The 55788-nt window shown below is 70.6% G+C and carries 53 protein-coding genes and 3 pseudogenes (1 of these 56 running past the window's edge); 23 read left to right on the top strand and 33 right to left on the bottom strand.

The genetic code is table 11. The features are described from left to right. The 3 genes in view from ACFYQ5_RS02345 to ACFYQ5_RS02335 are tightly spaced (each overlapping or abutting the next) and all read right to left on the bottom strand, a layout consistent with a single transcriptional unit that may run on beyond the window. A protein-coding gene (locus tag ACFYQ5_RS02345; RefSeq protein WP_389191834.1) for an L-aspartate oxidase crosses the window boundary here: on the bottom strand, positions 1–903 show its 5' end (the start). 921 nt of this gene lie to the left of the window's left edge; 903 of the gene's 1824 nt are visible here — the first part of the coding sequence; it begins with the start codon at positions 901–903; its stop codon lies off the left edge, out of view. Next, complete coding sequence (gene panC / locus ACFYQ5_RS02340; RefSeq protein ID WP_389191831.1) at positions 900–1913, bottom strand: pantoate--beta-alanine ligase; 1014 nt, start codon at positions 1911–1913, stop codon at positions 900–902. The genes ACFYQ5_RS02345 and panC overlap by 4 nt, the downstream gene beginning before the upstream one ends. Beyond that, positions 1910–2884, bottom strand: a complete 975-nt coding sequence (locus ACFYQ5_RS02335; protein WP_389191828.1) for a Rossmann-like and DUF2520 domain-containing protein — start codon at positions 2882–2884, stop codon at positions 1910–1912. Before ACFYQ5_RS02335 ends, panC begins: the two co-directional genes overlap by 4 nt. A gap of 166 nt (positions 2885–3050) precedes the next feature. Here ACFYQ5_RS02335 and ACFYQ5_RS02330 point away from each other — a divergent pair, with 166 nt between their 5' ends. Continuing rightward, a complete protein-coding gene (locus ACFYQ5_RS02330) occupies positions 3051–4217 on the top strand; it encodes a threonine aldolase family protein (RefSeq protein ID WP_389191826.1) in 1167 nt (388 codons plus the stop codon). Here the strand turns inward: ACFYQ5_RS02330 and ACFYQ5_RS02325 are convergent. Beyond that, positions 4208–4366 (bottom strand): hypothetical protein, encoded by a 159-nt coding sequence (locus ACFYQ5_RS02325; protein ID WP_389191823.1) that lies wholly within the window; start codon positions 4364–4366, stop codon positions 4208–4210. The genes ACFYQ5_RS02330 and ACFYQ5_RS02325 overlap by 10 nt on opposite strands. Positions 4367–4463: 97 nt before the next feature. Here ACFYQ5_RS02325 and ACFYQ5_RS02320 point away from each other — a divergent pair. Continuing rightward, positions 4464–4538, top strand: a pseudogene (locus tag ACFYQ5_RS02320) (DUF5937 family protein); the annotation flags it as partial. A 37-nt stretch (positions 4539–4575) separates the two neighbouring features. Beyond that, positions 4576–4968 (top strand): annotated as a pseudogene (locus tag ACFYQ5_RS02315) (metalloregulator ArsR/SmtB family transcription factor); the annotation flags it as partial. 229 nt (positions 4969–5197) lie between these two features. Here the strand turns inward: ACFYQ5_RS02315 and ACFYQ5_RS02310 are convergent. Both ACFYQ5_RS02310 and ACFYQ5_RS02305 read right to left on the bottom strand, forming a co-directional pair. Further along, positions 5198–5872, bottom strand: coding sequence for a response regulator (locus ACFYQ5_RS02310; RefSeq protein WP_389191820.1), 675 nt, complete (start codon positions 5870–5872; stop codon positions 5198–5200). A 23-nt stretch (positions 5873–5895) separates the two neighbouring features. Further along, positions 5896–7104 carry a sensor histidine kinase gene (locus ACFYQ5_RS02305; RefSeq protein WP_389191817.1) on the bottom strand — a complete coding sequence of 403 codons (1209 nt, stop codon included), beginning with the start codon at positions 7102–7104 and terminating at the stop codon, positions 5896–5898. A gap of 96 nt (positions 7105–7200) precedes the next feature. Between ACFYQ5_RS02305 and ACFYQ5_RS02300 the strand changes: the two genes are divergently transcribed. Further along, the gene (locus ACFYQ5_RS02300; protein WP_389191814.1) at positions 7201–8202 is read left to right on the top strand and encodes an SAM-dependent methyltransferase; all 1002 of its coding nucleotides are present in this window, start codon (positions 7201–7203) and stop codon (positions 8200–8202) included. Next, positions 8199–9341, top strand: coding sequence for an NADH-quinone oxidoreductase subunit D (locus ACFYQ5_RS02295; protein WP_389191811.1), 1143 nt, complete (start codon positions 8199–8201; stop codon positions 9339–9341). Before ACFYQ5_RS02300 ends, ACFYQ5_RS02295 begins: the two co-directional genes overlap by 4 nt. A 32-nt stretch (positions 9342–9373) precedes the next feature. Here the strand turns inward: ACFYQ5_RS02295 and ACFYQ5_RS02290 are convergent, their stop codons facing one another. From ACFYQ5_RS02290 to ACFYQ5_RS02275, 4 genes are all read right to left on the bottom strand, one after another. After that, a complete protein-coding gene (locus tag ACFYQ5_RS02290; protein WP_389191808.1) occupies positions 9374–10402 on the bottom strand; it encodes a hypothetical protein in 1029 nt (342 codons plus the stop codon). A 104-nt stretch (positions 10403–10506) separates the two neighbouring features. Then, positions 10507–11487 (bottom strand): glycine betaine ABC transporter substrate-binding protein, encoded by a 981-nt coding sequence (locus ACFYQ5_RS02285; protein ID WP_389191805.1) that lies wholly within the window; start codon positions 11485–11487, stop codon positions 10507–10509. 52 nt (positions 11488–11539) lie between these two features. Continuing rightward, positions 11540–12214: an ABC transporter permease gene (locus tag ACFYQ5_RS02280; protein ID WP_389191802.1), complete on the bottom strand. Its 675-nt coding sequence runs from the start codon at positions 12212–12214 to the stop codon at positions 11540–11542. Between the two features lie 3 nt (positions 12215–12217). Next, positions 12218–12937 carry an ABC transporter permease gene (locus tag ACFYQ5_RS02275; RefSeq protein ID WP_389191799.1) on the bottom strand — a complete coding sequence of 240 codons (720 nt, stop codon included), beginning with the start codon at positions 12935–12937 and terminating at the stop codon, positions 12218–12220. A gap of 141 nt (positions 12938–13078) precedes the next feature. Between ACFYQ5_RS02275 and ACFYQ5_RS02270 the strand changes: the two genes are divergently transcribed. From ACFYQ5_RS02270 to ACFYQ5_RS02245, 6 genes are all read left to right on the top strand, one after another. Next, entirely contained in the window at positions 13079–14257 is a 1179-nt protein-coding gene (locus ACFYQ5_RS02270; RefSeq protein ID WP_389191796.1) for a betaine/proline/choline family ABC transporter ATP-binding protein, read from the top strand. A gap of 74 nt (positions 14258–14331) precedes the next feature. Then, positions 14332–15192 (top strand): dihydropteroate synthase, encoded by an 861-nt coding sequence (gene folP, locus ACFYQ5_RS02265; RefSeq protein ID WP_389191793.1) that lies wholly within the window; start codon positions 14332–14334, stop codon positions 15190–15192. Beyond that, the gene (locus ACFYQ5_RS02260) at positions 15189–15671 is read left to right on the top strand and encodes a nuclear transport factor 2 family protein (RefSeq protein WP_389191790.1); all 483 of its coding nucleotides are present in this window, start codon (positions 15189–15191) and stop codon (positions 15669–15671) included. The genes folP and ACFYQ5_RS02260 overlap by 4 nt, the downstream gene beginning before the upstream one ends. A 194-nt stretch (positions 15672–15865) precedes the next feature. Continuing rightward, positions 15866–16225 carry a dihydroneopterin aldolase gene (gene folB, locus ACFYQ5_RS02255; RefSeq protein WP_351279807.1) on the top strand — a complete coding sequence of 120 codons (360 nt, stop codon included), beginning with the start codon at positions 15866–15868 and terminating at the stop codon, positions 16223–16225. Beyond that, positions 16222–16833, top strand: coding sequence for a 2-amino-4-hydroxy-6-hydroxymethyldihydropteridine diphosphokinase (gene folK, locus ACFYQ5_RS02250; RefSeq protein WP_389191787.1), 612 nt, complete (start codon positions 16222–16224; stop codon positions 16831–16833). Before folB ends, folK begins: the two co-directional genes overlap by 4 nt. 69 nt (positions 16834–16902) lie before the next feature. Beyond that, positions 16903–17388, top strand: a complete 486-nt coding sequence (locus tag ACFYQ5_RS02245) for a DUF3180 domain-containing protein (protein WP_389191784.1) — start codon at positions 16903–16905, stop codon at positions 17386–17388. Positions 17389–17440: 52 nt separating this feature from the next. Here the strand turns inward: ACFYQ5_RS02245 and ACFYQ5_RS02240 are convergent, their stop codons facing one another. The 7 genes from ACFYQ5_RS02240 to dacB form a co-directional block, all read right to left on the bottom strand. Continuing rightward, a complete protein-coding gene (locus ACFYQ5_RS02240) occupies positions 17441–17704 on the bottom strand; it encodes a VOC family protein (RefSeq protein WP_389191781.1) in 264 nt (87 codons plus the stop codon). 131 nt (positions 17705–17835) lie between these two features. Beyond that, positions 17836–18441 carry a GTP cyclohydrolase I FolE gene (folE, locus tag ACFYQ5_RS02235; protein WP_389191778.1) on the bottom strand — a complete coding sequence of 202 codons (606 nt, stop codon included), beginning with the start codon at positions 18439–18441 and terminating at the stop codon, positions 17836–17838. Between the two features lie 182 nt (positions 18442–18623). Further along, positions 18624–20675, bottom strand: coding sequence for an ATP-dependent zinc metalloprotease FtsH (gene ftsH, locus ACFYQ5_RS02230; RefSeq protein ID WP_389191775.1), 2052 nt, complete (start codon positions 20673–20675; stop codon positions 18624–18626). A gap of 210 nt (positions 20676–20885) precedes the next feature. Beyond that, positions 20886–21425 carry a hypoxanthine phosphoribosyltransferase gene (hpt, locus tag ACFYQ5_RS02225; RefSeq protein ID WP_014155504.1) on the bottom strand — a complete coding sequence of 180 codons (540 nt, stop codon included), beginning with the start codon at positions 21423–21425 and terminating at the stop codon, positions 20886–20888. Positions 21426–21525: 100 nt separating this feature from the next. Next, on the bottom strand, positions 21526–22599 hold the full coding sequence (gene tilS, locus ACFYQ5_RS02220; RefSeq protein ID WP_389191772.1) for a tRNA lysidine(34) synthetase TilS: 1074 nt from the start codon (positions 22597–22599) through the stop codon (positions 21526–21528). Between the two features lie 191 nt (positions 22600–22790). After that, positions 22791–23936, bottom strand: coding sequence for a zinc-dependent metalloprotease (locus tag ACFYQ5_RS02215; protein ID WP_389191769.1), 1146 nt, complete (start codon positions 23934–23936; stop codon positions 22791–22793). Between the two features lie 48 nt (positions 23937–23984). After that, positions 23985–25469 carry a D-alanyl-D-alanine carboxypeptidase/D-alanyl-D-alanine-endopeptidase gene (gene dacB / locus ACFYQ5_RS02210; RefSeq protein WP_389191968.1) on the bottom strand — a complete coding sequence of 495 codons (1485 nt, stop codon included), beginning with the start codon at positions 25467–25469 and terminating at the stop codon, positions 23985–23987. An 86-nt stretch (positions 25470–25555) separates the two neighbouring features. Between dacB and ACFYQ5_RS02205 the strand changes: the two genes are divergently transcribed. Together ACFYQ5_RS02205 and ACFYQ5_RS02200 are read left to right on the top strand one after the other, a co-directional pair. Next, positions 25556–26050 (top strand): inorganic diphosphatase, encoded by a 495-nt coding sequence (locus tag ACFYQ5_RS02205; RefSeq protein ID WP_037691000.1) that lies wholly within the window; start codon positions 25556–25558, stop codon positions 26048–26050. Positions 26051–26247: 197 nt separating this feature from the next. After that, positions 26248–27957: a threonine/serine exporter ThrE family protein gene (locus ACFYQ5_RS02200; protein ID WP_389191766.1), complete on the top strand. Its 1710-nt coding sequence runs from the start codon at positions 26248–26250 to the stop codon at positions 27955–27957. A gap of 82 nt (positions 27958–28039) precedes the next feature. On the opposite strand, the gene ACFYQ5_RS02195 is transcribed toward ACFYQ5_RS02200, so the two are convergent. Continuing rightward, the gene (locus tag ACFYQ5_RS02195) at positions 28040–29455 is read right to left on the bottom strand and encodes a VTT domain-containing protein (protein WP_389191763.1); all 1416 of its coding nucleotides are present in this window, start codon (positions 29453–29455) and stop codon (positions 28040–28042) included. A gap of 252 nt (positions 29456–29707) precedes the next feature. Between ACFYQ5_RS02195 and wrbA the strand changes: the two genes are divergently transcribed. Together wrbA and ACFYQ5_RS02185 are read left to right on the top strand one after the other, a co-directional pair. Next, the gene (gene wrbA, locus ACFYQ5_RS02190; RefSeq protein ID WP_389191760.1) at positions 29708–30331 is read left to right on the top strand and encodes an NAD(P)H:quinone oxidoreductase; all 624 of its coding nucleotides are present in this window, start codon (positions 29708–29710) and stop codon (positions 30329–30331) included. A gap of 11 nt (positions 30332–30342) precedes the next feature. Continuing rightward, positions 30343–31767 (top strand): glutamate decarboxylase, encoded by a 1425-nt coding sequence (locus tag ACFYQ5_RS02185; protein ID WP_389191757.1) that lies wholly within the window; start codon positions 30343–30345, stop codon positions 31765–31767. A gap of 18 nt (positions 31768–31785) precedes the next feature. Here the strand turns inward: ACFYQ5_RS02185 and ACFYQ5_RS02180 are convergent, their stop codons facing one another. The 6 genes from ACFYQ5_RS02180 to ACFYQ5_RS02155 form a co-directional block, all read right to left on the bottom strand. After that, positions 31786–32592, bottom strand: coding sequence for an ABC transporter permease (locus ACFYQ5_RS02180; protein ID WP_389191754.1), 807 nt, complete (start codon positions 32590–32592; stop codon positions 31786–31788). Continuing rightward, positions 32589–33551, bottom strand: a complete 963-nt coding sequence (locus tag ACFYQ5_RS02175) for an ATP-binding cassette domain-containing protein (RefSeq protein ID WP_389191750.1) — start codon at positions 33549–33551, stop codon at positions 32589–32591. Before ACFYQ5_RS02175 ends, ACFYQ5_RS02180 begins: the two co-directional genes overlap by 4 nt. Before the next feature lie 85 nt (positions 33552–33636). After that, positions 33637–34278, bottom strand: coding sequence for a PadR family transcriptional regulator (locus ACFYQ5_RS02170; RefSeq protein ID WP_389191747.1), 642 nt, complete (start codon positions 34276–34278; stop codon positions 33637–33639). Between the two features lie 18 nt (positions 34279–34296). Continuing rightward, positions 34297–34851, bottom strand: a complete 555-nt coding sequence (locus ACFYQ5_RS02165; protein WP_389191744.1) for a DinB family protein — start codon at positions 34849–34851, stop codon at positions 34297–34299. A gap of 131 nt (positions 34852–34982) precedes the next feature. Then, the gene (locus ACFYQ5_RS02160) at positions 34983–36440 is read right to left on the bottom strand and encodes an aldehyde dehydrogenase family protein (RefSeq protein WP_389191741.1); all 1458 of its coding nucleotides are present in this window, start codon (positions 36438–36440) and stop codon (positions 34983–34985) included. Between the two features lie 54 nt (positions 36441–36494). Then, positions 36495–37379 (bottom strand): helix-turn-helix domain-containing protein, encoded by an 885-nt coding sequence (locus ACFYQ5_RS02155; protein WP_389191738.1) that lies wholly within the window; start codon positions 37377–37379, stop codon positions 36495–36497. Positions 37380–37718: 339 nt separating this feature from the next. On the opposite strand from ACFYQ5_RS02155, the gene ACFYQ5_RS02150 reads away from it, so the two are divergent. Next, positions 37719–38261, top strand: a complete 543-nt coding sequence (locus tag ACFYQ5_RS02150) for an ATP-binding protein (protein ID WP_389191735.1) — start codon at positions 37719–37721, stop codon at positions 38259–38261. A gap of 68 nt (positions 38262–38329) precedes the next feature. Here the strand turns inward: ACFYQ5_RS02150 and ACFYQ5_RS02145 are convergent, their stop codons facing one another. From ACFYQ5_RS02145 to ACFYQ5_RS02130, 4 genes are all read right to left on the bottom strand, one after another. Beyond that, positions 38330–38572, bottom strand: coding sequence for a DUF397 domain-containing protein (locus ACFYQ5_RS02145; protein WP_033296523.1), 243 nt, complete (start codon positions 38570–38572; stop codon positions 38330–38332). 280 nt (positions 38573–38852) lie between these two features. Then, positions 38853–40934, bottom strand: coding sequence for an FUSC family protein (locus ACFYQ5_RS02140; RefSeq protein WP_389191732.1), 2082 nt, complete (start codon positions 40932–40934; stop codon positions 38853–38855). A 53-nt stretch (positions 40935–40987) separates the two neighbouring features. After that, the gene (locus ACFYQ5_RS02135; protein WP_389191730.1) at positions 40988–42169 is read right to left on the bottom strand and encodes a DUF2786 domain-containing protein; all 1182 of its coding nucleotides are present in this window, start codon (positions 42167–42169) and stop codon (positions 40988–40990) included. Between the two features lie 28 nt (positions 42170–42197). Further along, positions 42198–43127, bottom strand: coding sequence for an NADP-dependent oxidoreductase (locus tag ACFYQ5_RS02130; protein WP_389191727.1), 930 nt, complete (start codon positions 43125–43127; stop codon positions 42198–42200). Positions 43128–43258: 131 nt separating this feature from the next. Between ACFYQ5_RS02130 and ACFYQ5_RS02125 the strand changes: the two genes are divergently transcribed. The 6 genes from ACFYQ5_RS02125 (at position 43259) to ACFYQ5_RS02100 (ending at position 50405) form a co-directional block, all read left to right on the top strand. Next, positions 43259–44965 carry a bifunctional 3'-5' exonuclease/DNA polymerase gene (locus tag ACFYQ5_RS02125; protein WP_389191724.1) on the top strand — a complete coding sequence of 569 codons (1707 nt, stop codon included), beginning with the start codon at positions 43259–43261 and terminating at the stop codon, positions 44963–44965. Between the two features lie 28 nt (positions 44966–44993). Beyond that, positions 44994–46052 (top strand): DUF2804 domain-containing protein, encoded by a 1059-nt coding sequence (locus ACFYQ5_RS02120; protein WP_389191722.1) that lies wholly within the window; start codon positions 44994–44996, stop codon positions 46050–46052. A gap of 36 nt (positions 46053–46088) precedes the next feature. Next, the gene (locus tag ACFYQ5_RS02115; protein WP_389191719.1) at positions 46089–46769 is read left to right on the top strand and encodes a phosphotransferase; all 681 of its coding nucleotides are present in this window, start codon (positions 46089–46091) and stop codon (positions 46767–46769) included. A gap of 376 nt (positions 46770–47145) precedes the next feature. Beyond that, entirely contained in the window at positions 47146–48420 is a 1275-nt protein-coding gene (locus ACFYQ5_RS02110; RefSeq protein ID WP_389191716.1) for a family 16 glycosylhydrolase, read from the top strand. Positions 48421–48496: 76 nt separating this feature from the next. Continuing rightward, the gene (locus ACFYQ5_RS02105) at positions 48497–49708 is read left to right on the top strand and encodes a beta-1,3-glucanase family protein (RefSeq protein WP_389191713.1); all 1212 of its coding nucleotides are present in this window, start codon (positions 48497–48499) and stop codon (positions 49706–49708) included. Positions 49709–50045: 337 nt separating this feature from the next. Further along, on the top strand, positions 50046–50405 hold the full coding sequence (locus ACFYQ5_RS02100) for a hypothetical protein (RefSeq protein WP_389191711.1): 360 nt from the start codon (positions 50046–50048) through the stop codon (positions 50403–50405). 104 nt (positions 50406–50509) lie between these two features. Here the strand turns inward: ACFYQ5_RS02100 and ACFYQ5_RS02095 are convergent, their stop codons facing one another. The 5 genes from ACFYQ5_RS02095 to ACFYQ5_RS02075 all read right to left on the bottom strand — a co-directional run bounded on the left by ACFYQ5_RS02095 (position 50510) and on the right by ACFYQ5_RS02075 (position 54418). Beyond that, positions 50510–50821 (bottom strand): SCO5918 family protein, encoded by a 312-nt coding sequence (locus tag ACFYQ5_RS02095; protein ID WP_389191708.1) that lies wholly within the window; start codon positions 50819–50821, stop codon positions 50510–50512. 56 nt (positions 50822–50877) lie between these two features. Next, positions 50878–51282, bottom strand: coding sequence for a CBS domain-containing protein (locus tag ACFYQ5_RS02090; RefSeq protein ID WP_389191705.1), 405 nt, complete (start codon positions 51280–51282; stop codon positions 50878–50880). Between the two features lie 45 nt (positions 51283–51327). After that, positions 51328–52833, bottom strand: a complete 1506-nt coding sequence (locus tag ACFYQ5_RS02085; protein WP_389191702.1) for a DEAD/DEAH box helicase — start codon at positions 52831–52833, stop codon at positions 51328–51330. Between the two features lie 325 nt (positions 52834–53158). After that, a complete protein-coding gene (locus ACFYQ5_RS02080) occupies positions 53159–53362 on the bottom strand; it encodes a cold-shock protein (RefSeq protein WP_389191699.1) in 204 nt (67 codons plus the stop codon). 717 nt (positions 53363–54079) lie between these two features. Further along, entirely contained in the window at positions 54080–54418 is a 339-nt protein-coding gene (locus ACFYQ5_RS02075; protein WP_389191696.1) for a MerR family transcriptional regulator, read from the bottom strand. Between the two features lie 989 nt (positions 54419–55407). Here ACFYQ5_RS02075 and ACFYQ5_RS02070 point away from each other — a divergent pair. Then, positions 55408–55788, top strand: a pseudogene (locus ACFYQ5_RS02070) (hypothetical protein); the annotation flags it as partial.

Raw genomic sequence — 55788 nt, 5'->3', positions numbered from 1 at the left:
GGCCTTGGCGACGATGTCGCGGGGGGCCAACTCGGCCAGCTCGTGCTGCCCGAGCATGAAGCGGGTGCCTGAGCCGTCGACGAGGTGGGCGCCCTCGCCCCGTACCGCCTCGGACACCAGCGGCTGCTGGCCCTCGGATCCGGCGCCGAGAAACAGGACGGTCGGGTGGAACTGGACGAATTCGAGGTCGGAGACCTCGGCGCCCGCCCGCAGCGCGAGCGCCACCCCGTCGCCCGTCGAGACCGGCGGGTTGGTGGTGGCGGAGAAGACCTGGCCCATGCCGCCGGTGGCGAGCACCACGGCCGGGGCGTGGACGGCGCCGACGCCGTCGTGCTGGCCCTCGCCCATGACGTGCAGGGTGACGCCCTCCGTACGGCCTTCGGCGTCCGTGAGCAGGTCCAGGACCAGCGCGTTCTCGATGGTGCGCAGGGCGGCCGAGCGGACCGCCTCGACCAGGGCGCGGGAGATCTCGGCGCCCGTCGCGTCGCCCCCCGCGTGCGCGATACGGCGGCGGTGGTGGCCGCCCTCACGGGTCAGGGCGATCGCCCCGGTGTCGGTGGTGTCGAAGTGCGCGCCGGTGTCGATCAGCCGGCGTACGGCGTCGGGGCCCTCCGTGACCAGGGCGCGCACCGCCGTCTCGTCGCACAGTCCGGCCCCGGCGACCAGGGTGTCGTCGAGGTGCTGCTCGGGGGTGTCGCCCTCACCGAGCGCGGCGGCTATGCCGCCCTGCGCCCAGCGGGTGGAGCCGTCGTCGAGACGCGCCTTGGTGACGACGACGGTCGCGAGGCCCGCCGCGGCGCAGCGCAGTGCGGTGGTGAGACCGGCCACGCCGGAGCCGACCACGACGACGTCCGCGTCGATGGCCCAGCCGGGGGCGGGGGCGGCCAGCCGTATTCCGGTCACGTGAGGGCTCCGAGGGTCAGCGGGATGTTGTCGATCAGGCGGGTCGCTCCCACCCGCGCGGCGACGGTGAGGACCGCCTCGCCACTGACACGGTCGTCGGGGACCTCGGTGAAGTCCGCCGGGTCCACGAGCGCCACGTAGTCCAGGGTGAGGGGCACCGCTTCCTCCGCCGCCTCGTCCAGGACGGCCCGTGCGGCGGCCAGCACCGCGGCGGCCGTCACGGTCGGCCGGGCCAGCGCCACGGCCTGGGTGTCGGCGGCCGCGCGGGCCTCACCCAGACGGTTGAGGGCGGCGGCCCGGCCCCCGTGCTCCGGGACCGTCCGGGCACGGGCGTGCAGCGTCTGCTGGGCTACCAGCCGGTCGCGGGCGGCGAACAGGGCCCTGGGCAGGGCCAGCGCGGTCCGGCGCTCCTCGGCGGAGAGGAAGCGGTTCCGGCTGGAGAGCGCGAGGCCGTCCGGGTCGCGGACGGTCGGCACCGCGACGATGTCGATGCCGAAGTCGAGGTCACGCACCATGCGGCGGACCAGCGCCAGCTGCTGGGCGTCCTTCTGCCCGAAGAACGCCGCGTCCGGCCGGGTGAGGTGGAGGAGCTTGGCGACGACGGTGAGCATGCCGTCGAAGTGCCCGGGGCGGGAGGCGCCTTCCAGCCGTTCGCCCATGGGGCCGGCGGTGATCCTGACCTCCGGCTCACCGCCGGGGTAGACGTCGTCGGCGGAGGGGGCGAAGACCGCGTCGGCACCGGCCTCCGAGGCGACGGCGAGGTCGGCCTCCAGGGTGCGGGGGTAGCGGTCGAGGTCGGTGGCCTCGCCGAACTGGAGCGGGTTGACGAAGACGGTGACCACGACCTGGCCGTCGGGTCCCGCGGCGGCCCGTGCCGCACGGATCAGGGTGGCGTGACCGTCGTGGAGCGCGCCCATCGTCATGGCGACGGCGCGGCGCGTTCCGGGGGCCCGGCCGAAGGCGTCCAGCTCAGCGGCGGAGCGCAGCAGGGTGGCGGGTGCGGTGTTCATCGCTTCTCCCCCGGCCCGGACGCTTCCGGGCCGTGTGTTCCGTTCGTTCCGTTCGCGGCACCGCTGTCCGACAGGACGCCGAGGAGGTCCTCCGCGAATTCCGGCTTCAGCAGACCGTGGTCCAGCGCCCGGTCGGCCGTGGCACGCGCCATGGCGAGATATCCGGCCACCGTCTGCGGGGCGTGCGCACGCAGCTCGCGGATGTGCGCGGCCACCGTCCCCGCGTCGCCCCGGGCGACGGGGCCGGTCAGCGCCGCGTCACCGGAGCGCAGGGCGTTGTCGAGCGCGGCTCCGAGCAGCGGGCCGAGCATCCGGTCGGGCGCGCCGACACCCGCTTCGCGGAGCAGCTCCAGGGACTGGGCGACCAGGGTGACCAGGTGGTTCGCGCCGAGGGCGAGCGCCGCGTGGTAGAGCGGCCGGGACTCCTCGGCGATCCACTCGGGCTCGCCGCCCATCTCGATGACGAGCGCCTCGGCCGCGAGTCTGAGCTCCTCGGGGGCGGTGACTCCGAAGGAGCAGCCGGCCAGCCGCTGGACGTCGACGGCGCTGCCGGTGAAGGTCATCGCCGGATGCAGGGCGAGCGGGAGCGCTCCGGCCCGCAGGGCGGGATCGAGCACCTTCGTCCCGTACCGCCCGGAGGTGTGGACGAGCAACTGGCCCGGTCGCACGGCGCCGGTCTCGGCGAGGCCTTCGACCAGGCCGGGCAGCGCGTCGTCGGGGACCGTCAGCAGCACGAGCTCAGCGCGTGCGAGGACCTCGGCGGGGGTCACCAGGGGGACGTCGGGGAGCAGAGCGGCGGCCCGGCGCACGGATGCGTCGGAGACGCCCGACACAGCGACCGGACGGTGCCCGGCGAGTTGCAGCGAGGCGGCGAGGGCCGGGCCGACCCGGCCGGCGCCGACGACACCGACGGTGAGGCGGGCGGGGCGGTCCCTCGCGTCGAGGGCTTCCTTGGAAACTGATGCGTTCACGCGGGGGTGGCCTTCCGTTCCAGTCCGCGGGGGGTACCGGACGATTCCTCTGCATGCTACGCCAGCATTTCGCCGCACTCCCCGGCCGTCCACACCCTGTGGATAACTTTCGGCGGCGAGGCGACCCGGGGTGGGTGGTGTCAGCGGCCCGGGCGATGATCGTCCCATGGGAGACACCGACGAGCAGAAGCAGCGACGGCGCAGGCTGACCGCATGGCAGCGGTCAGGAAAGGTGCTGGCACGGATGTCGGCGGACCACACGCTGGCCGGGCGGCTGGCCGCGCTGGCCGCCGACGCCGGCACGGTCCACGACCCGGGCGAGTGGACGGACGTGTACGGCGACGGGGTGGTGGCCGAGGTCGAGCGGCGCACGGCGGACCTGCTGGGCATGGAGGCCGCGGCCTTCTTCCCGACCGGGACGATGGCGCAGCAGGTCGCACTGCGGTGCTGGGCGGGGCGTACGGGCGATCCGGTCGTGGCCCTGCATCCGCTCTCCCACCCGGAGGTGCACGAGCGCGGCGCACTCGCCTCGGTGAGCGGGCTGCGCACGGTGCATCCGACGACCGCGCCCCGTCCTGCCACGGCGGACGAGATCCGGGACTTCCCCGAGCCGTTCGGCACGCTGATGCTCGAGCTGCCGCTGCGTGACGCCGGATTCGTCCTGCCCTCCTGGGAGGAGCTGGAGGCCGTCGTGGCCGCCGCGCGGGAGCGGGACGCGGTGGTGCATCTGGACGGGGCGCGTCTCTGGGAGTGCACGTCGCACTTCGGGCGCGGTCTGCCGGAGATCGCGGCGCTCGCCGACAGTGTGTACGTGTCGTTCTACAAGTCCCTGGACGGGCTGTCCGGAGCGGTGCTCGCCGGCCCGGAGTCACTGGTCGAGGAGGCGAGGACCTGGCGCCACCGGTACGGCGGTCAGGTCTTCCAGCAGTACCCGGCGGCCCTCTCCGCCCTGCTGGGCCTGGAACGGGAACTGCCGAGACTGCCGTCGTACGTCGATCACGCGAAGGTGGTCGCCGGGGCTCTGGCGGAGGGCTTCACCGGGTCGGCGGTGCCGTGGTTCCGGGTACACCCCGAGCCGCCGCACACCCACCAGTTCCAGGTCTGGCTGCCCTACGCCGCGGACGTGCTCGACGAGGCGTCGGTGCGGCAGGCCGAGGAGACGGGCGTGGCCCTCTTCCGCCGCTGGTTCGCGGCTCCGACGGGTCCGCCCGGGCTCTCGTTCACCGAGGTCACGGTGGCGTCGCCGGGACTGGAGTGGACGGCCGGCGACGTACGGGAAGCGGTGGCCGGGTTCGTGGCGCGGCTCCAGGAGCAGGCAGCGCCTCAGGGATAGGGCGGGCGGTGGGCGGCGGTCCAGGCGCGGACACACCGGCGGATGGTGCGCAGAACCTCCCAGTCGTGTGAGCCGGGCAGCGGGGGCGGCACCTCACCGCGCTGCGCGGCTCGACAGCTGTCGAGCATGTGCTGCTGAACGATGTCCATGCATCCAGCCTGGCCCCGGCCCGGCAGGTGCGCCCGTGGATTGACGACCGCCGTCAAGTGACACCGGACCTCGCCCCGCCCCCGGCACCATGAAGGGGTGAGCGTGCACATCGACATCGCGGGCCTGCCTCCCGAGCGCGTAGTTTTCGAGACCTCCCCCCTCGCCGAGCTGGGGCTCGCCCTGCACGCGCTCTCCGGGATCGGCTGCCGGCACCGGCCTCACCCTCATCCCGACCGCCTTCGGCTGGCCGCATCTATCGGTGCTGCACGCGCCCGGCTGGCGTCCGGTGATCCACTACCCGGTGCACCGCCCCGAACTGCCCTCGCCCGCCTCCGTCGAGCTGCTCCAGCTCCGGATGGAGGCGCTGGCCCACCCCGTGCGGATGCGGATCTGCCGCAACCTGGCCCGTTCCCCGTACACCACGGGCGAACTCGCCGACTCGCACGGCATCACGCCCCCCGAGGTCTCCCGCCACCTGGCACTGCTCAAGAAGGCCGGTCTGGTCACCACCCGCCGGCGCGGGCGCTACGTCCTGCACTCACTGGACCTGACGGTCGTGGCCCGTTTGGGCAGCGACTTCCTGGAGGGCGTCCTGCGCTAACCGGGCTGTCCGGCAGAGGCTGAGCCCTGCCGACTCCCCGACCGCGCGCCACCTGAGGCACGGTCAGCCGGTCCGTACGGACGTGCTCGGCGAACTCCGGTGACCCGAGACGCTCCAGGCAGCGGTCCAGATCGAGAACCTCCCGTACGCCGTGGCGCCACGCCCAGGTCCTGGAAGTCGCCCCGCAGCCCCGGCTCCTGTGCATCTGAGGCGGCCGGCCGAGGAGCGGTCAGCCCGCCTGGCCGCCGGCCCTGACCAGCCCCGTCTCGTACGCGAGGACGACCACCTGGACGCGGTCGCGCAGGCCCAGTTTGGTGAGGATGCGGCCCACGTGGGTCTTCACGGTCGCTTCGGACAGCACCAGACGGCCCGCGATCTCGCCGTTCGACAGGCCCTGGGCGACCAGCAGCATCACTTCGCGCTCGCGCTCGGTCAGCTTCTCGACACGCTTGTGCTGCGGCTCCTTCTTTCCGCTCGGCAGCATCGGCGAGAACCGGTCGAGCAGCCTGCGGGTCGTGGACGGCGCCACGACGGCATCGCCGCTGTGCACCGAGCGGATGGCGGAGAGCAGCTCGCCCGGCGGCACGTCCTTGAGCATGAACCCGCTCGCGCCGGCCTTCAGACCGGAGAACGCGTACTCGTCCAGGTCGAACGTGGTCAGGATCAGCACCTTGGGCGGATCGGTCTGCGCGCAGATGCGCCGGGTCGCCTCGACACCGTCCAGCCGTGGCATGCGTACGTCCATCAGCACCACGTCGACGGCCGCGGACCTCAGTACCTCGATCGCCTCGGCCCCGTCGCCGGCCTCCGCGACGACCTCCATGTCCGGCTGGGCGGCGAGCACCATCCGGAAGCCGGTGCGCAGCAGCACCTGGTCGTCGACGAGCATTACGCGGATCGCCATGCGGTGGTGTCCTGTTCCTGTCGTCACTGGTTGGCCGGCTTGAGCGGAAGCAGGGCGCTGATCCGGAAGCCGCCGCCCTGGCGGGGGCCCGCGTCCAGCGTGCCGCCGACCATGCCGACCCGCTCGCGCATACCGATCATTCCCTGTCCGGCGCCGTCGGCCCCGCCGTCCGCGTAGAGCTCGTGCGGGGCGCCGCGGCCGTCGTCCTCGACCAGGAGGCCCAGCCCGTCGTCGAAGTAGACCAGCCGCACGCTCGCCCCGGCGTCCGGGCCGCCGTGCTTGCGGGTGTTGGTGAGGGCTTCCTGGACGATGCGGTAGGCGGTCAGCTCGACCCCGCTCGGCAGCGGACGCGGGGTGCCCTCGATCTTGAAGTCCACTGCGAGGCCGGTCTCCCGGACCTTGCCGACGAGCTCCTCGATCTGACCGACGTCGGGCTGGGGGACGTATTCGCCGCTCTCCTGCGCGTCGCCGGTCCTGAGCACTCCGAGCAGCCGCCGCATCTCGGCCAGCGCCTGCCGGCCGGTGCCGGAGATGGTCTCCAGCGCCTGCTTGGCCTGCTCGGGAGACGAGTCCATGACATACGCGGCGCCGTCGGCCTGGACCACCATCACCGAGACGTTGTGCGCGACGACGTCGTGCAGTTCACGGGCGATACGGGCCCGTTCGGCGGCCACGGCGACCTTCGACTGCGCCTCCCGCTCCCTCTCCAGCCGGGCGGCCCGCTCCTCCAGCTGACTGAAGTAGGCCCGCCGGGTGCGTATGGAGTCGCCGAGCACCCAGGCCAGGACGAAGGGCACGGTCATCATGACGACATAACCGGCCGTCTGCCCCCAGCCGCCCGTCGGAAGGTCGTCCGGCCAGCGCAGCCGCGAGACCGCCGCCGCGGCGAGGCTGCACCCGAGGGCGAGCCGGGACGCCCAGCGCTCCCCCACCGTGGCCACGGTGTACGTGATCACCAGCAGCGCGAAGTCCGCCACACCGGGCCGCACCCCGAACACCAGCTGGGCGAGCCCCATCAGGATCGCGAGCAGCAGCATCTTCTCCGGCGCGCGACGGCGCAGCGCGATGACGGCGGACAGTCCGACGGCGATCGGCACGGCGGCCACGCGCTCCCGGCCGCCACCGACCTGTTCGGCCACGATGGACACGCCGGAGAACCCGAGGAGGAGGACAGCCCAGAAGGTGTCGACGCCCGTCGGGTGTCTGCGGATGAAATCGTAGAAGCGCTGCACGTTACCCAGCGTAGGGACAGCTGATCGGTACCCGGGTCAGCCGGAGGGCCGATCCGGGTCCTGGGACCGTACTCCCCAAGGTGGAGACTTGCCTACGTGACGTATGACTGGTGCCGCTGGCGGGAAGCCGCCGAGACCGCTTTGTACGGGGAAGACGGGTTCTACCGGCGCCCGGAGGGCCCCGCCGGCCATTTCCGCACCTCGGTGCACGCCTCCCCGCTGTTCGCCACCGCCGTCGCCCGGCTGCTGGCCGGCACGGCACGGGAGCTGGGTACGGACTCGGTCGCCCTGGTGGATGTGGGAGCGGGCCGCGGCGAGCTGCTGACCGGGGTACTGACGGCACTGCGGGACGGAACGCTGGCCCCCGGCCTCACCGTACGGGCGTACGCCGTGGAGCTCGCCCCGCGCCCGCCCGCCCTGGACCCGGCCGTCGAGTGGTGCGCCGAACCGCCGCGGGGTGTGCGGGGGCTGCTGTTCGCCAACGAGTGGCTGGACAACGTCCCGACGGACATCGCCGAGGCCGACGCGGACGGTGTGCCCCGCTACGTCCTCGTGCGGAAGGCCGACGGCACCGAGCGGCTCGGTGATCCGGTGACCGGGGCGGACGCCCGGTGGCTGAGCCGCTGGTGGCCGCTGTCCCGGCCCGGCGACCGCGCGGAGATCGGCCGGCCCCGCGACGAGGCCTGGGCCAGGGCTGTCGCCTCACTGGCAGGCGGAACCGCGGTGGCGGTGGACTACGCGCATGTACGGGCGTCGAGGCCGCCTTTCGGGACGCTGACCGGATTCCGGGGTGGCCGCGAGGTGCCACCCGTGCCGGACGGGGGCTGCGATCTGACCTCGCACGTGGCCCTGGACGCCTGCGCGGCGGCGGGCGGCGGAGTGGCCGAGCTCCTGGACCAGCGGACGGCGCTGCGTGAACTGGGCGTGAGCGGCGAACGTCCGCCGCTGGCACGGGCGTCGGCCGATCCCGTCGGCTATGTGCGGGCGCTCGCCACGGCGGGAGAGGCGGCTGAGCTGACGGCGCGGGGCGGGCTGGGCGACTTCGGCTGGCTACGGCATCGGGTCCCGGATCGCGAGGAGGGATACTGTCCCGCATGACGGAGACGACGATCGGCATCGGCGGCGCGGCGGAGAGCACCGACATGGTGCTGAACATCGGTCCGCAGCACCCCTCCACCCACGGTGTGCTCCGGCTGCGGCTCGTCCTGGACGGCGAGCGGATCCAGGAGGCCGAACCCGTCATCGGCTACATGCACCGAGGCGCCGAGAAGCTCTTCGAGGCCAGGGACTACCGGCAGATCATCATGCTCGCCAACCGCCACGACTGGCTGTCGGCGTTCTCCAACGAGCTCGGGGTCGTCATGGCCGTCGAGCGGATGCTCGGCATGGAGGTCCCTGAGCGCGCCGTCTGGACGAGGACGCTGCTGGCGGAGCTCAACCGGGTCCTCAACCACCTGATGTTCCTCGGCTCCTACCCCCTCGAACTCGGCGGGATCACCCCCATGTTCCACGCGTTCCGGGAGCGCGAGGAACTCCAGGCCGCGATGGAGGAGGTCTCCGGCGGCCGGATGCACTACATGTTCAACAGGGTCGGCGGCCTCAAGGAGGACCTGCCCGCGGGCTGGCTCGGCCGTGCCAGGGACGCGGTGGCGTCCGTGCGCTCGCGGATGGACGTGTACGACCGGCTGGTGCTCGGCAACGAGATCTTCCGGGGCCGGACCCGCGGGGTGGGCGTGCTGTCCGCCGAGGCCGTGCACGCCTACGGGGTGTCCGGGCCGATCGCCCGGGCCTCCGGGGTCGACTTCGACCTGCGCCGCGACGAGCCGTACCTGGCGTACGGGGAGCTGCAGGACACGCTCAAGGTCGTCACCCGGACCGAGGGCGACTGTCTGGCCCGTTTCGAGTGCCTGCTGGAGCAGACGCACAACGCGCTGGACCTCGCCGACGCGTGCCTGGACCGGATGGCGGACCTGCCCCCCGGGCCGATCAACCAGCGGCTGCCCAAGGTGCTGAAGGCCCCGGAGGGCCACACCTACGCGTGGACCGAGAACCCGCTGGGCATCAACGGCTACTACCTGGTGTCCACCGGCGAGAAGACCCCGTACCGGCTGAAGCTGCGCTCCGCCTCGTTCAACAACATCCAGGCGCTCACCGAGCTGCTGCCGGGGACACTCGTGGCCGACATGGTGGCGATCCTGGGCTCGCTGTTCTTCGTCGTCGGGGACATCGACAAGTAGCCCCCGCGCGGCGGGAACCGGCCCCGTGCGGGCTACGAGGAGATCGCGCTGCGCAGCTCCACGATCTCCAGCTGCTCGGTGTCGTCGTGCGCCGTCAGGTCGATGACCTTGCCGACGGCACGGTTCCCGGCCGCGCTTGTACGGTGCGCCGCGAGTGCCTCCTCGCCCACCACGTCCGCCAGGTCCTCGTTCTGCACGGACTCGATCGCGGCGTTCGCCTTCTGCGTACCGAAGAAGTCGAAGCTTCCCTGCGGGACGAGGTGACGGCGCGCCGCGGCGTACGGGACGACGGCGGAAGCCGCGGGCACGGCACGGGGCGGACGTACAGACGCGGGCGACAACTGCGGCGCGGGGAGCGCTGCCTGAGGACGGCGGTGCTGGAGGTCACCCGCTCCGGCGACCGCCGCGTGCTTCCCCTTGGGGCCGTCGCCCTCCGTGTCCCGTTCCACGGACCGCTCGGCGGTGTCGCGCCGCCGGGCCGACCGGGCCGTGCGGCGCGCCTCCTGGAGTGCGGCGTTGCGGCTCAGGTCCTGCAGGGCCTGGGCGGCGCGCAGATAGGCACCCGGCGTCGGCGTGGACCGCGCGGGCAGCAGCTCACGCGGTGCGGACGCCTCGATGGCGAGCTGCCTGCGGCCCTCCAGGGCGCTGGCCCGCTCCGTCTCGGCGTTGGCGTACCGGCGCAGCAGCGCGGCGTGTTCGCCCCGCAGCCCGGCGAGCTCCACGCGCTTGCGGCGCAGCTTGGTCTCCAGCCGGGTGCGCAGTTCCCGTGATTCCTCGAGGTCCGCCTCGAGTTCGGCTATGCGCTCCTCGGCCTTCCACTCGTCGCTGACCCGGGCGCGGGTCAGCTCCGCGACGCGCAGCCCCGCGGCCCGGTCCCAGCCGCGCATCAGACAGGCACCGGTGACGGCGGCGGCCGCCGTCACCGCCACCAGGGCGCGCAGGGGCAGGGGTTCCGCGAGGAACCAGGCGCCGGCGGCACAGAGGACCGGCACTCCGGCCACCACGACGGGAGGCAGGATTCTGTGGAGGGGCGGCGAATGGCGGTGGCGTCCTCGTGGCATGGCTCGAAATTTACCGTGCGTGCGAGTCACTTGGGAGACCGCCCGGCAATCTGTTCCCCGCCGGTTACCTAGCAGCCTCCCAAGTGGCCTTCCAGTACGCCTGTTTACTTCTTGATCAGCCCCTTCGACCGGAGATAGTCCCCGGCGGCATCGGCGGGCTTGGCGCGCTCGGCGTCGACCTTGCGGTTCAGTTCCGCGAGGTCCTCCGTGGTGAGTACGCCGGTGAGCTCCCCGAGCGCCTCCGCGATCTCCGGCGCGCCCGCATCCTCGGCATTGAGAACCGGAAGGACGTTGTCCGCGTTCTGCAGCTTCTTGTCGTCCTCCAGGAACACCAGTCCGTAGGAGTCGAGCACCGCGTCCGTGGTGGTCGTGAGGACCAGCTGGTCCTTGCCGTCCTTGACGGCCTGCTTGGACTGCGGCGTTCCGACACCCTTGGGATCGATCCCGGTGACATCGATGCCGTACGTCTTCTTCAGTCCGGGCGCGCAGAACGGCCGCACCTCGCACTCGTCGCCCGCCGCGATCTTCACCTTGATCTTGGAACTGCCGAGATCGGAAAGTGTCCTGAGGCTGTTCTTCTCCGCGAATTCCTTCGACACCGCGAAGGCGTTCTGGTCGACGGCCTTGCCTGCCGGGAGGACCTTCAGTCCGAGCGGGGTGGCGAGCTTCTCCAGGGCGGCGACGGTGGCCGTCACGTCACCCGAGGCGACCGGCTTCGACTCCGCCTCCTTCGCTCCGTTGACCTTGGCGTTGAGGAATTCCGCGAGAGTCGCCGCGTATTCCGGGACGACGTCGATCTCGCCCTTCTCCAGCGACGGTTCGTACAGTTCGCGGTTCTTCACCGTGGTGACCGAGGTGTCGTATCCGGCGTCGCCCAGGACCTGGGCGTACAGCTCGGCGAGCACCTTGGACTCGGTGAAGCCGGCGGCACCCACGACGAGCGAGCCCTTCCCGGATCCGGCACCGGTGTCCGTCCCGGAACCGTTCTTCTGCTTCTCCAGGCTGTCGCCGCCGCAGGCGGCGAGCGACCCTGCCAGCGCGACCGCTCCGATGACCGCACCCGCTATGCGCGAGGTCCTGCTCATGTTGTTCTCCGTCCGCGAAAAATGGTGTGCACAGTCCGGGAAGTCCGCGCGTTCACACGGTCCGGCGCCGCCGCAAGGGCGACAGCAGCCGGTCCAGCGCCACGAGAACGCCCTCCACCACCAGGGCCAGGAGGGCGACCAGTACGGCGCCCGCGAAGACCTGCGCGGTGTCGTAGGTGTTGAATCCGGCGGTGATGATCCGGCCCAGGCCCCCGAGGCCGACCATCGCCGCGATCGAGGCGGTGGCGACCACCTGGACGGCGGCGGACCGGAGGCCGCTCATGATCATCGGGTAGGCCAGGGGGAGCTCGACCCGTACGAACAGCTGCGCGCCGGACATTCCCATGCCCCGCGCGGCCTCCAGCACCGACCGGTCCACCTCCGTCATCCCGACGTACGCGTTGGTCAGCAGCGGGGGCACGGCGAACAGCACCAGCGCGATGACCGTCGGCAGATAGCCGGAGTTACGCAGGGGCGTCATCATGAAGAGGGCCAGCACCGCGAACACCGGGACCGCCCGGCCCACGTTGGAGATGTTGACGGCGAGCCCGCCCCCCTTGCCCACGTGCCCGAGGTACAGCGCGACCGGCAGGGCTATGACGCAGGCCGCCGCGAGGGCTATCCCGCTGACGTACAGATGCTCGGCCAGCCGGTGCGCCGCCCCGCCGTCTCCCGACCAGTTGGCGCCGGTGGTGAGCCAGGTCCACGCCTCCCCGATGACTCCCATGGATCAGACCGCCTCCGTCTTCGCGATGCCCGCACCGGCGGAAGACCGGGCGGGCGTCCGTATCCGGGTCCAGGGCGTGAGCAGGCGCTGCACGCCGAGCAGCAGCAGATCCGCGGTTACCGCGAGCAGCACGCAGAGCACGGAGGCGGTGAGCACCTGGGCCTTGAAGAAGCTGGGCAGCGCGTCCTCGATGAGATTGCCGAGGCCGCCCTTGCCGACCAGCGAGCCGACCGTGGTCAGGGCGACCGTCGACACCGTGGCGATCCGCAGACCTGCCATCAGCGCGGGCAGCGCGAGCGGGAGTTCGACCTCCCAGAGGAGCCGGACCGGCCCGTACCCCATGCCCTTCGCGGCGTCCCTGGCATCCTGCGGGACCGCTTCCAGGCCCGCCAGGATGTTGCGTACGAGGATGGTCAGCGAATAGAGCACCAGGCCGGTGACCACGAGTGACGCGGACAGTCCGAAGAGCGGCAGCAGCAGCGAGAACATCGCCAGCGACGGCACGGTGTAGAGCACGGTGGTCAGACCCAGCACCGGACCCGCGAAACGCCGGCCCCGGCGCGCGAGCAACGCGAGCGGAAAGGCCACAGCGAGCCCTATCAGCACGGAAACCGCCGTGATCCAGATGTGCTGGACGGTCGCCTCGGTCAACTCATGGCTGCGGGAGCGCAGATACTCTCCGCAGATCCAGTCGTTCGCCACCAGGCAGTTCTGCTCGGCCATCCGCCCCCACCTCCTGTTTGCCCTCGCGATGCCGCCCCGGGTCCGGTCCTGAGTGACCCTATCCTCGACCACTGACAATCGCCGAGGCTGTCGTATTCCGGCAACATGGCCTTCACAGAACCCGCGTCACAATGGGGAATCATGATCCGTTTCGAGCACGTCACCAAGCGGTACGCGGACGGCACCACCGCCGTCGACGACCTTTCCTTCGAGGTCGCCGAGGGTGAACTGGTCACGCTCGTCGGGCCTTCCGGCTGCGGCAAGACGACCACCATGAAAATGGTGAACCGTCTGACCGAACCGACCGACGGCCGGATATTCCTCGACGGGGACGACATATCCACCATCGACCCGGTCCGGCTCCGCCGCCGTATCGGTTATGTGATCCAGCAGGTGGGTCTCTTCCCGCACAAAACGGTCCTGGAGAACACGGCGACCGTTCCCCACCTCCTCGGCTGGGGACGGGAAAAGGGCAAGAAGCGCGCCGCCGAACTGCTCGATCTCGTCGGACTGGATCCGTCCGTTTACGGCGGCCGCTATCCCGAGCAGCTTTCCGGCGGTCAGCGTCAACGGGTCGGCGTGGCACGGGCCCTGGCCGCAGATCCGCCGGTGCTGCTGATGGACGAACCTTTCGGCGCCGTCGATCCGGTCGTACGGGAAAGACTGCAGAACGAATTCCTGAAACTGCAGGCACAGGTCCGTAAGACCGTGCTCTTCGTCACCCATGACATCGAGGAAGCCGTCCGGCTCGGCGACCGGATCGCCGTGTACGGACAGGGCCGCATCGAGCAGTTCGACACCCCTGCCACAGTCCTCGGGGCCCCGGCGACGCCGTACGTCGCCGACTTCGTCGGAGCGGACCGGGGTCTGAAGCGGCTCTCGGTCACCCCCATCGAGGAGAGCGACCTGGACCAGCCGCCGGTCGTCCACCTCGACGATCCGCTGTCGGCGGCGACCGAGCGGCTGCGGGCCGACGGCGCGCGCTGGGCGGTCGTCCTCGACGGGCAGGACAATCTGCACGGCTGGATCCCGGCGGGCGACGCGGCGACGCCGGCCAAGGGCACGGTCCGTGAGCACGCCCGCCGTATGGAGGCGTGGCTGCCGCTCGGCGCGCCGCTCAAGCAGGCCTTCGCCACGATGCTGCAGCACGACGCGGGCTGGATCGCCGTCATCGACGAGGAGAGCGCCGGCCGCTTCCTGGGCGTCCTCACCCCGGCCCGCCTCCACGAGGCCCTGCGCCGCTCGATCGACGCGGACGCACAGGACCTGCCCCGCGCCGCGGTCGCCGTGGAGACCGTGGCGGGCGCCGGCTCCCCCTGAGCGGGGCCTTCGCCACGCTCGGCGCTGTGTACGGCCCGACCGCCCCCTTCGCCGACACGGCCTAGGCTGGTCGCATGAGTACGTTGCGAGGGCGGGGAACGGTCCGGGGTCTGCCGGAGTGGGACCGCTGCGCGGTCATGGGAGTCGTCAATGTGACGCCCGACTCCTTCTCCGACGGCGGCCACTGGTTCGACACCACTGCGGCGATCAAGCACGGCCTCGAACTTGTGGCCGAAGGTGCGGATCTGATCGATGTGGGGGGTGAGTCGACCCGCCCTGGCGCGAGCAGGGTGGACGAGGCCGAGGAACTGCGCCGGGTGATCCCCGTGGTGCGGGGACTGGCCTCCGAGGGCGTCACCATCTCCGTGGACACCATGCGGGCCAGCGTCGCCGAGCAGTCCGTCGCGGCCGGTGCGGCCCTGGTCAACGACGTGAGCGGTGGCCTCGCGGACCCGGGCATGATCCCGGTCGTCGCAGCCGCCGGGGTTCCGTTCGTCGTCATGCACTGGCGCGGTTTCAGCGAGTCGATGAACAGTCGCGCGGTGTACGGAGACGTCGTCGGCGAGGTCGTCGCGGAGCTGCGCGAGCGTATGGAGGCGGTGATCGAGGGCGGCGTCGCCCCGGAGAAGCTGGTCATCGACCCGGGACTCGGCTTCGCCAAGGACGCGGCCCAGGACCTCGCGCTGATCGCGCACCTCGGCCGGCTCCGGGACCTGGGCAGGCCACTGCTCGTCGCCGCGTCCCGCAAGCGGTTCCTCGGCCGGGTCCTGGCGGGCGAGAACGCCGCCCCGCCGCCCGCCCGCGAGCGGGACGCGGCGACGGCCGCGATCTCCGCCCTCTCGGCTGACGCGGGCGCCTGGGCGGTCCGGGTGCACGCGGTACGGGCCACGGCGGACGCGGTGCGGGTCGCCCGCGCCGTCGAGGGAGCCGCGTGAGCGCCGCGCACGACGAGCACGAGGAGGCCGCTGCCGACATCGCGGCGGTCGAGCAGGCCAACACCGCCTTCTACGAGGCGATGGAACGTGGCGATTTCGACGCTCTCTCCGGTCTGTGGCTGCCCGGGGAGGACCTCACCGTCTCCTGCGTCCACCCGGGCTGGCCGGTGCTCACGGGACGCGGCGAGGTGCTGCGGAGCTACGCGCTGATCATGGCGAACACCGAGTACATCCAGTTCTTCCTGACCGATGTCGGGGTGTCCATGACGGGCGACACCGCTCTGGTGACCTGTACGGAGAACATCCTCAGCGGCGGCCCCGCGGAGGAGGGCGACGCGCTGGGTCCGCTCGTCGGGCAGCTCGTCGTCGCCACGAATGTGTTCCGGCGCACACCGGAGGGCTGGAAGCTCTGGTCCCACCACGGCTCCCCCGTACTGGCCGAAACCGGTGAGGAAGAGGACGAAGAGCCGACCGCCTGAGCGAGCGGAGCGGGTCGGAGGGATTGGGCCCTCTGATCACGGGGTATACGCGGCTATCAACCCCCCTGCCGGGCCGGTCCGCGCCCCTGCGGGCGGTCGCTGTCGGTGCTCACGGGTAGATTCGGAAGATGGCACTCCACCGCCCGCACGCGGCCGGGTGCCTCCAGAGACGACGAACAGCAGGAGTGATTCGCGTGGATCGTGTCGCGCTGCGCGGCCTCAAGGCCCGTGGGCACCACGGTGTCTTCCCCAAGGAACGCGAAGAGGGCCAGACCTTCATCGTGGACCTGGTGCTCGGCCTCGACACCCGCCCCGCCGCAGCCGCCGACGACCTGTCGAAGACCGTTCACTACGGCGTGGTCGCGGAAGAGGTCGTCGATGTCGTCAGGGGTGAGCCGGTCGATCTGATCGAGACCCTCGCGGAACGCATCGCGCAGCAGTGCCTCAAGCACGAAGGGGTCGAGGAGGTCGAGGTCGTCGTCCACAAGCCGGATGCCCCGATCACCGTCCCCTTCGACGACGTGACCATCACCATCATCCGGAGCCGAGCATGACTGCATTTTCCACCGAGGGGCAGAGCGACCCGACCGTACAGCCGGTTCCCGCCGCCGTGGTCGAGCAGGTCGACGCGGCAGACGTCACCCTCTCCAACCCCAAACGGGCCGTGATCTCCCTCGGCTCCAACCTCGGCAACCGGCTGGAGACGCTCCAGGGCGCCATCGACGCCCTGGAGGACACGCCCGGCCTCCGGGTCAAAGCGGTCTCCCCGGTCTACGAGACGGAGCCCTGGGGCATCGATCCCGGCTCCCAGCCGTCGTATTTCAACGCGGTGATCGTCGTGAGGACGACCCTGCCCCCCTCGTCCCTGCTGGAGCGCGGCCAGGCCATCGAGGAGGCCTTCGACCGGGTCCGCGACGAGCGCTGGGGGCCCCGCACCATCGACGTCGACATCGTGTCGTACGCCGACGTGGTCTCCGACGACCCGCTGCTGACCCTTCCGCACCCGCGCGCCCGCGAGCGCGCCTTCGTCCTCGCCCCCTGGCACGACGTGGAACCGGAGGCCCAGCTGCCCGGCGCCGGCCCCGTGGCCGGTCTGCTGGCCGGTGTCGGTCGCGACGGAGTACTCCCCCGGCCCGACCTGGAACTCCGTCTGCCCGAGTAGTCGTTAGGCTCAAGGACGACCGCCTGCGGGCGACGACACGGGCAACGGCGACGAAGGGCGGCACTCTCGGTGAATCAACTACGGCTCGGGCTCCTGGCCGGCCTCTTCGCCGGAGCCGGCGTGCTGTCCTGGGGCGGAGCCCGCCTCTGGGACTCCCTGGGGACACTGCCGAGCGTGCCGCTCGCCGCCCCCGTCGTGCTGGCCGTGATCGCCGTCGTCCTGCTGGCCACCGCCCTGTCGATCCGGGCACGGCTGCGTGCCCAGCGGGAGCGGCGTCCGGGGGCGAAGGGCGTGGAGCCGATGATGGCGGCGCGCGCCGTGGTCTTCGGCCAGGCCAGTGCGCTCGTAGCCGCCCTGGTAGCGGGGATGTACGGCGGCACGGGCGCCTTCCTGCTCGGCTCCCTCGACGTCCCGCCCCGACGGGATCAGGCCATCTACGCCGGCTTCGCCGTCCTGGCCGGCATCGCCGTCGTCGCGGCCGCCGTCTTCCTGGAGCGTGTCTGCAAGCTGCCGGACGACAGGGACGACGAGAGGAACACGGCCCAGGCCGCCTGAGGGCCGTGGGCCGTGGGCCGTGGGCCGTCGCCAAGGGTCTGACCGGCCGGCCCTACCCGGACACCGGGTTCTCGATCAGGGTGACCCGGTTGCCGTCGGGGTCGTGGACGGCGGCGAACCGCACACCACGCGAACCGGGCCGGGTCTCACCCGCCTCGATTCCCCGGTCCGCGTCCGCGAGGTCCGCGAGGTCCGCGAGGTCCGCGAGGTCCGCGAGCGCCTGGTCCAGATCGTCGACCAGAAGCCGCTCGTACCACTCCACCGCCGGAGCGATGGCCGTCACGGGCGCCACGGCGAGCACACGGGTGAACGGCATCGGTACTCCTCTCCCGGTGGATCCAGCCGTACGGCCGCTTCCACCAGGGTGGACTCCCCCGGCCACACGAACTCATCGCCGCCGCGCCGTACCACCCGGACCCAGCCTTCTCGGCCCGTCCCCGTTCCTTCTCAGCGCGCCATGATGAGGCTCATCGCCTCCGCGCGCGTGGCCGGATCGCGCAGCTGCCCGCGGACCGCGGACGTGATCGTCTTGGCCCCGGGCTTACGGATGCCCCGCATCGACATGCACATGTGCTCGCACTCGACGACGACGATGGCCCCACGCGGCTCCAGGATCGCCATCAGGGAGTCGGCGATCTGCGTGGTGAGTCGCTCCTGGACCTGCGGCCTGCGGGCGTAGACGTCGACCAGCCGGGCCAGCTTCGACAGCCCCGTGATCTTGCCGCTCGTCGCCGGGATGTAGCCGACGTGCGCGACACCGTGGAACGGGACCAGGTGGTGCTCGCAGGTGCTGAACACCTCGATGTCCTTGACCAGCACCATCTCGTCGTGGCCGAGGTCGAACGTCGTCGTCAGAACGTCCTCGGGCTCCTGGTGGAGTCCCGCGAATATCTCCTTGTACGAACGAGCCACACGGCCCGGGGTCTCGAGCAGACCTTCACGGTCCGGGTCCTCCCCGACCGCGATGAGGAGCTCCCGTACGGCGGCCTCGGCCCGCTTCTCGTCGAATACGCCGATCGAACCCTGCCCGTCCAGCGTCACCGGGTCGGTCATCTGTGCCTCGTTCCTCTGTGCAGTCACACGCGCAGGCCCGCCCGGACCTCACAAGAAGCGGCAGGCATGGCGCGGGCATACGAAAAAGCCGCGCCCCCACAGGCTAGAACCTGGGGGGCGCGGCATCCATTCCGGGCCTGGTGGAGGCCCCGTGACAGGGGACACACCAGGTCGGGCAGGGGCTAACTCTCGGGGCGGTCCTCCGGGAGGGCCTCCGTGGAGGTGCCGGTGTTCTTCGACGTGATGTCCGTCGGGGCGATCTCCGGGGTGGCCGAACCATTGGCAGTGCCGTTGGTCAGAGCCAGCTCCTTGGGAGAGAGCACGGGCGGACGCGTCGACGGGGTACGCCGGGCGGAACCGGTCCACGCCGGGCGAGCCGGGCGCTTCACGATCGGGGCGAAGATCTCGGCGATCTGCTCCTTGCCGAGCGTCTCCTTCTCGAGGAGCTCCAGGACCAGGGCGTCGAGGATGTCGCGGTTCTCGACGAGGATTTCCCACGCGTCGTTGTGCGCGGTCTCGATGAGCTTCTTGACCTCTTCGTCGACGAGCGCCGCGACCTCTTCCGAGTAGTCGCGCTGGTGGCCCATCTCCCGGCCCACGAACGGCTCGGTGTTGTCTCCACCGAACTTGATCGCACCGAGGCGCTCGGTCATGCCGTACTGCGTGACCATCGCGCGGGCCGTGGCAGTGGCCTTCTCGATGTCGTTCGCGGCACCGGTCGTCGGGTCGTGGAAGACCAGCTCCTCGGCCGCGCGCCCGCCCAGCATGTACGCCAGCTGGTCGAGCATCTCGTTGCGCGTCGTGGAGTACTTGTCCTCTTCCGGGAGCACCATCGTGTAACCGAGGGCACGGCCGCGGGAGAGGATCGTGATCTTGTGGACCGGGTCCGACTGGGGTGAGGCCGCCGCGACCAGGGCGTGTCCGCCCTCGTGGTACGCGGTGATCTTCTTTTCCTTCTCGGACATGATCCGGGTCCGCTTCTGCGGGCCCGCCACGACGCGGTCGATGGCCTCGTCGAGCATGTAGTTGTCGATCAACTTCTTGTTGCTGCGCGCCGTGAGGAGCGCCGCTTCGTTCAGCACGTTCGACAGGTCGGCACCGGTGAAGCCGGGCGTACGACGGGCGACCGCGTTGAGGTCGACGTCCTCCGCGACCGGCTTGCCCTTCTGGTGCACCTTGAGGATCTCGAGACGGCCCTGCATGTCCGGCCGGTCGACCGCGATCTGCCGGTCGAAGCGCCCCGGACGCAGCAGCGCCGGGTCCAGGATGTCCGGCCGGTTCGTGGCGGCGATCAGGATGACGCCGCCCTTCACGTCGAAGCCGTCCATCTCGACGAGCAGCTGGTTGAGCGTCTGCTCGCGCTCGTCGTGACCGCCGCCCATGCCGGCACCACGGTGCCGTCCGACGGCGTCGATCTCGTCGACGAAGACGATCGCCGGAGCGTTCGCCTTGGCCTGCTCGAAGAGGTCACGGACACGGGAGGCACCGACACCGACGAACATCTCGACGAAGTCGGAACCGGAGATCGAGTAGAACGGGACGCCCGCTTCGCCGGCGACGGCGCGAGCGAGCAGCGTCTTACCCGTACCGGGCGGCCCGTACAGCAGGACGCCCTTGGGGATCTTGGCGCCGACGGCCTGGAACTTCGCCGGCTCCTGGAGGAATTCCTTGATCTCGTACAGTTCCTCGACGGCCTCGTCCGACCCCGCCACGTCGGCGAACGTCGTCTTCGGCGTGTCCTTGGTGATCAGCTTGGCCTTGGACTTGCCGAACTGCATGACCTTGGAGCCGCCGCCCTGCATCTGATTCATCAGAAACAGGAACACGACCACGATCAGGACGAAGGGCAGCAGGGAGAGAAGGATCGAGACGAACGGGGACTGCTTCGACGGCGAGACGGTGTAACCCTTCTCGATGTCACCGCTCTCGAACTTCTTCTGCAGCGTGTCGGCAAGCTCGACACCCTGGTTGCCGATGTAGCTCGCCTGGAACTTGCTGCCGGACTCGCCTTCGAGCTTCTGCTTGTCCTTCAGCTCGATCTTCAGGATCTGTTCGTCACCGGTGGTCAGCTTGGCCTGTTCCACCTGGTTCTTGCTGATCGCCTGGATCACCTTGCCGGTGTCCACCGTCTTGTAGCCGCCGGACGAGCCGACGACCTGCATCAACACGACCACGGCGAGGACGGCCAGCACGATCCACATGACCGGCCCACGGAAGTATCGCTTCACGTCCATCCATACGGAGCGAAGTCGCCCCGTCCCTCCTGCCCGTAGGTAAATGCTGCTGTGAGAAAAGACTGTTCTTCGGACGGTACCCCAGCATTGTCACCCGTGACCGCAGGGGAGGCCTGACAAACCCGTCTTCGAAGGCTCCAACGGCCCGAACGCCGCGAGGGTTCCCGGGAGTCCGGCCGGGTTCGGCCGGGTGCCGCCGGGGCGGCCGCCTCAGCCTCCGTAGACGTGGGGGGCGAGGGTACCGACGAAGGGGAGGTTGCGGTACTTCTCCGCGTAGTCCAGTCCGTAGCCGACGACGAACTCGTTGGGGATGTCGAAGCCGACCCACTTCACGTCGATCGCGACCTTCGCGGCGTCCGGCTTGCGGAGCAGCGTGCAGACCTCCAGGCTCGCGGGCTCCCGCGAACCGAGGTTGGTCAGCAGCCAGGACAGCGTGAGACCGGAGTCGATGATGTCCTCGACGATCAGGACGTGCTTGCCCTTGATGTCGGTGTCGAGGTCCTTGAGGATCCGGACGACTCCCGAGGACTGGGTCCCCGCGCCGTACGAGGACACGGCCATCCAGTCCATGGTGACGGGGGTGGACAGCGCACGGGCCAGGTCCGCCATGACCATCACCGCGCCCTTGAGCACGCCGACGATGAGCAGGTCCTTGCCCGCGTACTCCGCGTCGATCTTCGCTGCCAGCTCGACGAGCTTCGCGTCGATCTCTTCCTTGGTGAGGAGCACCGACTGAAGGTCGGTGCCCATGTCCTTCTCGTTCACCCGCGTCTCTTTCTCTGCCCTGCCGGACCCGGAACTGTTCCCCGGGCCGGACCGGCGTTTCGCCTGCACTTCAGCCGCTTGCGCTTCAGCTCTGCCGAATCACCAGTCTGCCACCCTGCCGCCGCACCTCGACGCGGCCGGGCAGGTTGATGGCGCCCTGGCCGTGCCAGCCGGTGATGAGCCGGTCGACTTCCTCGACATGGCGGGCGAAGAGCGAACCCGCGGGGGATCCGGCGTCGATCACGGCCCGGCGCAGCACCCGGCGGCGTACCGCCGGCGGCAGGACGCAGAGCTTGGCGCACTCCAGCCGTCCGGCGTCGTCACGGACCGACCGGGCGGCCTCGGTGGCCCAGGTGTCGAGGGCGTCGGCATCGTCGCGGGAGAGCTGTGCCGTCCGGGCGAGGGCTTCCACCACACCCTTGCCCAGCGCCTTCTCCAGGGCGGGCAGACCCTCGTGGCGCAGCCGGGAGCGGGTGTAGGCCGGGTCGATGTTGTGCGGGTCGTCCCAGACGGGGATCGACTGCACGAGGCAGGCCTTGCGGGCGGTCTGGCGGTCGAGCTGGAGGAACGGGCGGCGGTAGCGGCCGGCCGGGCCGGAGGCCGCGGCCATCCCGGAGAGCGAGCGGATACCCGAACCCCGGGCGAGGCCCAGCAGGACGGTCTCGGCCTGGTCGTCGCGGGTGTGGCCGAGGAGCACGGCGGCGGCGCCGTGGCGCTCCGCCGCGGCGTCCAGGGCGGCGTAGCGGGCGTCACGGGCTGCGGCCTCGGGCCCGCCGTCACGGCCGACCCGCACGGCGACGGCCTCGACCGGGTCGAGCTCCATCCCGGCGAGGCGGGAGACGACCTCGTCGGCGCGGAGCCCGGAGCCGGGCTGAAGATTGTGGTCGACGGTGATGCCGCCCGCGCGGACGGGGAGCTTGCGGGACTCGAAGGCGAGGGCGGAGGCGAGAGCCATCGAGTCGGCGCCCCCGGAGCACGCGACCAGCACCAGCGGGGTTTCGGGCCGTTCGGGAAGCGCGGCGCGCCGCCCACCCGCCCCGGCTTCGGCGAACTCGGCGTGTCCGGCCTGTTCGGTGTGACGGTTGTATTCGGCGACGACGTCGTGGAGTACGCGGCGGACCGCCAGGCGTATCGCCGCGACCGCAGGATGGGGACCCATGTCCGGTGCCCTTCGGGTGGAGTTCTGGGGGGGGGTGCCTCGGAGTGCGCGGGACGGAGACCCGTCACTCAGAGTGCGTTGATGGTGACAGAACCAAGCTGTTCATCGAGCATTGCACGCCTACCCATGCCCCTATGGTCCCTCGGATGGGTGATTGGAGAGGCAATCTCCTGCCGCCGGACCGTCCGAGATCACGAATCTGCCTTACGGTGCACCCGCGCCACCCAGTCCGCCGGTGCGGCGATCTCGGCTTTGGTGGGAAGGGTGTTGGGCGAGGTCCACACCCGGTTGAAGCCGTCCATACCGACCTCGTCCACCACGGCCCGGACGAACTTCTCACCGTCGCGGTACTGCCGCAGCTTCGCGTCGAGGCCCAGGAGCTTGCGCAGCGCGAGGTCCAGCCGGCTCGCGCCGCGGGCCCTGCGCTGCTGGAACTTCTCCCGGATCTCGGCGACGGACGCCACCACGTCGGGGCCCACCCCGTCCATCACGAAGTCCGCGTGCCCTTCGAGCAGGGACATCACGGCGGTGAGGCGGCTCAGGATCTCGCGCTGGGCGGGCGTCTGGACGATCTCGACGAGACTGCGCCCACCGCCGTCACCCTCCTCCCCCTGTTCGCCCTCGGGGCGGCTTCCTCCGGAGAAGGCCTGTGCAGCCTCGCGCAGGCGTTCGAGAACGGTCATCGGGTCGACGTCGGTCTCGTCGAGGAACGACTGGATCTCACCCTGCAGATGGTCGCGGAGCCAGGGCACGCCGGTGAACTGGGTGCGGTGCGTCTCCTCGTGGAGGGCCACCCAGAGCCTGAAGTCGTGCGGGTCGACCTCGAGTTCGCGTTCGACATGGACGATGTTGGGCGCGACCAGGAGGAGCCTGCCACCCCCCTTGGAGGACGCGGGAAGCTCCCGGGTGGCCGGGGCAAAGGTCTCGTACTGCCCGAGGACCCGGGAGGCCAGGAAGGAGAACAGCATGCCCAGTTCGACGCCGGTCACCTTGCCGCCGACCGCGCCGAGCACGGCATTGCCCGGGCCGCCGCCCCGGCGGTCCTGCATCTTCCCGAGCAGCGGACGCAGCAGCTCCCGGAAGCCCGCGACATTGGCCCTGATCCAGCCGGCCCGGTCGACGACCAGGACCGGAGTGTCCTCGGGTTCGTGCCCGTCCGGAATCATCCGGGTGAACGAACGGACGTGCTCCTCCGAGGCCTTGGCATGCCGACGGAGCTCCGCGACGACGGCGCGGGCCTCCTCGCGGCTGATCTCGGGACCCGGCCGCACGAACCGGGTCGCTGTCGCGACCGCGAGATTCCAGTCGACCATCTCGGCACCACCGATGCTCGTCATGCGTCAACCGTACGTGAGGTGGCCGCTCCGTGGTGGGGTGTCAGCCGCTCACCGGGTGCCGTCGACGAGGGTGGTGGCCAGGGTGTCGAGTGAGGCCTCCGCCTCGTCCGGGGATGTGGTGCCCGAGGCCAGGAAGGCGAAGGCGAGCAGCCGGCCCCGTGCGTCGACCGCGGTTCCGGCGAGGCTGTTCACCCCGGTGAGGGTGCCCGTCTTGGCCCTGATCAGGCCGGTCGCCGGAGACGTCGCGGTGTAACGGTCGCCGAGCGTGCCGCTGAATCCGGCGACCGGGAGTCCGGTGAGGACGGGACGGAGCTCGGGGTGGTCCGGTCCGGCGGCGAGCGCGAGCAACTGGGCCAGGAGTCCTGCCGTCACCTTGTCCGCGCGGTCGAGGCCGCTGCCGTCGGCCAGGCGGGCGCCGGCCAGCGGCAGGCCGAGCGCCTTCAGCCTGGCGGTCACGGCCCGGCGGCTCCCGGCGAAGGAGGCGGGCTCCCCCGCCTTCAGCGCGGTCTGCCGGGCCAGGGCCTCCGCGATGTCGTTGTCGCTGTTGGTCAGGGCCCGTTCGACCAGGGCGGAGAGCGGCTTCGACAGGTGTGCCGCCACCGTCCTGGACCCGGCCGGTGCCCGCCCGGACGTGGGAACGGCCCGGGTGGCGACACCCGCGTCGTCGAGGAGGTCCGCGAAGGTACGCGCGGCGTCGCCCGCGGGGTCGCCGGTACGGGGGGCGGGCCCCCGGTCGCTCCCGTCGAGGCGGCCCTCGTCGACCATGAGCGCGCTGACGGGCGCGATGTTCTCGTTGGGGCCGATGGGGTGAAGCGCCGGACCGGAGTAGCGCGAGGTGTCGTACGCCAGCCGCACGGCCCCGGTGCCGCCGTCGCGCAGGGAGCGCGCCGTGTCGGTGGCCAGGGCGCGCAGGGCCGCCTTGTCCAGGGTGGGATCGCCGCCGCCTACGAGGGTGAGCGTCCGGGAGTCCGGGGACAGCGTGACCCTCGTCGCGATGCGGTGGGCGGGGCCCAGCGCGGAGAGCGCGGCGGCGGCCGTGGCGATCTTCACGGTGGACGCGGGGGTCATGGGGGCCGCCGCGCCCCGCGCGTACAACTGCTTGCCGGTGGCCGTGTCGACGACCACGGCGGTGCGTACGGGGCCGAGCGCGGGCGCGTCCAGCAGGGGTTCGAGGGCGGTCTCCAGGCCGCTCGCGCCCGCCGGGGCCGTGCGGCCGGCCGTGGCGCCGAGGGCACTCAGGACGGCGGGCGCGCTGGGGGCGGGCTCCGGACCGTCGGGCGCGGTCCCTTCGTGATGTGCGCCACCTGCGCGCTGCTGGACGGCCACCCGGTCCCGCTCGGCCTTACGCTGACCGGAGTCCCAGGGACCGGCGGCCAGGACGGCACCGGCGGCGACCACCAGGCCGAGCACCGCGGAGCCTGCGACGAGCCGGAGGTCGTCCCGGCCGTTCCCGCGCTTCAGGTACTTCGGGGCTTTCCACCCGCCCCACCTGTTCAACGGTTCGTCCGTCGGTCTCTCCACCGGCTCGGCCACCGTTGACCAGCCCCTTTCGCGAGCACTCATCTGCGTGAGGGACACTTAACCACCAGTCGTATGTGTTGATCATGGAGGAGCCACCCGTGGAGTTCGACGTCACCATCGAGATCCCGAAGGGTTCGCGGAACAAGTACGAGGTGGACCACGAGACCGGTCGGATCCGCCTGGACCGTCGACTCTTCACCTCGACCAGCTACCCGGCCGACTACGGTTTTGTAGAGAACACCCTCGGCGAGGACGGCGACCCGCTGGACGCGCTGGTCATCCTGGACGAGCCGACCTTCCCCGGCTGCCTCATCAAGTGCCGCGCCATCGGCATGTTCCGTATGACGGACGAGGCCGGCGGCGACGACAAGCTGCTGTGCGTCCCGGCCTCCGACCCCCGGGTGGAGCACCTGCGCGACATCCACCACGTGTCGGAGTTCGACCGCCTGGAGATCCAGCACTTCTTCGAGGTCTACAAGGACCTGGAGCCCGGCAAGTCCGTCGAGGGCGCCGACTGGGTCGGCCGTGCCGAGGCCGAGGCCGAGATCGAGGCCTCCTACAAGCGCCTCGAGGCTCAGGGCGGCAAGCACTGACGTAACCCCTCCGGCTTCCGCTTACGGCGGGACTGCGCGGATCGCGGCGCATGGGGCCGACCGGCCCTGCTGACCGTACGAACAACGGGCGGCGTACCTTCACCGGTGCGCCGCCCGTTGCGTGTGGCGGCCCATGTCCGTGCCCATACTGGGCAGAAGCGCTCCCGTGACGAGCGGTCGAGGAGGAACGAGGTCGAGTGGTGGCGGAACAGGGCGGTCCCGAGGACCAGAAGCCCCAGTCCGACGAGGCACGCAGCGCCTTCGTCCCACCCGCCGGTGTGGAGCAGCCGACGGCTCCGTCCGAGGACGACCATCCGACGTCGGAATTCGCCCTTCCGGCCGGTCTGCACACCGACCCGACGGCGCCGACAGGCTCCGGTGCCGGTTCCGCTTCCGCTTCCGGTCCGGGATCCGACGCGATCGCCTCCGCCTTCGTCCCGCCGAGCGGGTACAACGCCCAGCAGCATCCACCCGCGTTCACTCCCGCGCACGGCATCCCGATGGTCCGGCTGACCAAGGAAGCCCCCTGGCAGGACCGGATGCGCACGATGCTGCGCATGCCGGTGACAGAGCGTCCGGCGCCCGAGAGCGTGCAGCGGACCGACGAATCGGGCCCCGCCGTGCCGCGCGTGCTCGACCTGACGCTGCGTATCGGGGAGCTGCTCCTCGCGGGCGGCGAGGGCGCCGAGGACGTCGAGGCCGCCATGTTCGCGGTGACGCGTTCGTACGGGCTCGACCGCTCCGAGCCGACGGTCACCTTCACCCTGCTGTCCATCTCGTACCAGCCGTCACTGGTCGACGACCCCGTGACGGCGAGCCGCACCGTACGCCGCCGGGGCACCGACTACACCCGGCTGGCGGCCGTGTTCCGGCTGATCGACGACATCACCACGGCGGAACACGTCGAGGTCTCGCTGGAGGAGGCCTACCGGCGCCTGGCCGAGATCCGCCGTAACCGGCACCCGTACCCCGGCTGGGTGCTGACGGCCGCCGCCGGTCTGCTGGCCGGCTCGGCGTCGGTGCTGGTCGGCGGTGGTGTGCTCGTCTTCATCGTGGCGGCGGCGGGCGCCATGCTCGGCGACCGGCTGGCCTGGCTCTGCGCCGGGCGCGGGCTGCCCGAGTTCTACCAGTTCACGGCTGCGGCCATGCCTCCGGCCGCCATGGGCATCGCTCTGACCCTGACCCATTCGACGGATGTGCGGCCCTCCGCGGTGATCACCGGTGGGCTGTTCGCGCTGCTGCCCGGGCGGGCCCTCGTCGCCGGGGTGCAGGACGGGCTGACCGGCTACTACATCACCGCGGGAGCCAGGCTCCTGGAGGTCATGTACTTCTTCATCGGCATCGTGGCCGGTGTGCTGCTGATGCTCTATCTGGGGGTCCAGCTCGGCGCCGAGCTCAACCCGGAGGCGCGCTTCGTGCCCAACGACCGGCCGGTTCTCCAGATCCTCGTCTCGATGACCCTCACCCTGGCCTTCGCGGTCCTGCTCCAGCAGGAACGTTCCACTGTGCTCGCGGTCACCCTCAACGGGGGTGTGGCCTGGGTCATCTACGGGGCGATGGCCCGCGAGGGCGGGATCTCGCCGGTGGCGGCGACGGCGGTCGCGGCCGGTCTGGTGGGGCTCTTCGGCCAGCTGTTCTCGCGCTACCACTACAGCTCGTCGCTGCCCTACATCACGGCCGCGATCGGCCCGCTGCTGCCCGGTTCGGCGACGTACTTCGGTCTGCTGGGCGTCGCGCAGAACGAGGTGGACACCGGGCTCACCTCACTCTCCACGGCGGTCGCCACGGCCCTGGCCATCGCCATCGGGGTCAATCTGGGGAGCGAGATCTCCCGGCTGTTCATGCGGGTGCCGGGCGCGGTCGAGGGCGCGTCCCGCCGGGCGGCCAAGCGGACCCGCGGCTTCTGACAGCTCCGGAACGCGAACGGCGCCCCGGTCCCCTCGGTGAATTCCAGGGTGCCGGGGCGCCGTCGGTGCGTGCGCGGGCGGATCAGCGCCTGTTCTGCCAGCCGTACTGACCCGGGTCGTCCTCCTGCCCGTCGCCCGGACCGGCGGCGGGCCGGCCACCGTAAGGGGCGCCGCCGTCGGTGTACGGGCCGGGCTGAGCACCGCCGTACCGGCCGTCGTGCGCGCCGTTGTACGGGGCTGCCTGGCCGCTGCCGTACTGCCCGCCCTGGGGGTTTCCGTACTGCCCGCCCTGAGGGTTCCCGTACGGGGCGCCCTGGTCCGCGGCGCCGTACTGACCCGCCTGACCGTGGCCGTACTGGGCGCCCTGGCCGCCGTCGTACTGGTTGCCCTGGCCGGCAGCGTACTGACCGCCGCCGTACTGGCCGCCCTGGCCGGTGCCGTACTGGCCCTGGCCCTCGCCGTACTGACCGCCCTGCCCGTTGCCGTACGGGGTGCCGCCCTGGGGGCCGCCGTACTGAGCGCCGTACTGGGCGTCCTGGTTACCGTACGCGGCGCCGTACCGGGCGTCGCTCTGCTGCCCGCCCTGGCCACCGCCGTACTGGCCCGGCTGACCGTTGCCGTACTGATCGTTGCCGTACTGATCGTTGCCGTACTGACCCGGCTGACCCGACTGGCCGTTGCCGTACTGACCCGGCTGGCCGTTGCCGTACTGGGCGCCCTGGTCGGCGCCGTACGGGCTGTCGTACGGGGCCGCCTGGTCACCGGTGTACCGCTGGGCCGCAGGGCCCCGGCCGTCGTTGCCCGCTCCACCGTGGGGACCCGCCGTGGGGCCATCGTCCGAGGGACCGTGGTCGTCCCCCTGCCGCGCGGCTTCCTTCTTCGACTTGCTCCGGGCCCGCAGGAACTCGATCACGATCGGCAGCACGGAGATCAGCACGATCAGGATGAGGATCATCTCGATGTTCGCGTGCACGAAGTCGATCTTGCCGAGAGCGGCGCCGAGCACCGTCACACCGACACCCCAGAGTATGCCGCCGATGATGTTGAACACGATGAACGAGCGGTAGTCCATCCGGCTCACACCGGCGATGATCGGCGTGAACGTCCGGACGACGGGCACGAAGCGGGCCAGCACCAGCGACTTCGGGCCGTACTTCTCGAAGAACTCGTGGGCCTTCTCGACGTTCTCCTGCTTGAAGAGACGGGAGTCCGGCCGCTTGAAAAGGGCCGGTCCCACCTTGCGGCCGAAGAGATAGCCGACCTGGTCGCCGACGATCGCCGCCAGGGCCACCAGGACGCAGACCAGCCACAGCGGGTGCTTCAGGTCGCCCGTGGTCACCAGAAGGCCGGTGGTGAACAGCAGGGAGTCACCGGGCAGGAAGAAGCCGATCAGCAGTCCGGACTCGGCGAACACGATCAGCAGGAGGCCGGGGAGCCCGAAGGTGTTGAGCAGATAATCCGGGTCCAGCCAGCTCGGGCCGAGCGCAAGCGTATTCAAGGGTCCGGGCTCCAGGGTTGGTCGGTGTGTGCGCGGCTGCGTGGCCGCCCCAAGTTATCAACGCTGCGGCGGACCTCTGGGTTCCACTGGCGTAAGCAAGGATGCGCACGGAACGAACCGGGGCAAAGCTTTCCGCAGGAGGCGCCACATCACGGGCATTGCGGACTGCGACGGCGGGCAGCCGTGGTCGACGAGCCCGGAGCCGCACCTCTCCACAACCCGCCGCCCCGCTCCTGTCCCGGAGGTCCCCGCATGACCACGTCCGTCAACGTCTCCGTCATCTACTACTCCTCCACCGGCACCATCTCCACGATCGCCAAGGCCCTGGCGAAGGACGCCGAGAACGCGGGCGCGCAGGTACGTCTCCGAAAAGCCGCCGAGCTCGCCCCGCGGGCGGCCGTCAGCTCCAATCCGGCCTGGGCCGAGCACGCCGAGGCAACCGCTTCCATCCTCGAGGTCTCACCGGACGACATGCTCTGGGCCGACGCGGTGATCCTCGGTTCGCCCACCCGGTACGGCAATGTCGCCGCCCAGCTCAAGCAGTTCCTCGACACGCTGGGAGGCCTCTGGCAGGCGGGGCAGCTCGCCGACAAGGTCTACAGCGGCTTCACCGCCAGCAGCACCGCCCACGGCGGTCAGGAGTCCACCCTGCTGGCCCTGTACAACACGATCTACCACTTCGGCGGGATCCTGGTCCCTCCCGGTTACACGGCCCCCTCGAAGTTCGTCGACGGCAATCCGTACGGCACCTCCCATGTCTCGGGGCAGGGCGACATCCCGGTCGCCGAGCAGACCCTGACCGCCGCGCGGGTCCAGGCCGAGCGCGTCGTGAAATTCACCCGGGCCATCAAGGCCGGACTCGCGGCCGGGAACTGAGGGGACCGTCGATGCCACTCCACAAGGGTTCGCACGACAGCGCCGCTCCGTCCGACGAGCACCGCAGACTCGCCCTCAACCCGTTCTTCGGGGAGGCCGACCCGACGGCGCCGATGGTCGCGGCACCGCCGACGCACCGCCTCCCGGACGGCCCGTTGCCGCCTTCGACCGCCTACCAGCTCGTCCACGACGAGCTGATGCTCGACGGGAACTCCCGGCTCAACCTCGCGACCTTCGTCACCACCTGGATGGAGCCCGAGGCCGGTGTGCTGATGGGCGAGTGCCGGGACAAGAACATGATCGACAAGGACGAGTACCCGCGCACCGCAGAGCTGGAGCGGCGGTGTGTGGCGATGCTCGCCGACCTCTGGAACGCCCCTGACCCGGCGTCCACGGTGGGTTGCTCGACCACGGGCTCCAGCGAGGCCTGCATGCTGGCGGGGATGGCGCTGAAGCGCCGCTGGTCCACCAGGAACGCCGACCGCTACCCGGCGTCCGCCCGTCCCAATCTGGTGATGGGCGTCAATGTGCAGGTCTGCTGGGAGAAGTTCTGCGCGTTCTGGGAGGTGGAGCCCCGCCAGGTCCCGATGGAGGGCGAGCGTTTCCATCTGGACCCGCAGGCGGCCGCCGAGCTGTGCGACGAGAACACCATCGGAGTGGTCGGGATCCTCGGTTCCACCTTCGACGGTTCGTACGAGCCGATCGCCGATCTCTGCGCGGCGCTGGACGACCTCCAGGAGCGCACCGGGCTCGACATCCCGGTCCATGTGGACGGGGCGTCCGGGGCGATGGTGGCACCGTTCCTCGACGAGGACCTGGTGTGGGACTTCCGGCTGCCCCGGGTGTCCTCGATCAACACCTCCGGACACAAGTACGGCCTGGTCTACCCGGGTGTGGGCTGGGCGCTGTGGCGTTCACCGGCCGAGCTGCCGGAGGAGCTGGTCTTCCGGGTCAACTACCTGGGCGGCGACATGCCGACCTTCGCGCTGAACTTCTCCCGGCCCGGCGCGCAGGTGGTGGCGCAGTACTACACGTTCCTGCGGCTGGGCCGGGACGGCTACCGGGCCGTCCAACAGGCGTCCAGGGACATCGCTCGGCGGCTGGCCACCGAGTTCGAGTCCCTGGACGACTTCCGGCTCCTGACCCGGGGTGACGAACTTCCCGTGTTCGCCCTGACGACGAAGCCCGAAGTGGAGGCGTACGACGTCTTCGACGTGTCGAGGAGGCTGCGGGAGCGCGGCTGGCTGGTGCCCGCCTACACCTTCCCCACCAACCGCAAGGACCTCTCGGTGCTGCGCGTCGTCTGCCGCAACGGCTTCTCCTCGGATCTCGCGGAGCTGCTGCTGGACGACCTGCGCGGGCTCCTGCCCGAACTGCGCTCCCAGCCCCGCCCGTTCAACCGGGACACGGCGGTCGGGACGGCCTTCCACCACTGAGTCCCCCGGGACCGGCGGTCAGCGGCTGAGCCGCGCGAACCTCCTGACCGCCAGCGGGAAGAAGACCGCGATCAGCACCACCGGCCAGAGCACCGCGAGCAGTTCGGCGTGTCCGGCGGCCCAGGAGTCCGATCCTCCGCCCGGGTTGCCGAACAGGCCGCGTACCGCCGTCGCCGTGGCCGACATCGGGTTCCACTCGACGACCGTGCCCAGCCAGCCCGGCATCGACTCCGGCGACGCGAAGACGTTGGAGAGGAAGCCCACCGGCCAGACCAGGATCTGCACGGCCTGCACCATCTCCGGCTTACCCGCCACCATCGCGAGCTGGATGCCGATCCACAGCATCGCGAACCGCAGCAGGAGCAACAGCCCCAGCGCGGCCAGAGCGGCAGCCGTGCCGTTGTGCCAGCGCCAGCCGAGGGCGTATCCGACTCCGGTCATCACGGCGAGCGCGGCCACCGACTGGAGCATGTCGGCGGCGCTCCGCCCGACCAGGACCGCGCCCGAGACCATGGGCATGGAACGGAACCGGTCGATGACGCCCTTGTTCAGGTCCTGGGTGACGGCCAGCATCGTGCCCTCCAGGCCGAAGGCCATGGTGAGCGCGAGCATGCCCGGCACCAGGAACTCGGTGTTGTCCCCGTCGACCCCGCTGCCGCCGCCGACCAGGTAGTTGAACATCAGGAGCAGCATCACCGGGAAGACGAGACCGACGACCACCTGGACCGGCTGCCGTGCCCAGTGCGCGAGTTCGCGGCGGGTCATCGTCCAGGAGTCGGTCAGTGCCCAGCCGATGCGCCCCGGTCCCGCCGTCGCCGTACTCATGCCGCCACCTCCGTGTCCATGGGTGTGTGGGCCCCGCCGCCGGACCCGGTGAGGGCCAGGAACACCTCGTCCAGGGTGGGGCGGCGCACCGCGATGTCCTCCGCCTCGATACCCGCCTCCTCCAGGGCCCGCACGGTCCGGGTCAGGGCCCGCATGCGGTCCGGGGCGGGTGCGCCGAGCAGCCGCCGGTCCGCGTCGACGGTCACGTCCTCTCCGAGCAGCACGGCCGCCTCGCCGAGCCGGTCCGCGTCGCGGACGACCACGTCGACGCGGTCACCGCCGACCATCGCCTTCAGCCGGTCGGCCGTACCCTCCGCGATGACCCGGCCGTCGTCGATCACCGAGATCCGGTCGGCCAGTTGGTCCGCCTCCTCCAGATACTGCGTGGTCAGCAGGACGGTGGTGCCGCCGGCGGCCAGGGACCGCACGGCGCTCCACACCTCGGCCCGTCCTCGCGGGTCGAGTCCGGTCGTCGGCTCGTCGAGGAACAGCACTTCCGGGTCGGTGATCAGGGACGCGGCCAGGTCGAGGCGGCGACGCATGCCGCCGCTGTACTGTCTGACAGCCTTGCGCCCGGTGTCCGCGAGCCCGAACCGCTCCAGCAGCTCGTCGGCGCGCAGGCCCGCCCGGCGTGCGCCCAGGTGGTACAGCCGGCCGAACATCTCCAGGTTCTGCCGGCCGCCCAGCTCCTCGTCGACCGCCGCGTGCTGACCGAGCAGCCCGATCCGCAGCCTGACCTCGGCAGCCTCCGACCGCACGTCGAACCCCGCCACCTCCGCCCGGCCCTCGTCGTGCCGCAGCAGGGTCGTCAGTACACGTACGGCGGTGGTCTTTCCCGCCCCGTTGGGGCCGAGCACCCCGTGGACGGTGCCCTTGCGGACGACGAGGTCCAGTCCGTCCAGGGCGCGCTTCACTCCGTACCGTTTGTGCACTCCCTCGACGACGATTGCGTCGCTCACCGTGCCCACCAGCCCCTCGATCCACGTAGTCAAACTTGACTAGTAAGTCGAAGATAGGCTCGCCGACCCCATTCGTCAAACTTGATCAGTGAGAATCTTCAGGGTCGACGACCCCGGTGGCGTACGGGTTCTCCTGCCCTTCGGCGAGCACCCCGACGAAGGGTTCACCCTCACCCGCGAAGGTGTAAGCGCCTGCCTCGATGCGCGCGATCAGGCCGCGGGTCCACTCCGCGCCCGCATCGGCCGAGTGGACCCACATGTTCATGATCTCGCCGATGTGCCCGAGCGACTCCGGGCCGTCCGCCGGGGTGTAGTGCTCCGTGACCGAGGCCCGCCAGCCCTCGATGGCTGCCACGCGCTGCCGCAGCAGCTCCAGCGCCTCGGCCCGCTCCAGGTCGACGATGAAGCCGATCCCGGCCGAAAGCACGTCCACACTCTGGTCGTACGAGGTCAGCGCGGCCCGCAGCAGGGTGAAGAACTCCTGGGTGCCGGCGCCGGTGATCTCGTACTCGGTGCGGGGCGGGCCGCCGGCCGTGGACGGGGCGACCTCGTGGGGGATCAGCAGCCCCTGCTTCGCCATCTGCTTGAGCGCGTGGTAGATCGATCCGGGCTTGGCATTGGACCACTCGTGCGCGCCCCAGTACTCCAGGTCGTTGCGCACCTGATAGCCGTGCGCCCGGCCGTGCTGACGCACGGCACCCAGGACCAGGAGACGGATCGCCGACATACCACCCACCCTTTGTACTCAACTTTGACCAGGGTAGCCCGCCTCCTCGGCGACCAGATCGAAGGCCTTCTTGCCGTCCACCGCCTCGCGGAGCATGTCGGCATGGCCCGCGTGGCGGCCGATCTCCTCGACGAGATGGACCAGCAGCCAGCGCATGGAACAGCGCTCGTTCTCGGGGAACCAGGGCGCCGGCGGCAGCGGGAAGGTGTCGTTCATGCTGTCGACGTCGTCGAGGATGAAGGCCTCGGTCTCCGAGGCGACCTTCGCCCAGAACTCGAGCATCTGCGGGACCGTCTCGTCGCCCACGAGCCGGAAGCTGTCGGCCCAGGTCTCCGCGTTCCGCGCCTTCTCGTTCGGACGCTGCTGGGCCATCCGCAGCCAGTTCAGCTCCGTCTCGGCGACGTGCTTGAGCAGTCCGGAGAGGGAGAGTTCGCTGACCCCGGGTCGGCTCGCGGCCTGCTCCTCGGTGAGACCCAGCACGGAACGCCTGATCGCGCCGCGCTGCGCCTCGACGAAGGCGAGGAGTGCGCCGCGCTCGTCGCCGGAAGCCTCTGCGGGGACGTGAGTGACCATGATGTCTTCCTTCGAGCGGAGTGAGGAACGGCTGCGCGCCGCGTGCGGCCCGCTTGCACCGTCAACGTATCGACCCATCAGGTCAGTTTCTGTCCTCGATCCGTCCGTGTCAGAAGGGAAGCCGGAGGAAATCAGAAAGGGAAGACCGTTCGCCCGTGCTGGACCGAGATGCACTTGCGCGTGGTGAACGCCTCGACGGCCGCCTCGCCGTTCAGCCGCCCCGTGCCGGACCTCTTCTCGCCCCCGAACGCGACCGCCGGATCGTCCTGCGCGGTCGCGCCGTTGACGTGGAACATCCCGCCCCTGATGCGCCGGGCGAACCGTACGCCCCGCTCCCCGTCCGCCGTATGGACGGCACCGCTCAGCCCGTGAGGGCTGTCGTTGACCAGGCGCACGGCGTCGTCCTCACCGTCGAACGGCACGAGGAGCGCCACGGGGCCGAAGATCTCCTGCTCCAGCAGCGGTGACCCCTCCGGCAGCCCGGTCAGTACGGTCGGCTCGACGAGATTGCCGCGCGTACGGCCCCTCACGAGCGCCGTGGCACCGGCCTCGATCGCCCCGTCGACCAGCGCGGTGAGCGCCTCGGCCTGGAAGGCGCTGATGACCGGTCCGATACGGGTGTCCGGGTCGCGCGGATCTCCCGACGGAAGGGCGGACACCGCCATGGCCAACCGCTCGGTGAACTCCTTCTCCACGGACCGGTCCACCAGGATGCGATGTGCGGCCGCGCCGACCTGCCCCTGGAACAGGAAGCGGCTGTAGACGGCCGCCCGGACCGCGTGGTCGAGGTCGGCGTCCTCCAGTACGACCAAGGCGCTGTTGCCGCCCAGTTCGAGGAGGGTCTTCTTGAACAGCCCGGCGGCGACAGCCGCGACGTGGCGGCCTACGCGGTCCGAACCGGTGAACGAGATCACCTTGGGCACGGGGTGCTCGATGAAGGCGTCGCCGATCTCGGCGCTGTCGGTGATCAGGACGTTGAGGAGTCCCGCGGGCAGCCCCGCGTCCTCGAAGATCCGGGCCACCAGTCCACCGCCGGCGACCGGAGCGGCCTGATGGGGCTTCACCACGACGGCATTGCCGAGTGCGAGCGCGGGGGCGACGGTCTTCATCGTCACCAGGAAGGGGAAGCTGAAGGCACTGATCACACCGATGACCCCGACGGGCAGCCGGTAGACCCGGTTCTCCTCGCCGTCGGCGACCGAGGGCAGCAGCCGGGCCGCCGGGCGGATCGCTTGCCCGACCGCTTCACGCAGGAACTCCTGCGCGGCGCGCACCTCGTATTCGGCCTTCGCCCGGGTATCACCGAGCTCGTCGATGAGCAGCTCGGTGATTTCGCCGCTGCGTTCCCCCACGAGTCGCACGGCGTTCTCCAGAACGGTCCGCCGCGTATAAGGGCTGACCGCCGCCCATTCCCGCTGCGCGCGTTCGGCAGCCCGGTAGGCGAGGTCGACTTCCGCCGCGGTGGCCACGGTGGCGGAGCAGAGTTTTTCGCCGTTGTAGGGATTGATATCAATGATGTCCCACGCACCGTTGCCGGTCAGCCACTCGCCGTCGATGTACTGGCGGGCCAGTTCACTGGGGAAGGACATGCAATCCCTTACTGCAGGCGCAGACTCCTGTCGGTTCGTCATCGTACTGGCGAATCACGTCAGTTGAAGGAGTCCCCGGAGAAGATCCCGGCTCTCCTCGGGGCCTGGGCTGTCCTTGTGGAGCCGGTCCATGGCCTTTTCGTACTGGGCGACTTCTTCGGCCTTGTCCAGATAGAGCGCACTTGTCAGCTGCTCCAGATAGACGATGTCCGACAGATCGGATTCCGGGAAACGCAGCATCGTGAATGCCCCGCTCTCACCGGCATGCCCGCCGAAGCTGAAGGGCATGACTTGGAGCGTGACATTCGGCTGCTCCGACATATCGATCAGATGCCGCAATTGCGCACGCATCACCTCACGCCCGCCGTACGGGCGGCGTAGGGCCGCCTCGTCGAGCACGGCGTGGAAACGGGGCGCGCGCTCGGAGACGAGCGCCTTCTGTCGCGCCAGTCGCAGCGCCACTCTGCGGTCGATCTCGGCCGCCGGCGCACCGGGCATGCCGCGCACGACGACGGCATGGGCGTACGCCTCCGTCTGCAACAGTCCGTGGACGAACTGGACTTCGTAGATCCGGATGAGCGAGGCCGCTCCCTCCAGACCGACATACGTCTGGAACCAGCCGGGCAGCACATCGCCGTAGCTGTGCCACCAGCCCGCCACATTGGCCTCACGTGCCAGGCCGAGAAGCGAATCCCTCTCGGCCTCGTCCGTGACTCCGTACAGCGTGAGCAGGTCCTCGACGTCCCTGGCCTTGAAGCTCACCCGTCCCAACTCCATGCGGCTGATCTTCGATTCGGAGGCGCGGATGGAGTAGCCGGCCGCCTCACGGGTGATGCCGCGCGACTCGCGCAGGCGCCTGAGCTGTGAGCCCAGCAGGATGCGCCGCACCACAGAACCACTCGACTCCCCTGCCGACACTGGCTTCCCAACCCTCCCCATCGCTTCCCGTACTCCGGGGTTCCCCCGAACCCCGGAGGCGGATTCTGCCACCAAAACGCTTCAGCCCGTACTCATTCGATTACAGAGATGGGAAGACTTTCCGAAAGCTTCAGAACTATGAAGCGGAAGATATGAGTCCGAACCGTCACGTTGCGGGGCGGATCGCGTGCGTGCACGTGCATCTGCCCTTGCATCTGCCCTGCGCATTCGGAACCATGGCCTTCGCGCACCTGCGCGCTCGTTCGTGTTGTGCCGCTGTACCCGCAGTGCCCGCCAGAAGCAGTGCCGCTACAGCCGCGAATCCCGGGAGTGCCTCGTATGGGGACGAATGGATCGACGATGCTCGAGCCGTTACGGCAGGGGCTTCCCCCCATCGACCCCTCGGCGGTCGCCGGTTCGGCCTACTGCACGCTGCCGGCCCGGTACGAAGCGGTGGGCGGGGCACGGCGATTCACCCGTACGACGTTGAACTCCTGGGATCTGGGCGACCGCTTCGACGACGTCGCCCTGGTCGTGTCCGAGCTGGTCACCAACGCGCTGCGGCACGCCCTCCCGGCCGACGCCGCACGGGAGCGCCAGGACCGCTCCGTACGGCTGCACCTGATGCGCTGGACCTCACGCCTGGTGTGCGCGGTGCGTGATCCCAGCGAGAAGGGGCCCGTCACCGGCGAGGCGCCGGAATCGGCCGAATCCGGCCGGGGCCTGTTCCTTGTGGAGTCGTTCAGCGACAGCTGGGGCTGGCACCCCTCCCCCGTACCGGCCGGGGACACGCCGCCCGACGGGGGTTTCGGCAAGGTGGTCTGGGCGCTGTTCCGGCTGACGGACCGCACGGCGCCGGAGCGACCCGTTCCGGTCGACGCCTTCCCTGACGTCGTGCAGTAAGGCACCCCCTCAGGGGCACATACCGGCATACGGCACACATAAGGCCCGGCCGGCGGTCAGCCGTGCGGTCAGCCGCCTGCGGCCAGGTGGTCGAACTCCCCGTCCTTGACGCCCAGCAGCAGCGCCTCGATCTCCGCCGGCGTATAGACCAGCGCGGGCCCGTCGGGGTGGCGCGAGTTCCGCATCGCCACATTCCCGCCGGGCAGTTTCGCGAACTCCACGCATGATCCCTGGGAGTTGCTGTGTCTGCTCTTCTGCCAGACGACCCCGCGAAGCTCTGTGGCCGCCATGCCGTTGTACACGTGGTGCACAGGACGCTCCCCGAGTTGCAAGGTGCAAATGTCAACTAGCTCGGATCATAGCTGTGTTCATATGCCAATGCATGAGCAGATGCACGTGCACGCCTGGTGTGCACGCGATTACAGTTTTACCGCTGATCCGCTCACCGTCCGTTCCCCCTCCCCCTTCTATGAGGAACAGACGAACGGCACGCCAATTTAGCTCCCGCTACCCCGAGTTGTTCAGTTCAGCCCTGGTACGGCGCGGTCTTCCGGCCATGAATCCACAACGGGGAACTCCCTATGGTCAGGCTCAGGCCCGTCCACTGCTGATCTCCAGGGACCGCGAGAAGTCGTCCAGGGCGCGGAGCAGCAGAGTGGCCCCGTTGCGTACGAAGGGGTCGGGCGCCGCCCCCGGGGCGGCGTCCCGGCGCGCCAGCGCCTCCCTGACCGGCTCCCAGTCCGGGACGCGGCGCTCCCGCACCGCCTTCGCCCCCTCCTCGGTGGCCCGGCGCAGCGCGTCGGCCAGCCCGGCGGCCTCGGGTACGGGAGTGGCGGACGCGGCGGGCAGATGGGCCTCCATGAGCATGGTGACCCGGCCGAACTGGGCGAGCGCGTCCTGGGCGTCCGCCGCGGAGGTCCGGGAGATGCCCCGGTGGCGTACGGGCTCGTGCCGGGCCGTCTCCAGCGCCTCCTGCCAGGCGACGCGGGCCTCACGGGTGGTGAGGAGGGCGGCGCGCACGTCCGCCAGGCTCCTGGACGCGGGATCGGCGTACCGGTCGAGGACCGTGGCCGCGTAACGCCCGTCCGTGATGACCCAGTTGGCGAGCCGGTCGCGCAGCCGCGGGGTCTCCCAGGCCGGATAGAGGGCGTACGCCACCATCGCGAGGACCCCGCCGATGAGGGTCAGCACCACCCGCTCGGTCACGGTCTGCGACCAGTCGTCGCCCGCCATACCGAGCAGGAAGACGACGTAGGCGGAGACACAGACCTGGCTGACCGCGTATCCGGTGCGCATCAGCAGGTACATCAGAGCGGCGCTGACGACGGCGAGCACGGCGGAGAGCTCCGCGTTCGGGTGTGCGGTCTGCACGATGCCGGTGGCGAGGGCGACGCCGAGCACGGTGCCCAGGAAGCGGGCCACGGACCGCGAGTACGTCTGGGTGAACTCCGGGCGCATCACCATCACGGCCGTCATCGGCGCCCAGTAGCCGTGGCCGAACGGCAGCACCGACCCCATGAGATATCCCGCAGCCGCCACGGCCGACACCCGGACCGCGTGACGCAGGATCGTCGACCCCCGGCGCAGTTCGCGGCGCGTCGAGGCGTAGACGACGGGGACCAGCCGCAGCAGGGTGGGCCGGCGGCGGTGCGGGACGAGCGGCTCACCGGGCGTCCGGTCGTCCGTGCCGGTCCCCTCGGCGATCTCGATGACATCGGCGAGCAGCGAGGTGAGCCGGTCGGCGGCCCGGCGGGGCGGGCCGGTGAGGATGACCTCGGTGTCGGGGGACTTCAGCACGGACAGCGCCGTCTCGTCCAGTCGCACCGGGTCGCCGTGGCGTACCGCCCGGGCCGCGGAGTCGAGCAGGGATCCGGCGGCGCCGAGGATCTCCCGCGCCCAGTAGCGCTCGGGGCCCTCGGCCGGGACCCCGAGCGCGGGATCCGCCAGCGAGGCGAGGACCGGCCGCAGCCGTTCGGCGACCCCGCGCGCGCCGTGCAGGTCGGCGGGCCGGCGCCGGGCCTGGCCGGGGGTGACGGCGGCGGCGTTGCGCGCGGTCATCAGCGGTACAGGGTCGAAGGGCGCCACCGGGTCCTGCCGCAGCCTGCGGGCGTAGTCGGCCACGCCGGCCAGGGCGTCGGCGAGCGCGTCGCGCTGGGCGCCCCACCTGCGGACCGGGAACAGCACGATCAGTGCCGCCTGGACGATCCCGCCGAACGCCATCATCGCGGCATGGGCGGCGGCGTCGGCGACGGAGGTGGGCAGGGTGATCGTGACCAGCATGATCGCCACGTTGGAGCCGGCGATGATGCCGCCCGTCGGGCCCGCCGCCCAGGCCATCCCGGCGGCGAACGTCCAGAGGACGAGCAGGGCCAGGAACAGCAGGGTGTGGGACACCGTGACGTAGCCGACGAAAGTCGACACCGCCAGACTGGCCCCGGAGACCAGGGCGAGCACGGGCCGGGGGCGCCAGCTGCGCTGGAAGGTCGCGATGGCGGCCTGGAACGCGCCGAACGCGGACCCGGCGGCGATCACCGGGCCGAAGAGCGCCAGGCTCACCCCGACGACGAGCGCGAGGCCCGCGGCGCCGCGGACGGCGATGAGCGGTTCGAGACGCCGCCGCTCGATCGTCAGCCCCGAGCGGGCCGTCTCCTTCAGCGCCCGGAGCCAGCTCATGGACCGAGACTAGCCGGATTCCCCGACAACCCCGACTTATGCCGCCCACTGACCTAACGGTTGATTTCGGGCCCTCTTCCGCCCATCCTGGCCCGGTCGGCCGCAGCCGTGCCATGGGTCCAGCCCTCCGCGTCCGTCGCCCCGCGCAGCCGGGTCGTGGTGGTCCTCGGGAACATCCGCTCGGCCGTGCCGGTGACGGCGACGTCCCTGGCCGCCAGGACCGGCAGCAGAGCTCCGGCGTCACCGCCGCGGCCTGCGGAGCCGGCCCCGGAGCCGGCCGCGGCGGTGACCCGCGCGGTGTCCGCCGCGAGACGGCTGCCGAGCCGCTGGGCGTACGCCATCAGGAAGGACTGCCGGAAGGTCTTGGTCCGCTTGCGCCCGCCGGCCCGCTGTCCGGCCTCCGCCTTCGTCATCGCGGCGGTGCCCTGCACCAGGAGGGAGGTGAAGAGCAGCTCCACCGCCTCCAGGTCCGGCTCGAAACCCACGACCGTGGTGAAACCGAGATCGCTGTTCCACACGGCACGGCAGCGGTTCGCCGAGGCGACGGAGTCCAGCAGGACGGCCTTCGCGCTCTCGTACGGGGCGTCCACACCGATCCGGACCGCCCCCGGCTCGTCGGCGCTGTGCGTACGGGCGGCGAGGAGCGCCTCGTCGATGCTGTGCCGGGCCATCAGCTCCTGCGCCTTGGTGGTGAGCGCCTCGGCCTCCTCCGGGAAACCGGTCGCCTCCGCCTTCGCGAGCAGCGCCCGGATCCTGGTGAGCATGCGGGGTTCACCGTGGGCCGGCGGCCGGTGAAGAGCGTCGGTGGAGGTGCCGGGCAGCGGCCCGACCGGCTCGATGACCGGGAGCCGCAGCAGCAGCCGGTACAGCTCCAGCAGCGCGGAGGCGTACGTGAAGCGGTCGGGCCGGTTGCGCGGCGCCGGGGCGGGCAGCGCGGCGAGCTGGTCCGCCCAGCGCGGGGGCAGCTGCCCGTACCGTGCCGTCTCCGCCGTGATCAGGGCGGCGGCGAGCGCGGTCACGTCGTACGGACCGTCCAGCTCGCGCCGGACGGTCCGTACGACGTCGGCGGGCTGCCAACCGCGTGCCCAGGCCCGCCGGACGAACTCCTCGCCCCGGCGGTGCAGCTCCTCGTCGGCGGACGGGTCCGCCGCGAGGAGGGAAGCGCCGGTGTCCAGGCCCGTGTCGCCCTCCGCGTACAGGGCCGCGGCGCACGCCCGGTCGATCACCGATTCCATCAGGCCAGGGTAGGCGGCGGCCGGGCGCTCAGTGCTCCCCGGGGAGCAGGACGAGCTTGCCGCGCACGTGTCCGGCCTCGCTCAGTTCCTGGGCCCGCGCCGCCTCACGCAGCGCGAATGCCCGCTCGACAGGGATCCGCAGGCCGCCGGCCGCCGCCGCCTCCGCGTACTCCGCGAGCCGCCTTCCCTCGTCCGGGCGGCTCCCGCCGCCCGCCGAGAAGGCCACCCCGTAGTGAGCCGCGTCCGGGTCGGCGATGGTGACGATCCGGTCGGCCGTGCCGCCGCGCAGCTCCACCGAGTCCGCCAGCGCGCCCTTGCCCGCCGCGTCGAGCACCGCGTCCACTCCCTGCGGCGCGGCCTCCCGCACCCGGTCCACCTGCCCCGCCCCGTACGCCACCGGGATCGCGCCGAGCACCCGCAGATAGTCGTGGTTGGCCGGAGAGGCGGTCCCGACGACGGTGGCGCCCCGAGCCGCGGCCAGCTGGACGGCGGCGGACCCGACGGCGCCGGACGCCCCGTGCACCAGCAGGGTCTCGCCCGCGGCCACCGCGAGCTCGTCGAGCACCCGGGCGGCGGTCAGGGTCGCGACGGGCAGCGCGGCGGCCTCCGCCCAGCCCAGTCCCTCCGGCTTCGGAGCCACCGCTCCCACATCGGCCAGGACGTACGCCGCGTACGCGCCGGTCGCGCTCCGGCCGAGCACCTCGTCGCCGGCCGCGAACTCCGTGACCCCCGCACCGGTCTCGTCGACGACCCCGGCGAACTCGCTGCCGGGCGTGGCGGGCAGCGGGGTGGGGAACGCCGCCTCCATCCAGCCGTTGCGGATCTTGTGGTCGACCGGATTGACCCCGGCGGCCCTGACCGCCACCCGGATCTGCCCGGGGCCCGGGTGGACGTCCTCGACCTGGGCCCGGCGCAGGACCTCGGGGCCGCCGAACTCCTCGTACACGATCGCTTCCATCACCGTCTCCTCCGCCGCCTGCCGCGTTCCCGGTACGCGCCGCGCGCACCGCACTCCGATCCTCGCGGCAGTCGGACACGCCCGCCCGGCGAGCGGGGCCCGCTGTCAGTGCCGGGTGCAAGACTCGGCCCATGACCGAACGTTGGGCTCTGGCCAGTGCGGAAGGGGGCGGCGCGCTCCTCGTGCCGCTGACACGCGACGGCCTGCCCGCCGGTCCCGTCCTGACCGAGCCGGACCTCGTCGAGTCCGTCCGCACCCGCCCCGAGGTGATCCGCTGGGTCTGGCGTTCGACCGCCGGAATCTACCCCCGGCTGCTCGCGGCGGGGGTGCGGGTCGAGCGGTGCTACGACATCGAGTGCGCCGAGCTGCTGCTGCTCGGCCACGAGGGGCGACTCGGGGAGCCCCGCTCCGCCGCGGCGGCCTGGGCCCGGCTGCGGCACGCCCCGGTGCCGCCCGATCCGCCGCCCCGCTCGGCCGAGCCCGGCTCCCAGTCCTCCCTCTTCGAGCCGCGCTCCGGCGCCGACCTGCCGTTCGAGGCGCTGCTCCAGGTCTACGCGGAGCAGCTGCGCCGGCACGAGGCGACGGAGCACCCCGGCAGGATGCGGCTGCTCACGGCCGCCGAGTCCGCGGGCATGCTGGTCGCCGCCGAGATGAACAGATCCGGGCTCCCCTGGCGCGCCGATGTGCACCGCGACGTGCTGAACGACCTGCTCGGCGAGCGCTACGCGGGCGGCGGCGAGCCCCGCAGACTGGCCGAGGCCGCGGACGAGGTGTCGGCGGCGTTCGGCAGACGGGTCCGGCCCGACCTGCCGGCCGATGTCGTGAAGGCGTTCGCGCAGGCCGGGATCAAGGTGAGGTCGACCCGGCGGTGGGAGCTGGAGGAGCTCGACCACCCGGCGGTGGAGCCGCTGATCCGCTACAAGAAGCTGTACCGCGTCTGGACGGCGCACGGCTGGAGCTGGCTCCAGGACTGGGTGCGCGAGGGCCGTTTCCGCCCCGAGTACCAGCCGGGAGGCACGGTCAGCGGGCGCTGGACGACCAACGGCGGCGGGGCGCTGCAGATCCCCAAGGTGATACGCCGGGCGGTCGTCGCCGACGAGGGCTGGCGGCTGGTCGTGGCGGACGCCGACCAGATGGAGCCGCGCGTGCTGGCCGCGATCTCCCGCGACCAGGGGCTGATGGAGGTGGCCGGACACGAGGGCGATCTCTACAAGGCACTGTCCGACCGGGCGTTCCACGGCGACCGCGACCACGCCAAGCTGGCGTTGCTGGGCGCGATCTACGGGCAGACCTCGGGCGACGGCCTGAAGAACCTGGCAGCGCTCCGGCGGCGGTTCCCGCACGCCGTCTCCTACGTCGACGACGCGGCGAAGGCCGGCGAGGAGGGCCGCCTCGTCCGGACCTGGCTGGGCCGCACGAGCCCGCCCGCCGCAGGGGCGGGCGAGGACGGTGAGGCGGGCATCCCGCAGGAGAGCGAGGAGCCCCCGGCCGGGGAGAGCTCCGGCGGATACGGCATCACCCCGGGCTACGCCTCGTCGAACGCCCGGGCGCGGGGCCGCTTCACCCGCAACTTCGTGGTCCAGGGCAGCGCCGCGGACTGGGCGCTGCTGCTCCTCGCCGCGCTGCGGCGGACGCTCGCCGCCGGGGGGATGCGGGCGGAACTGGTGTTCTTCCAGCACGACGAGGTGATCGTGCACTGCCCGGCCGGAGAGGCGCCCGCGGTGGTGGAGGCGATCCGCGCGGCCGGGGAACTGGCCGGGCGGGTCGCGTTCGGGGAGACGCCGGTGCGGTTCCCGTTCAGCACGGCCGTCGTCGAGCGCTATTCGGATGCCAAGTAGCCCGCTCGTGCCGCTATAGGCTCCGGCCATGGCGACGCACGAGCACGAGATCACCGAGCCCGTCGACCTCTGTCTGCCCGACGGCAGCTTGAATCCGGCAGCGGTCGGCTGGTCCAGGAAACCGCTGCACCGGGCCAACCTGCGGGGCTGGGGCAGGACGAAGCGGTGGGAGTACTGGTGCGTGACCACACCCACCCATCTGGTGGCCCTGACCGTGAGCGACCTCGACTTCCTGGCCTTGAACACGGTCTACGTGCTGGAATTCGGCCCCGGCGGACGCGAGTTCGAGTGCTCCTCGGTCGTCCCCGCCGGCCGGGGCGTCCGCCTCCCGGACGCCGTCGCCGGGGCGCCGGGCTCGGAGGACGTGATCGTCGGACCCGCCCGCCCGACCGGGGGCAAGGTGCGTATCGAGATCCGTGACGAGAACGCCGGAACGAGGCTGCGTGCCCGCTGCCTGACCCCGGACCGGTTGCCGCTGGAGGTCGGCCTCCTGGTGTCACGGCCGGAAGGACACGAGTCGCTCTCCGTGGTCGTGCCATGGAGCGAGCAGCGCTTCCAGTACACCTCCAAGCACACCGCGCTCCCCGCCTCCGGCCGGGTACGCGTCGGCAGCGAGATCCTGACGTTCGGCGGCGGGGAGGACAACGACACCTGGGCCGTCCTGGACCACGGCCGCGGGCGCTGGCCCCGTACGGTCGACTGGAACTGGGGCGCCGCGTCCGGCCGCACGGACGGGCACACCGTCGGCCTGCAGTTCGGCGGACGCTGGACGGAGGGCACCGGCTCCACCGAGAACGGCCTCTGCGTGGACGGACGGCTCACCAAGATCGGCGAAGAGCTGGACTGGCAGTGGTCCGTCACCGACCCGCTGGCCCCCTGGACCCTCCGTACGCCTTCGTCCGGTCAGGTGGATCTCACGTTCACGCCGTTCCACAACCGGGCCGTGCACACGGACGCCGGGCTGATCGCCAACCGCACCGACCAGTGCTTCGGACACTACGACGGCCGGATCCGTACGGACCACGGAGACGAGATCGCCGTGGAACACCTGCTGGGCTGGGCCGAGGATGTTCACATGCGCTGGTGACTCCCCGGGCGGCACCGGCGCGGGTAGGTTTTCCTCATGCATATAGGCGCACTCCTGGGCTCGGGCCGCACCGCCGACGTGTACGCACTCGACGGCCCCTGGGTCCTGCGCCGCTACCGCCACGGCATCGACACCACCGGTGAGCTGGCCGTGATGTCGTACCTCTCGGCCTCGGGCTTCCCGGTCCCGCGTATCGGTCCGCCGGCCGAGGACTCGCTCCCCACGGACCTGGTGGTGCAGCGGCTGACCGGCCCGACACTGGCCGAGGCGCTGCTGGCCGGCACGGTCTCCGAAAGCGCGGGCGCTGACCTGCTGGCCCGGCTGCTGCGGGAGCTGCACGCGATCCCTCCACGGCTCTCCCAGGACCCCGGGGACCGGATTCTGCACCTGGACCTGCACCCGGAGAACGTGATTCTGACACCCGAGGGGCCCCGGGTGATCGACTGGCTGACGGCGGACGAGGGGCCGCCCGCGCTGGACCGGGCCATGACCTCACTGATCCTCGCCCAGGCGGCCCTCGACCCCTCGTTCCCCGCGGGCGCTCAGGTCCGGGACCTGCTGCCGGCGCTGCTCTCCCGGTTCGAGGGCGACGGCGGTGTACCCATCGACGCCCTCGCCCGCGCCACCGCCCTGCGCGCGACGAACCCTCAGCTCACCGCCCACGAGAGGGCGGTGCTGGACGAGGCGGCGGAGCTGGTCGCCTCGCCGGCGGCCTGACCTCCTCAACCGCTCCCGGCGCCGGTGCCGCTCCCCGTTCGCGGTGCCCGTACGGCGTCGAGGGGTCGCTGACCTCGCGCGCGAAGCCGGCGAGGTCAGCTGCGGGAGTCCGACGGCGCCTTCGGCCTTAAGTCCGAATTAAAAACGCCTTAAGCGATCCCTACCTCACCGCACTCCCTCAAGTAACCGCAGGTCAGGGCGCTTTTCATCGTGGAAACCACAGTTGGCCGAGCCGAGGCGACTGCGTAGCATCAGGCTCCGCCGGCGCCGACCACCGCAGGACGAAAGCGCTCTCGGAACGCGCTCCCGCACGCCCCTCCGCACGTCCCCGCCGGCTCCGCGTCCTGCTCTTCCCCACAGAAAAGGTACGTAGTCCATGGCCGCTCACCGCGCACGCAGATGGTCACTAGGCGGACTGGTCGTCCTGCTCTCCGCCGCACTCACCGCCGCTTTCCTGATCACCACCACCGGGCCCGCCACCACCCGGGCCAACGCCGCCCCCACCGCCGAACAGACGTGGGCCGACGAGTTCGACGGCGCCGCAGGCAGCGCGCCGGACTCCTCGAAGTGGACTCTGGAGACGGGCGGTTCGGGCAACGGCAACAACGAGTTGCAGTACTACACCGACAGCACCCGGAACGCGTCCCTGGACGGCAACGGGAACCTGGTGATCACCGCTCGCAAGAACAGCGACTCCGGCCTCCAGTGCTGGTACGGGACCTGCCAGTACACCTCCGCGCGGCTGAACACCGCGAAGACCTTCACGCAGGCGTACGGCCGCTACGAGGCCCGGATCAAGATTCCGCGCGGCCAGGGCATCTGGCCGGCCTTCTGGATGCTCGGCGACGACCTCGGCAGCGTGGGATGGCCGAACAGCGGCGAGATCGACATCATGGAGAACGTCGGCAAGGAGCCCAGCACCGTCCACGGCACCATCCACGGTCCCGGCTACTCGGGCGGTGCCGGCATCGGCGCCTCGTACAGCCTGCCGGACGGCAAGGCCTTCGCCGACGAGTTCCACACCTTCGCGGTGGACTGGAGCCCGGAAGCCCTCGTCTGGTCGGTGGACGGTCAGACCTACCAGACGCGCACTCCCGCCGATGTGAACGGCAACAAGTGGGTCTTCGACCATCCCTTCTTCATCATCCTGAACCTGGCCGTCGGCGGTAACTGGCCCGGCAGCCCCGACGGTTCCACCGCCTTCCCGCAGACCATGACCGTCGACTACGTACGGGTCTCCGCCTCGGACGGTTCCGGCGGCGGCACAGGCACCACCGGCCCGATCAAGGGAATCGGCGGCATGTGCGTCGACGTCGCGGGCGCGTCGAACTCCGACGGCACCCCGATCCAGCTGCACGACTGCAACGGCGTCGACGCCCAGAAGTGGACCCTGGCGGACGACGGAAGCGTGCGCGCGCTGGGCAAGTGCCTGGACGTGCAGGGTGGTTCCACCGCTGACGGCGCCGACGTCCAGCTCTACACCTGCAACGGCACCGCGGCCCAGAAGTGGGTCCACACCCAGGCCGGCGACCTGACCAACACCGGGGCGGACAAGTGCCTCGACGCCACGGGCGGTTCCTCGGCCGACGGCACCCGGCTCCAGATCTGGACGTGCACCGGCGCGACGAACCAGAAGTGGACCGTCGGCTGACCCTCGGAACCCCGGCCCCCCACCCACCCGTCGGGCTAACGTCCCCCCACCTACCCGAACGAAGGAAGCCCCTCACATGACCCCCCGCCACCAGCGCAACGTCTCCCGCCGCAAGCTGCTCACCGCACTGGCCGGAGCCGCTGTGGCCGTCCCCGCCATCGCCGTGATCGCTCCGCACGCCCTCGCCACGATCGACTCGGACGACGCCGGCACGAAGGCCGGGGCCGCCGGTGCCCTGCCGCTGACGATCGTCAACAACTCCGGTTCGTTCGCCAACTCCTCGGTGTTCGTCTACATCGTGGGCAACCAGGACGGCAAGCAGGTCCGGGTCACGCCCGAGGGCGACCTGGCCCCGATCTCCCTCTCGGACAACGGCGCCGACGGCTTCACCGACTACGCCATAGCCCTGTCCGGCAGCGGCGAGACGAAGCTGTCTCTGCCGTACATGTCCGGCCGCATCTACGTCGCCCTCGGCGACAAGCTGAAGTTCAAGGCGGTGGCGGACGGGAACGGCAACGCCTCACTCCAGTACCCCGCGGGCTGGGTGACCTCCGACCCCAACTACTCCGTGCTGCACGACTGTGCGGAGTTCACGTACAACTCCTCCGGGATGTACTGCAACACCACCATGGTCGACATGTTCAGCGTCCCCCTGAGCATCGGTCTGACCGGCTCCAAGGACCAGACCGTCGGCACCCTGCGCGACGGCGGACGCGCACAGGCCTTCGCGGCTGTCAGCGAGATCCCGGAGTTCGCCCCCCTCGTGGTGAGCGACCGGCGCATCATCGCTCCCGGCCACGGCCTCGACGCGGGGATCTTCGACAAGGACTACCTCGCCCCGTACATCGACGAGGTGTGGAGCACCTACACGGGCAAGGACCTCACGGTGACCACCAACGCGGGCGCCTTCACCGGCCGGGTCCGCGGCGACCAGTTCGTGTTCGACGGCCCGGCGTCGGTCTCCTTCAGCAGGCCGACCACCCGCGACGTGCTCTTCTGCGACGGCAACCTGGCCGCCCCCAACGACGGCACCACCGGCCCCGTGGCCGCCGTCCTGGGCGCGGGCTTCAACCGCTCCACGCTGGTCAGCAACCCGGCCCAGCCCACCACGGACCCCGCCACCTTCTACCGGTCCTCGCCGCTGACCAACCACTACTCGGCGGCCATCCACGCGGCGACCGTGGACGGCAAGGCGTACGGCTTCGCCTTCGACGACGTGGCCGACTTCGCCTCGTACATCCAGGACACCGCGCCCACGGGGGCCCGGCTGACACTGACGCCGTTCTAGACCCGGCGCCGTTCAGTGAGCTGTGGGGCTCGATTGTCAAGGACGGTAGGCAGAACAGCGGAGCTGCCGTAGAAGAGGTCTGTCACTCCAAGACATCCTCACCACGGGAGCTCCGCTGTTGGAGCGGGCTGGTCTAACCTCACGGTCTTCCCAAGCAGCGGCGCGACTCGACACGGAGGTAAGCCGACTCGTCCCCCCTCGGACCAGGCGGAGAATGGGTGGCTGCCGTGCCACTCACAGGCGGTTCAGCGCCTTCAGCGACAGGGCCTCAGCGCCGTCCTGCCCGGAGCGGCACCGCAGGAAAGCAGGCCGATGGTCGACGAATATAATCGGCCCCATGTCGAAGCCTGACGCGCTGCTTGTTGACGTTGCCGCCCTGGTGGAGTCCGGGCGCAGCAATCAGATGTCGTTGACCGTGGTCGCCGGTGGTGCTGTTGTCACGGGCCGGCTGGCTCCCGAAGCGGTCTGGAGGCAGCGGGTGTCGGAAGTCCTCGCGGACTCGGCCCGCCTGAGCGACTTCTCCGCCATGTTCACCACCGCTGCACCCGAGGAAGGGCCGCCCACGCATCTGCACTTCCATGTGGCGCGGATTCTGCAGGGCACGGTGGGGATCCCGGAGACGGGCGGGATGTACCGGGTCGCGATCGAGGACGTCAGCGCCTGGACGATGGGCGACTTCAGCTACTCCGACCACTGACCCGCTGCCTCGCCGGGACACCTGGGTACGCGGTGAGGGTCCGGCCGGAGTGCGTCGGCCGGACCCTCACCGCTGCTCGCTGACGGCTCGCGCCTGCCCGTCGGTCAGGCGGCCACAGGGGCGCCGAGCATCGCGGACGCCTGCTGCAACGGGTCGAGAACCCGAGTGGGTGCGGGGGCCGGGGCTGGACCGCGGCAGGTGAAGCCGAGCTGGGTCATGGCCCGCAGGACTTCTCCTGCGCTGAAGTCGCGGCGGTCCTGGCGTGTGATGACCTGGCCGACCTGTTTGACGGGGTAGGTGCGTCGGCCGATGATCACGGACTCGCCGGACGACTGCTCGGGCTTGATGCCCTTCATCGATTCCAGGACGCCGCTCTTGGTCAGGTCGAACGGGAAGCGGGCGATGACACAGCGCATGATGCCTCACAGGAAGAGGAACGGAGCGGTAGTGGTTCTGCCGCGGATGGGACAGCTCAGCGGGCGAGGGCGAGGACGCCCAGGGCACTGCCGTGTTCGTCGACCACAGGCAGGGCATCGACGTCGCTGTGGTGCATCATGTGCCCGGCTTCGGCCATGGTGGTCACCGGTGAGGTGAACGGCCCTCGGTCGCCGAGGATGTCCCGCAGCTGGACCCTGTCCGAGTACGCGGCGCCGTCACGAACTGCTGCGAGCCGGGACTGGGTGACCAGTCCGGTACACAGGCCGCTGTCGTCGCAGACGAGCAGATGCCCGGTACGAGCACTGGCCATGACCGCCAGGGCCACCTCGACGGTCATGTCGTCGCAGACCTGCGGCCCGGCGGTCTCCATCACGTCGGCCACCGTCCTGCCTACGGGAGTGGCGTGCGTCGGGCCCGGCTGCATCTGGACCAGCGTCAAAAGGTGCCTCCTGCACAGATGGGTCAGCTTACGGATCACGACGTTTCAGGCAGCCGCGTCGAAGGAGGACTGATGCGCGGTCACGCGCCGGGCCGCCGAGGCGGGGCTGCGCCGGCCGCGTGAAGACGCGCTGCGTCGGCGCCGCTCGACCACCGGCGCGGTGATCGTCACCGGAATACCGGAAGGGGCCTGGGCACCGGTGATCCGGCCGAGTGCCTCCTCGCCGGAGCGGACCTGGGTGGTCTGGGGCACGATGCCGGCAGCGGTCATGAGGCGGGTCATGTCGCGGCGCTGGTTGGGGGTGACCAGGGTGACGACGCTGCCGGACTCCCCTGCCCGTGCGGTACGGCCGCCGCGGTGGAGGTAGTCCTTGTGGTCGGTCGGCGGGTCGACGTTGACGACGAGGTCGAGGTTGTCGACGTGGATGCCGCGGGCGGCGACGTTCGTCGCCACGAGCACGGTGACATGTCCGGTCTTGAACTGGGTCAGGGTCCGGGTGCGCTGCGACTGCGCCTTCCCGCCGTGCAGTGCGGCGGCCCTCACACCGCTGGCCAGCAGGTGGTCGGTGAGCTTGTCCACGGCCCGCTTGGTGTCCAGGAACATGATCACCCGGCCTTCGCGCGCCGCGATCTCGGTCGTCGTCCGATGCTTGTCGGTGCCGTGGACGTGCAGCACGTGGTGCTCCATCGTCGTGACCGCTCCTGCGGAGGGGTCGACGGAGTGGACGACCGGGTCGCTGAGGTAGCGGCGGACCAAGCGGTCGACGTTACGGTCCAGGGTGGCGGAGAACAGCATCCGCTGACCCTCGGGTCGGACCTGGTCCAGAAGCTCGGTGACCTGGGGCATGAAGCCCATGTCAGCCATTTGGTCGGCCTCGTCCAGCACGGTGATCGCGACCTGGTCAAGCCGGCAGTCACCACGGTCGATGAGGTCCTTGAGCCGGCCCGGCGTCGCCACGACCACCTCGGCACCACCGCGCAGCGCGTTGGCCTGCCTGCCGATCGACATTCCGCCGACGACGGTGGCCAGGCGCAGCCTCACCGAGCGGGCGTACGGGGTGAGCGCGTCGGTCACCTGCTGAGCCAGCTCGCGCGTCGGCACGAGGACCAGGGCCAGCGGCTGGCGGGGCTCGGCACGCTGACCGGCGGTGCGGGCGAGCAGGGCCAGGCCGAAGGCGAGGGTCTTGCCGGAGCCGGTACGCCCGCGTCCCAGGGCGTCGCGGCCCGCGAGGGTGTTGGGCAGGGTCGCACCCTGGATCGGGAACGGAACGCTCACCCCCTGCGCGGTCAGCGCCGCCAGCAGCTGCCCCGGCATGTCGAGGTCGGCGAACGCCTCGACGGCGGGCAGCGCGGGAGTGACCGTGACCGGCAGAGCGAACTCGCCCTGGCCGCCGGCAGGCCGCCGCCCCTGGCCACCCGAGCGGCCCGAACCGCCGGAACGGGCCGGGGCAGCGGAACGGGTCGGGGCGGTCGAGTTGAAGCGGCTACCGCCCCGGCCGGAGTCGGCGGTACGGCTGCGGGAAGAGCGGTTGCTCGTACGTGTGGGGTTCATTCAGAACCTTCCTTGATACGGCACGTATCAAGGAATTCCCGCAGCGGAGGAACAGCGCGGGGAATCACAAGAACGGGCCGAGCGGAATGCGAAAATAAATGAGATCTGCGGTTGATCCCGGAGTGGGATGCAGACCATGGAATGAGCGACGCCATAGGGGCGAGGAATCCAGTTCCACCGGCGGGTGGGACTCCGAAGGAGTGGGCAGCAAGAAGACTCTGAGGGCGGAGGTTCTGCCGCAGGTGGCACCACTCCGGGAGAATGCCCGGAGCTGGGGCCCGCACCCCGAAGGATGCGGGCCCCAGCTACGAAGTGCGCGTCAGCGTCAGGCGGGAACGATGTTCCCGGCCGTCGGGCCCTTCTGACCCGGTGCGATGCCGAAGGTGACCTTCTGGCCTTCGAGCAGCTCGCGGAAGCCCTGGGCGGCGGTGTTCGAGAAGTGGGTGAACACGTCAGCGCCGCCACCGTCCTGCTCGATGAAGCCGAAACCCTTGGCTGCGTTGAACCACTTCACGGTGCCTGACGCCATGTCATATCTCCTTCGGGGGCAGGTACGTCGAGATCCGTCATGCACGGATGCCGCGTCGCCGCGATGATGCCCCGCCCGGAGGGAAACCGGAAATACAATGAAGCTTCTACTGGTTGAAAATACCCATGCCGAAGCTTGAAGTTTTGGGAACCACGACTGCAACTGAGATCGACAGTAGCATGCCGTAATGGTCCGCGTACGGTGAATAATTCCACTCTCTTTGCTGCGGTAAAAACACTCCCGGCACGGCGCATTGAACCCTCACGCCGTGGCCATAGATATTGGCCCACCCCGAGCACAGCGTTGCAGGAAGGATGCTCACCCTTCACGGCGCAAGGATGCCGACCACTCGAATGCAGGTCAGCTCACCAGCGCGTCGCCCGTCAGGACGAAGGGCCGGGGAGGGCGGACCTGCGGCCGAACAGCCCAGGGGCGCGGCCGATGTTCGTGGGCTGGGGGCTGTCCGGCCCGGGGCGTCGTCACACATCACGGCCTGACCCGCCTGGAGCTCGCGGCAGCCCGAAGGGCACAGCACGAACTGAGCAGTACGCGTCCGGGAAGCTGCCCTGGGCGCTGCAGCCGAAGCCCTTCACCGTGCTGAAGTCAACCCGCAGATCATTCGATCGAGCATGACAACCGCAGGGGGAGACGGCCCTTGAGCGCACTTCCGGCAGGTGGGTTCGGCACCTGTCGGTTTTCCACCGGACGCGCAGGGCTTCAGGCCGCGGGCGGTGTGCTGGGCGGCTTGGTGTCCCGGTGGTGTTCGGCGTTGATGCGCTGGGCTTCTTCGAGTTGGTCCTCAAGGATGACGATGCGGCAGGCGGCCTCGATCGGGGTGCCGGCGTCGACGAGTTCGCGGGCGCGGGCGGCGATGCGGAGCTGGTAGCGGGAGTAGCGGCGATGGCCGCCCGCGGAGCGCAGGGGCGTGATGAGGCGCGCTTCGCCGATGGCGCGGAGGAACCCTTGCGTGGTGTTGAGCATCTCGGCTGCCCGGCCCATGGTGTAAGCGGGGTAGTCATCGTCGTCGAGACGGCCGAACGAGTCGTCTGCTGTCATCTGTACCTTCCTGTGGAACACGCGTCGGAGGGGCCCTGGTGCCATTGGCACCAGGGCCCCGAAGGAACTACTACACCATCAGCCGGCCTTGAACGGCTACGCCGGCTCTGTGTTTCCGCATACCTGCCGGGAAGAGGTCCGGGGGTTGCGGGGATCGCGGTTGCTCGACCGGAGACCACCTCACTCACGATGTCCTGCGGTACCCGGGCCCAAAACTTCCGCCCGGGCGATCCTGATGGCGCTCAACTCCTCCGTTCTTTCCCTCTGGGGAAACTATTCTCGTACTCCTGGTGGCCTCTCACAGCGCCACTTCGGCAGCCAGCCCCGTCGCCCGTCCTGCATATGCTCTGGCTTAGAACCCCACTGCCGAACTTCCCGGTACGCGCGCCGCAGCCTGACGCCATTTACCGAGGGACCACTGGTACTGCGGACTGCACTTGCGTCCTGCGGTTCTGCTCACAGCAGCCCCTGAAAACTGCGGGCCACCCGGTCCGGTCGCCAGCCCCGTCGCCATCCTGCAACAACCCCGGCTTCGGAACTCCACCACCGCACCGTCCTGCGCACTGCAACTGCTGATTACTGCTGCCCGGCAGTTCATCCCTGCCAGGCCCTGCTGTCCTTCTTGGGTACGAGAGAAACCATAACCACCCCGCACCCCAATGTCTACCTCAGTCAGCATAGATTTCCAGATGTCAGCCAGGAAGACTGTCTGCCTGGGCTACCGACGGAGCGCGGGTGGGTCATCCCGCCGAGACCATTCCACCCGACCAGGACCGCGGACCTTCTTCCGCAAGGCTGCCCTCGCCTCCGTCACCGCGACCTGGGCCCAGTTCCTGGGTCATGCGGGCGTTGGCTTGCGCTTGGGCAAGGTACGCGCGCCCTGCCCGCAGAAGCTCTCCAGCCCGGGGGTTCATCGAACATCCGCATCGATACCATCGGGTGAGACGTCATTGGCGGCAAACTCGACCAAGGCAAGGGGACGGACGAGCGTGACAGGTGGCGCGGCGCGGTTGCGAGTTCCCGTGGGCGGGGACGCGGCGCGGTGGGTCACCCGCGCGGGCTGCCGTCGTGTCTTGCTCATCGTGCACAACGTGACGTCCGCGACTCGCCTGCTGGACGTACTCCCTTTGTTCCACAGCGACCTTCGCGTGCAGTTGTTCGCCGCATGCACCGGCTCCTCGCCCTTTCTGGCGGGAGTGCCCGAGCTGTTGGCGCAGGCAGGACTACCGGTACTTCCTTGGGAACAGGCCAAAGACACCACGTTCGACCTGGCGGTGTCGGCGAGCTACGGGGGTGAACTAGAGCTGATTCAGGGCAAGTTGGCCATACTGTCACATGGGGTTGGGTACAATAAGAAGCTGGCGAGACCG

Origin of the sequence: Streptomyces sp. NPDC005794, assembly GCF_042871445.1 — a bacterium.
GTDB lineage: Bacteria > Actinomycetota > Actinomycetes > Streptomycetales > Streptomycetaceae > Streptomyces.
Note: the sequence above shows the minus strand (reverse complement) of the source record. Positions and strands in the feature narration are given on the sequence as shown.

Bases quoted from the DNA above. Each gene is read 5' to 3' on its own strand.
- panC (WP_389191831.1), bottom strand. From the start codon at position 1,913: ATGAACACCGCACCCGCCACCCTGCTGCGCTCCGCCGCTGAGCTGGAC.
- ACFYQ5_RS02330 (WP_389191826.1), top strand. From the start codon at position 3,051: ATGGGAGACACCGACGAGCAGAAGCAGCGACGGCGCAGGCTGACCGCA.
- ACFYQ5_RS02325 (WP_389191823.1), bottom strand. From the start codon at position 4,366: ATGGACATCGTTCAGCAGCACATGCTCGACAGCTGTCGAGCCGCGCAG.
- ACFYQ5_RS02310 (WP_389191820.1), bottom strand. From the start codon at position 5,872: ATGGCGATCCGCGTAATGCTCGTCGACGACCAGGTGCTGCTGCGCACC.
- ACFYQ5_RS02295 (WP_389191811.1), top strand. From the start codon at position 8,199: ATGACGGAGACGACGATCGGCATCGGCGGCGCGGCGGAGAGCACCGAC.
- ACFYQ5_RS02290 (WP_389191808.1), bottom strand. From the start codon at position 10,402: ATGCCACGAGGACGCCACCGCCATTCGCCGCCCCTCCACAGAATCCTG.
- ACFYQ5_RS02285 (WP_389191805.1), bottom strand. From the start codon at position 11,487: ATGAGCAGGACCTCGCGCATAGCGGGTGCGGTCATCGGAGCGGTCGCG.
- ACFYQ5_RS02280 (WP_389191802.1), bottom strand. From the start codon at position 12,214: ATGGGAGTCATCGGGGAGGCGTGGACCTGGCTCACCACCGGCGCCAAC.
- ACFYQ5_RS02275 (WP_389191799.1), bottom strand. From the start codon at position 12,937: ATGGCCGAGCAGAACTGCCTGGTGGCGAACGACTGGATCTGCGGAGAG.
- ACFYQ5_RS02270 (WP_389191796.1), top strand. From the start codon at position 13,079: ATGATCCGTTTCGAGCACGTCACCAAGCGGTACGCGGACGGCACCACC.
- folP (WP_389191793.1), top strand. From the start codon at position 14,332: ATGAGTACGTTGCGAGGGCGGGGAACGGTCCGGGGTCTGCCGGAGTGG.
- folK (WP_389191787.1), top strand. From the start codon at position 16,222: ATGACTGCATTTTCCACCGAGGGGCAGAGCGACCCGACCGTACAGCCG.
- ACFYQ5_RS02240 (WP_389191781.1), bottom strand. From the start codon at position 17,704: ATGCCGTTCACCCGTGTGCTCGCCGTGGCGCCCGTGACGGCCATCGCT.
- folE (WP_389191778.1), bottom strand. From the start codon at position 18,441: ATGACCGACCCGGTGACGCTGGACGGGCAGGGTTCGATCGGCGTATTC.
- ftsH (WP_389191775.1), bottom strand. From the start codon at position 20,675: ATGGACGTGAAGCGATACTTCCGTGGGCCGGTCATGTGGATCGTGCTG.
- hpt (WP_014155504.1), bottom strand. From the start codon at position 21,425: ATGGGCACCGACCTTCAGTCGGTGCTCCTCACCAAGGAAGAGATCGAC.
- tilS (WP_389191772.1), bottom strand. From the start codon at position 22,599: ATGGGTCCCCATCCTGCGGTCGCGGCGATACGCCTGGCGGTCCGCCGC.
- ACFYQ5_RS02215 (WP_389191769.1), bottom strand. From the start codon at position 23,936: ATGACGAGCATCGGTGGTGCCGAGATGGTCGACTGGAATCTCGCGGTC.
- wrbA (WP_389191760.1), top strand. From the start codon at position 29,708: ATGACCACGTCCGTCAACGTCTCCGTCATCTACTACTCCTCCACCGGC.
- ACFYQ5_RS02185 (WP_389191757.1), top strand. From the start codon at position 30,343: ATGCCACTCCACAAGGGTTCGCACGACAGCGCCGCTCCGTCCGACGAG.
- ACFYQ5_RS02180 (WP_389191754.1), bottom strand. From the start codon at position 32,592: ATGAGTACGGCGACGGCGGGACCGGGGCGCATCGGCTGGGCACTGACC.
- ACFYQ5_RS02170 (WP_389191747.1), bottom strand. From the start codon at position 34,278: ATGTCGGCGATCCGTCTCCTGGTCCTGGGTGCCGTGCGTCAGCACGGC.
- ACFYQ5_RS02165 (WP_389191744.1), bottom strand. From the start codon at position 34,851: ATGGTCACTCACGTCCCCGCAGAGGCTTCCGGCGACGAGCGCGGCGCA.
- ACFYQ5_RS02160 (WP_389191741.1), bottom strand. From the start codon at position 36,440: ATGTCCTTCCCCAGTGAACTGGCCCGCCAGTACATCGACGGCGAGTGG.
- ACFYQ5_RS02155 (WP_389191738.1), bottom strand. From the start codon at position 37,379: ATGGGGAGGGTTGGGAAGCCAGTGTCGGCAGGGGAGTCGAGTGGTTCT.
- ACFYQ5_RS02150 (WP_389191735.1), top strand. From the start codon at position 37,719: ATGCTCGAGCCGTTACGGCAGGGGCTTCCCCCCATCGACCCCTCGGCG.
- ACFYQ5_RS02140 (WP_389191732.1), bottom strand. From the start codon at position 40,934: ATGAGCTGGCTCCGGGCGCTGAAGGAGACGGCCCGCTCGGGGCTGACG.
- ACFYQ5_RS02135 (WP_389191730.1), bottom strand. From the start codon at position 42,169: ATGGAATCGGTGATCGACCGGGCGTGCGCCGCGGCCCTGTACGCGGAG.
- ACFYQ5_RS02130 (WP_389191727.1), bottom strand. From the start codon at position 43,127: ATGGAAGCGATCGTGTACGAGGAGTTCGGCGGCCCCGAGGTCCTGCGC.
- ACFYQ5_RS02125 (WP_389191724.1), top strand. From the start codon at position 43,259: ATGACCGAACGTTGGGCTCTGGCCAGTGCGGAAGGGGGCGGCGCGCTC.
- ACFYQ5_RS02120 (WP_389191722.1), top strand. From the start codon at position 44,994: ATGGCGACGCACGAGCACGAGATCACCGAGCCCGTCGACCTCTGTCTG.
- ACFYQ5_RS02115 (WP_389191719.1), top strand. From the start codon at position 46,089: ATGCATATAGGCGCACTCCTGGGCTCGGGCCGCACCGCCGACGTGTAC.
- ACFYQ5_RS02110 (WP_389191716.1), top strand. From the start codon at position 47,146: ATGGCCGCTCACCGCGCACGCAGATGGTCACTAGGCGGACTGGTCGTC.
- ACFYQ5_RS02105 (WP_389191713.1), top strand. From the start codon at position 48,497: ATGACCCCCCGCCACCAGCGCAACGTCTCCCGCCGCAAGCTGCTCACC.
- ACFYQ5_RS02100 (WP_389191711.1), top strand. From the start codon at position 50,046: ATGTCGAAGCCTGACGCGCTGCTTGTTGACGTTGCCGCCCTGGTGGAG.
- ACFYQ5_RS02095 (WP_389191708.1), bottom strand. From the start codon at position 50,821: ATGCGCTGTGTCATCGCCCGCTTCCCGTTCGACCTGACCAAGAGCGGC.
- ACFYQ5_RS02085 (WP_389191702.1), bottom strand. From the start codon at position 52,833: ATGAACCCCACACGTACGAGCAACCGCTCTTCCCGCAGCCGTACCGCC.
- ACFYQ5_RS02080 (WP_389191699.1), bottom strand. From the start codon at position 53,362: ATGGCGTCAGGCACCGTGAAGTGGTTCAACGCAGCCAAGGGTTTCGGC.
- ACFYQ5_RS02075 (WP_389191696.1), bottom strand. From the start codon at position 54,418: ATGACAGCAGACGACTCGTTCGGCCGTCTCGACGACGATGACTACCCC.